Raw genomic sequence first — 56385 nt, 5'->3', positions numbered from 1 at the left:
GACGGACCGTCAAAAGCGGTGCTGTCGGGCGGGGCCGTCCCCCCACCCCTGACCCCACGAAGGCAGGCCCCCCATGCGACATGGCATCTTCACCGCCACAGCGACCGCCGCCCTCGCCCTCGGCGCCCTCGCGACGGCCCCCGCGGCAGCCGCCGCGCCGCAGGCAGCCGTTGTGGATCCGCGGACCGCCACCGTCTCGTTCGACTGCGGTTCGTACGGGTCGGGAACGGCCACGCTCACCGCCGCCCAGGACGGCACCGCCGCGACCATCGAGGTGTCCACCTCGGCGATCTCGGCCCCCATCGACCTCGGCGCGGGCTCCGTCAGCTCGACCCTGACCCTCACCAGGAACGGCACCGGCACCACGGAGTTCAGCGGCAACTCCAACCCGCCGATCCCCGCGGGCGGCGCCGTCTCCACGGGACCGCTCACCGGAACCGTCGCCGCGGGCGACAGCCTCGAAGGGAAGTCCCTGCGGATCGTCGTCCTCGGCGTCACCGTGACCTGCGCCGCCACCTCGGCGCAGTCGCCGGGGCCGTTCGTCTTCTGACACGACACGACACGACACGGGCAGGACGTGGGGGCGGGGCCGCCCGCGCGGCGCGGAAAAACCCGGTCGCGGCGGCCCTCGCCGGACACTACGGTGCGGGTCATGCTGCCCGAGGTGAATACGGACGAGGAATGGGACCGTATCGTCCCGGACGAGACGGTCATGCGGCCCGGCGCCGAGGACCTGTGCGCACGGCTCGGTCTCGCGGGAGCCCCGCTGACCCGCTATCCCGAAGGGTCCCAGCCCGTCTACGCGGTCGGCGACCGGCACGTGCTGAAGCTCTTCCCCGCGGCGGCCGCCCAGGACGGCATCACCGAAGCCCGCGTCCTGAGCCACGTCCAGGGCCGGCTCCCCGTCCCCACCCCGCGGGTGCACGACTTCGGAACGTACGAGAACGGCTGGCGCTACGTCCTGATGTCCCGTCTGCCCGGCGCGGGCCTCGCCACCGCCTGGCCGGACATCCCGGGCACCGCCCGGGAGCGGATCATCACCGACGCGGCACAGGCCCTCGCCGCGCTGCACGCCCTGGACCCCGAGCCGCTCGCCGATGTCCTCGGGCCCGCCGACTGGGACGCCTTCCTCGCCGGGCAGCGCGCCGGGGCCGTGGACCGCCAGCGGAGGTGCGGACTGCCCGAGAGCTGGCTGGAGCAGATCCCCGCGTTCCTGGACTCCGTAACCCTGCCCGCCGCCGCAGCCACCACCGAAGCCACCACAGGATCCGCCGCCGGGCCCCGACGGGCCCTCCTGCACACCGAGTTCATGCGCCAGCACCTGATCGTCGACCCCGCGGACGACTGGCGCCTGACCGGCCTCTTCGACTTCGAGCCCGCCATGATCGGCGACCCGGCGTACGACTTCGTGGGCGTAGGACTCTTCGTCACCCGGGCCGAACCGGGCCTCCTGCCCCGCTTCATGAAGGCGTACGGAACGACGTACGATCCGCGCCAACTCCTCGCGTACACCTTGCTCCACGTGTACAGCAACCTTCCCTGGTACCTGCGGGAACTGCCCGCCCCGCCCGAGCCGACGCTCGACGCGCTCGCCGAGGCGTGGTTCCGTCAGGAGCTGTGACCGCCGAGTGCGACGACGGCCGCGATCGCCGGGCCGAAGGCGCCGCCGAGCTGGTAGCAGAGGTTGAACAGGCCGATGGCGGTGGGGCGTTGGGCGTCCGGCACGTCCTTGGTCGCGTACACCATGAGCGTCGCCTGGCCCGCGCTGGTGGCGAGGACGGCCAGCGTCGCGACCAGCAGGAGCAGGGGCGCCCAGGGGGTCAGGGCGGCGGTGAGCGGGGCGAGGGTGCCGACGGTGAGCAGGATGGCCAGGACCCGGCGGCGGGTCATCCGGGCCGAGGCCGCGGCCAGTGCCATGGAGAGCGCCGAGCCGGCGAGGAGGGCGGCCAGCTGACCGGTGCCGATCGTGGCGGCCGACCAGCCCGTGCGCTCGCCCAGCAGTTGCGGGACCGTGAACAGCAGGGTGAAGTACGACGTCGCCAAGGTGCAGGCGAGCGCGGCGCAGAGGACGAACGCGCGGGCCCGCAGCAGTGACGCCGGTACGAAGCCGGTGGGGTGGGCGCGGATGTGCAGGGCCAGCGGGACGGCCATCGCCAGTGCGGCGGCCACCGCCGGGAGCGGGTAGCGCGGGATGAGCACCAGAGCCGTCGCCATCAGGACCAGCAGGGCGGCGCCCCGGCCGTCGAAGGGCGTGCCGCGCGAAGGTGCGGACAGCTCGGCGCGGCGTACGACCGCGGGCAGGGCGAGGAGGGCGAGCGCGCCGACGGCCAGGGACATCCGCCAGGAGGCGGTGCCCGCGATCGCCGAGCCGAGCAGCGGGCCGACCGCCCCGAACGTCCCGAAGCCCGCCGTGATCACGCCCATCCGGCGGACCGAGCCCGCCAGGCTCATCGCCGCCGTGACCAGACCGGCACCGCCCGCGGCCTGCGCCGCCCGGCCCGCCATGGCCAGGGGTAGCCAGGGCGCCGCGGCGAGAACCGCGGTGCCGGTCACGATCAGGGCGGCACTCAGCTTGAGCGTGCTCCCCAGGCCGCGGCGGCGCAGCAGCGCCGCCATCAGTGGCGTGCCGACGGCCATGGCCCAGGCGAAGACGGTGACGAGCCAGGTCGCGGTCGCGGTGCGGACGCCGAGCGAGCCTGCCATGTCGGGGAGGATCAGTACGGGACTGTTGGCGCTCGCGGCGACCGGGGTGGCCAGCAACGCCAGCCAGAGCGCCGGGATTTGACGCGCCGACCGTGTGGCGGCGGCCTGCGGGGCGGCGCGGGGGAGAGGGGCGGGGCGAGGGCTGGGACGGGTTTGCGCGGGTGCGGACATGGTGGGCGGCTCCGTCGGCGCGAGGGATACGGGTGAGAGGTCCGGGCGAGGGGTCCGGGTGGGAGGCCCGGACGAGGGTGGCGCCTGGTCAGACCGTGGTGACGACCTGGTCGTAGGCGAGTCGCGGTGAACGGGGGTACCAGGCGTCCGGACCCGGACGGCCGATGTTCACGACCATCAGCGGCGTGTGGTCGTCGTCGAGGAACTCCTTCTGCACACCCGGGAAGTCGAATCCCGTCATGGGCCCCGCGGCCAGCCCCGCCGCGCGCACGCCGAGTATGAAGTAGGCCGCCTGGAGCACTCCGTTGACCAGCGCGGACTCCTCCCGGACCGCGCGGTCGGCGAAGAAGAGGTCCTTGGCCTGCGGGAAGTGCGGGAGCAGCGAGGGGAGTTCCTCGTGGAATTCGTTGTCGGCGGCGAGGATCGCGACCAGCGGGGCCGACAGCGTCTTGGGCCGGTTGCCCTCGGCCATGAGGTCCACCAGCCGCTCGCGGGCGTCGGCGGACCGGACGAGGACCACGCGCAGCGGCGACTGGTTGTACGCGGTGGGGGCGTACTTGACCAGGTCGTAGACCGCCTGGAGCTGCGCGTCGGTCACCGGCTCGTCGGTGAAGGTGTTGGCGGTGCGGGCCTCGCGGAAGAGGAGGTCCTGGGCGGCGGGGTGGAGGGACAGCTCGGACATGGTGTGCTCCTGTCGTTCGGGATCGACAATCTCGATAGTGAGATAAAAGCATCCGGCTATCCCAGAGTCAAGTATCTCGAAACTAAGAGACATGAAGTTGGGAGAGTCAGAGCTGGGAGAGCCAGCACTGGTAGAGTCCCTACTAAGAGAGTCCGTATCGAGGGGAGTGGCAGCGATGAGCGACGCCGTGGACGCGATCATCGGTCAGTGGGCCGAGGAGCGACCCGACCTGGAGGAGGGCCTGTGGCCCGTGCAGCTCTTCGGCCGCATCCAGCGACTGGCCCTCGTGGTCGACAAGTCGGTCAAGTCCATCGCGGGCCGGCACGGCCTGGACGTCGGTGAGTTCGACGTCCTCACCACACTCCAGCGCTCCGGGCCGCCCTACGCCCTGACCGCCGGTACGTTCCTCAAGGCGTCCATGGTGTCGTCCGGCACGATCACCAACCGCATCGACAAGATGGAAGCCAAGGGCCTGGTCGAGCGCGTACGCGACACGGAGGACCGGCGCAGCGTCAAGATCCGCCTCACCGAACGCGGGCATGAGGTCACCAGGGCCGTCTTCGCCGACCACCTGGCCAACTACGAGCTGCTGCTCGCCGATGTGGACCGCGAGCTGGTCGGCGCGGCCGGGGACAGTCTCCGGCGGGTCCTTGAGGCCCTCGGGGACACCACCATCAAGTAAGGCTCGGAGCCGAGGGGGACCGAGCCGGGACCCGGCCCCGGCTGCGGCCCCAGGGACCTCAACCGACCGGAATCAAGGTCAGATACGCGAGTCCGAGCACCGTGCGGTATCCGCGCAGCCACGAGTCGCGCTGGGCGTCGACCTTCGCGCGCGTCTCGGCCGCCGCGGGATGGTCCGGGTGCGTGGCGAGCCACTCCTCGACGTCACTGCGGTAGCCCGACTCGAACTCCTCCCACTCCTCCTCGCTCGCCGTCTCCACCCACAGCGGCCGGAACCCCGCCTCGATCGCCGCGTCCACCAGGCCGCCGAGCGACAGAAACTCGTCGGCACGGGCATCCGGCCACATCCCGGCCAGCTCGTCCTCGGTGGGCGTGCGCTGCCAGAAGCCCTCGCCGAGCACCACCCGGCCGCCGGAATTCACCAGCCCGCGCAGCGCCCGCAGCGCCTCGACCGTCGCGAGGGGCGGCTCGGCGGCGCTGAGCGCCTGGCTCGAACCGAGGCAGAGCACGACATCGGCGGGGTCGCGCGTGATGCCCCTCGCCGACTCCTCCGCGAAGACGACCCGTTCGCCGAGGCCGAGTTCCTCGGCGGCGGCACGCCCGCGCGCCAGATCCTCGGCGTTGATGTCCACGCCGACGCCGGCGGCCCCGGGGGCGGCTCGGAGTATGCGGAGCAACAACTCGCCCCAGCCGCAGCCGATGTCGAGAACCGTACGGGGCCCGGTCGCCGCGAGCCGCTCGACGAGGCGCCGCGCGCGGGCCTCGGAGAGGGGGCTGTGGAAGGCGAGGTGGGTGAGGCGCGGCGGAAGGTCGTTGTCAGCGATCACGGCGGAGTCAGTGGTGATGGCGGAGTCAGTGGTCGTGGCAGGGTCAATGGTCATGCCAGGGTCATTGGTCATGGCGGGCGACCTTAGCCCGCCCATCACCCTCCTGGACAGCGTTTTCCCCCCCCGAAAAGTGCTCAGAGCGCTTGGGGCGCGTGACCCCCGTGCCCGACCGCTCGCTGTCACTCCTCCTCGGACGAGGCGTCCTCGCCGCGCTGCCGCACGTTCTTGTTCCTGGCCCCCAGCGTCGCCAGCACACCTACCGCCGTCCCGGCGAGCGCGGCCGGCACCATCCAGGCCCGGTTGAGGGAGTGGCCGAGGGCGTGGTCGGCGGAGTAGCGGCCGGGGCCCGTGACGGCGAGCGCCGCGCTGACCATGCCGAGGAACGCCGGATACTCGTAACCGCCGCCCTGGCTGAAGAAGCCGTTCGGCGTGTGCACGGCCGAGGCCCCCGCCATCGCGCCCGCCGCCGCCGAACCGGCCGCCGGGGTCGCGAGACCGAGGGCGAGCAGCGTGCCGCCGCCCGCCTCGGCGAGCCCCGCGACCAGGGCGTTCATCCTGCCGGGCGTGTATCCGATGGACTCCATCCAGGCGCCCGTACCTTGGAGCCCGCCACCACCGAACCAGCCGAACAGCTTCTGCGTGCCGTGCGCGGCCAGCACACCCCCGGTCCCCACGCGCAGAAGCAGCAGCCCGAGGTCACGTCGGTCCGGGCACGAACAGGTCATGAGGACTCCCAGGTCGATGGTTCGGCTCTCGCCGAGGGGGTGACCCTCCCACCGTCCGCCGGACCGGCCCCCGGCACCCGGCCCGCGCCGCCGTACGGGTGAGGGCCCCGCCCCGCCCGGTGGCGCCCCGGACGGCCCGATGTGAGCGTGAGCCCATGAGCATTCAGGTAAACCGGCTCGGCGACCCGGCCGTACGCGCGTTCGTCACCGCGGTGAACTCCCACGACCGGGCCGCCTTCGAGGCGCTCCTCGCCCCCGGCGCGACCATGTCCGACGACGGCACCGACCGGGACATCACCGACTGGACCGAGCGCGAGGTCTTCTCCTCCAACGGCCACATGGACATCGAGTCGGAGTCGGACGGCGGCCGCACGCTGCTCGTCAGCTACCGCAACGACACCTGGGGCGAGATGCGCACGAAATGGCGCTTCACCGTCGATGACGCGGGCCGGATCACCCGCTTCGAAACGGGCCAGGCCTGACGGTCAGTGGCAGTTCTTGGTTCCGTCGTCGCTCCGGGTCCAGGAGCAGGAGTCCTGGAGCGAGCCGCTCGGCTTGATCAGGCGGGCCTTGTCGTCGGTGTTGTTCCAGACGTAGTTGCCCTGGCCCCAGTAGCGCACGCCGGAGGCGTCCGTGCCCTGGCCCGTGCGGACCTTGGCGGTCTTGCCGGCGCCGATGTTGTAGCTGCCGAAGGTGTACGTGTAGCCGGTGTTGTCCTTGAGCTTGTAGCCCTTGAGCTGGATCGCGGAGCGCGTGCTGTTGTGGATGTTCACCCACTCCGCGTTCAGCGAGGAGTTCGAGCGGGAGTCCCGCCCCGGGCTGTCGTACTGGATGAAGCCGAGGTGCAGCCCGCCCTGGTGGCGCGCGGTCGCCGCGGAGGCGGGCGCGGCGGCGAGCAGGGACACCGAGAGGGCGGTGGCGGCGAGCGCCGCGGGGGCCATGGTGCGTACGCGCAAGGAGTGCTCCAAGTGTGAAGGTCTCGTGGAGAGGAGCCGAGCATACGGGGTGCGCGCGCCCGCATTGAGGCGGTACCTCCGATTCCGCTTGGGGAGATCCCGCATCCGCTTCACCCGTGCTTCGCGCCTCGCCCGCCCCTCAACCCCGCCCGATATAGGGCATGTTGGTCGCCATCACTGTCGCGAACTGGACGTTCGCCTCCAGTGGCAGCTCCGCCATGTGCCGCACCGTGCGCGCCACGTCCGCCACGGCCATCACCGGCTCGTTCGCCAACTGCCCGTTGGCCTGGAGGATCCCGGACTGCATGCGCTCGGTCATATCGGTCGCGGCGTTGCCGATGTCGATCTGCCCGACGGCGATGCGGTACGGGCGTCCATCCAGGGAGAGTGACTTGGTCAGGCCGGTCAGGGCGTGCTTCGTCGCCGTGTACGCCGCCGAGTTCGGGCGCGGCGTATGTGCCGAGATCGACCCGTTGTTGATGATCCGGCCGCCCTGCGGGTCCTGCTCCTTCATCTGCCGGAACGCGGCCTGGGCGCACAGGAACGCGCCGTTCAGGTTGGTGTCGACCACGCTGCGCCAGGCCTCGTAGGAAAGCTCCTCGACGGGGACGTCGCCGGGGCCGAACGTGCCGGCGTTGTTGAAGAGCAGGTCCACCCGCCCGAAGCGGGCGCGCGCGGCGTCGAAGAGGGCGGTCACGTCTTCGGGGTGCGTCACGTCGGTACGTACGCACAAGGCGGCGCCGTCCTTCGAGAGGGCGAGGGAGGCCGTCTCCTCCAAGGCCTCCACGCGGCGGCCCGCGAGCGCCACCGCCCAGCCGGCGGCGAGCAGTTCGAGGGCCACGGCCCGGCCGATCCCCGACCCGGCCCCGGTCACCACGGCGACCTTGGGGTCGACCTGCGCGGCGGCCTCCACGACGTTCTCCACGGCGGTCTCCACGACACTCTCCGCGGCAGCGACCACGGCGGCCCTCGCGTCACCCCCGACAACGGCCTCCCCGGCACTGCCGGGGACGGTCTCCACGCCGCTGCCCGCGTTGGCGCCCGCGGCGGCTTTCCTGCCGCTGTCCGTGGCGGGGCCCGCGGGGGTCTCCCCGACGCTGTCCGCGGCGGCGCCTGCGGAGGCCCTCGCGTCACCGCCGACGGCGGTCTCCATGCCGCTGCCCGCGCTGGCAGCCGCGGCGGTTTCCCTGCCGCTGCCCCTCGCGGCACCCACGCCGGCGCCCGCGTCGGCGCCTGCGGCAGCCCTCGCGTCACCGCCGAGGGCGGTACCCACGCCGCTGCCCCCGGCGGCACCCGCGCCGGCCTCCAGCACGCCGCCCCCGGCGACAGGGCCCCCCGCGGTCTCCGACTCATCCCATGAGGCAGTTCGCTCAGCGTTCATGGCCCCGCAGCGTACGGGAGGGCCGGCCACGTGGACATCATCCGACCGCCATACGGCTGTTGTGTACGTGACAGGCGCAGGTCGTCCCCCGCCACTTACATGCCCCTGACAGCAATCGTCAGGGGAGGGCCACATGACACCCGCAGGCCAGCAGTACGCACCCGAACTCCGGGCCGCCGCACAGCACTTGGCGCGCCGTCGCTTCCTCACCACCACCGGCGCCGCCGCCGCGCTCGCCTTCGCCACCAACCTGCCCACCGCGGGCGTCGCGGGCGCCGCCGAGCTGGACGCCCGGCGTATCAAGGACGACCCCTTCACGCTCGGCGTCGCCTCCGGTGACCCGCTGCCCTCCTCGGTGCTGCTGTGGACCCGGCTCGCCCCCGCCCCCTACGAGCCGGGCGGCGGCCTGCCCAAGGAGCGCGTCTCCGTCCGCTGGGAACTCGCCCACGACGCCCGCTTCCGGCGCATAGCCAGACGAGGCGTCACCACCGCGCACCCCGAGTTCAACCACACCGTGCACGTCGAGGTGGACCACCTGGAGGCGGGCCGCCGCTACTACTTCCGCTTCCGCGCGGGCCAGTGGACCAGCGGCACCGGCCGCACCCGCACCGCGCCCGCGCCGGGCAGCCGCCCCGAGTCCCTGACGCTCGCCGCGGTGTCCTGCCAGGCCTACCACGACGGCTACTTCACCGCGTACAAGCACCTCGCGCAGGACGACGTGGACGTCGTCTTCCACCTCGGCGACTACCTCTACGAGTACGCGGTCGACTCGGCCGGCGGCGCCCGTAAATACACCGACCGGACGCTGCCCGCGCACTACAACAAGGAGACCCAGACCCTGGAGGACTACCGCCTGCGCTACGCCCTCTACAAGTCCGACCCCGACCTGCGCGCCGCACACGCCGCGCACCCCTTCGTCGTCACCTGGGACGACCACGAGACCGAGAACAACTACGCCGACGACATCGACGAGAACGGCAACCCGCCCGCGGAGTTCCTGCTGCGCCGCGCCGCCGCCTACCGCGCGTACTGGGAGAACCTGCCGCTGCGCCGCCCGCAGCTGCCGAAGGGCCCCGACGCACAGCTCTACCGGCGCCTCATCTGGGGCCGCCTCGCCCAGTTCGACATCCTCGACACCCGGCAGTACCGCTCCGACCAGGCATACGGCGACAAGGCGCACGCCCCCGGCCCCGAGACGGACGACCCGGCGCGCACCATCACCGGCGCCACCCAGGAGCGCTGGCTCCTCGACGGCTGGCGCCGCTCGCGCGCCCTGTGGAACGTGGTCCCGCAGCAGGTCACCTTCTCCCAGCGCAAGCTGGACCTCACCGCGCAGGCCAAGCTCTCCATGGACGCCTGGGACGGCTACCGCGCCTCCCGCAAGCGGGTCCTCGCCGGGGCGAGGGCGGCGGGCCTCGACAACCTCATGGTCCTCACCGGCGACGTCCACGTCGGCTACGCCTTCGACATCAAGGCCGACTTCGACGACCCCTCCTCCAAGACCGTGGGCACCGAGATCGTCGCGACGTCCATCGCGAGCGGCAAGGACGGCGCGGACAAGCCGGCCAACTGGGAGACGTACACCAAGGCCAACCCGCACCTGAAGTTCTACAACGGGCGGCGCGGCTACGTGACGGTCGGCCTCGGCCGCGACGAGGCGCGCGCCGACTTCAAGACGGTGTCGGCGGTCACCACGCCGGGCGCCCCCCTCAGGACCGCGGCATCCTTCGTGACGGAGTCGGGCGACCCGGGGCTCCGACCCGCGTAGATGCCGTCCGCGGCGGCGTCCGACGGCCGGAACGCCAGCGCCAGATCGTTCTCCGCGGTGAAGAAGGGGCGCACGGAGGCGGCGGCACCGGCCCGGCCGCCGGGCGCCTCGGCGGCCGGATACACATCGGTCCGCTTGCGGTCGACGACGTCGCCGATGACGCGCCCCACCCGGACCGGCTCACCCCCGGGAGACAGCCGCAGCGCCAGATCCCAGGTCTCCGGTTCCCCGTCACCGGCGTCCAGCACCCGGGCGTACGGCAGGCGGAAGCGGAAACGGTCCGCTCCACTGGTCGTCACGTCGGCCTCGAAGGCGGCGGACGGATCGCGGCGCGGCACGGCGAGCAGGCGGGGGCGCTGCCCCTCGGCGAACTCCGCGCCGTACAGCGTGCCTTCCACCGAGCAGGACGCCGGGCCGGTGGCCAGCGTGTGGGCTTCGGCGTGCGCGGGGCGGCGCCACGTCCGCAGGGACAGGTTGTTCTTGACGGTCGTATAGGGAATCCACCAGCGAAAGGGCGCCCCCGGCAGGGCTTTCAGGCCCAGCAGCTCGCGTTGCTCGACGGTCGACGACGCGACCCGGCGCCGTACGCCGTCGTCCGTCCGCACGACGTGGAAGTCCCAGCGGCCCTCGGCGAGCCGGTGCGCGCGGCGCTCCAGCACGGCCGTCCAGGGCGCCTCCTCGCCCTCGGGCCGGCGCAGGGGAACCGCGAGCAGATCCTCGCCCCGGCCCTCGGAGCCCCGCCGGGTCGCGGTCAGCGTGAACGCGCCGCCCGGCAGGCCGGCGCGGTCGAGGCGTACGACGAGATCACCCGCGGCGTCCACCGAGCAGGCGGCCTTCGGACGCAGCGGCCCCGGGCTCGCCGAGCGCCCGCGTCCTGCCGTACGCACGGTCCGGCCCAGCGCTCGGCGGGTCGCGGCCCCGGCGCGACGCGCACCGGCCGCCATCCGCAGGCCGAGCGGGACCGGGGCGGGCGGGGAGGAGGCGCGCAGGTCGGCGATCAGCTCCTCATAGCGCCGGGCGATGTGCTCCGGGGCGTACCGCTCGGCGTTGCGGCGGGCGGCGGCGCCCATGGAGCGGCGCAGGTCGGTGTCCTCGATGAGCCTGATGAGGCCCCGGGCGACGGCGGCGCTGTCGCCCGAGCGTACGAGCAGCCCGTCCTCGCCGTCCCGGATGATCTCGGCGGGCCCGTGGGGGCAGTCGGTGGCGACCACGGGGGTGCCGCACTGCATGGCCTCCACGATGGTCATGCCGAACGACTCCTCGCGGGAGGTGACGGCGGCGATCGCCCCCTTGGCCCACTCGGTGGCGAGGGACGGGGTGGGGCCCATCAGGAACACGTGGTCGCTCAGGCCGAGTTCGTCGATGCGGGCCCGCAGCGCGGCGTGCTTGGGGCCGCGTCCGTAGATCCGCAGCTTCCACCCCGGGTGCGCGGCGGCCACGGTGGCGAACGCGTCCACGAGGAGGCCGTACCGCTTCACCGGGATGAGCCGCCCACCGGCGATGACCAGCGGGGCCGCGCCGTCCGACGGGCCGACGCCGGGCAGCGGCGAGGCGTTGGGGATGGACACGATGGGGGTGCCCGTCGACGCGAGCTTCCGGCGGTGCGCCACGGCGTCCGCCTCCGTGACGGTGGTGTGCGCGTCCAGGGAGGCGATGGCCGCGTCCTGGGCGGCGCGGATGCCGGGCTCGTGGGTGCCGTAGACCCGGTGCTCCTGGCCGATCCGCAGATAGTGGCCGCGGCCGAACTCGGCCAGGTAGACCACCAGGCCCGGCCTGGTGGCCACCACCACGTCGGCGTCCGTGCGGCCGAGGAAGCGGGCCACCCGCTGATCGGTGAGCGCGTCGAAACCGGCCCCGGCCGCCTCGACGCGCGGCACCAGCGCGGTCGGCTCGCCCAGCAGCTCGTTGTCGAGGTCGCCTCGCGGCGCGTGCGGGCGCTTGTCGATCAGGGGGCGCAGCCGGACTTTTCTGCTGAGCGGCAGAGTGGGCCTGTCGTGTGTCCGCCAGACGCTGGCAATTTCAACGTCATGGCGCTCGGCGAGGGCACCGGCGGAATTGAAAGTGGCGCGGACGGTGCCACCGATTCCATATGCGTTCTGTAGCAGAAAGGTAATTTTCATTGTGCCTTGTCCGGATCGGCAATTCGTCAGGGAAGGCCACTTTTCCACGCCGTGCGGGATTTCCCGGTGAGCACACGCCTCGGGACGTGATGGATACCCCGTACGGTGAACGGGCGGTAGCCGCGTTGACCTATCAGGACTTCACGGCGCCGGACATCAAGAGAATTGCGTGAACCAGCGCTGACCCGGATCTTTTGCGGTGCAGGCGGCCATCCGCAGCCGGGGCCGCGGCCGCAGCGGATCGTCCTGGGTCAGGCAGCCGCCCGCGGTACGCAGCTGTCCTCGCCCCGTGACCACCCACCGGGCCGGTGCGGCGGAGCAGGGCGCGAGGGCGACGGCCCGGCCCTCGGCCCGGACGCAGCGCCGGCCCTCACCCGCGCGCTCGGCCCGCAGCACGCCGTCCGCGAGGCGCCACCGCTGCCCGAGCCCTCCGGTGCAAGGGGCGGTGCGCGGCTCGCCGCCGTCCCGGGCCAGACACAGGTCGGGGTCGGTGAATCCGGAATCCGTGGAGCCCAGCCAGGAGACGACGGTGCCGGGGCGGGGGTCGGGCGTCCGGCGCGGATAGCTTCGCTCCAGCCATCGCACGTAATGCTCCGCCGGTTCCCGAACGGGTTCGCAGTAATGCCCGGGGCAGTGCTCCACCTGCCTCTCGTCATGAATGTAGTAATGCTCGAAAATGGCCGTCTTGTGGGCGGTCGAGGCGGAATTCACATTGGGTGGGCGCATGATGTTTCCGTACCCCTCGTATCCCGCCAGTCGGATAGGATTTCCCGATTCCAGTCGTGCGCGGAGAGTCGCCAGGCGGAAATAGCGGGCGGTGATCGCGTGATCGCTGTGGTCGGCCCATTCCTTGCCGGATGACCTCAGAGCGGTGTTCGCGTAATCCTGCGTGCGTACGATATCGGGCCGAAAACGCTTGATGAGGGCGGTCAGGGTGGCGACCAGGCCCCGTTCCGTATAACGGGCCGAGCCGTCCACGGCGGTGAGGGAAGGAACCCCCGACCGGAAAAGGGCCAGCAAGCTGTCACGGCGCGACGATTCCTCGCGCCAGCCGCCGTCGGGCAGCCGTAGGAATACCAGCCGAATGTCCGGACCCAACGGCCCGCCGCCCCAGCGGACGCCGTGCAGGGTCCGCCCGCCGGCCCGCACGGGCGCGGACTCCCAGGGGCTGGGTTCCCCCGGCCGCATCGGCACCCCGGCGAGAGCGCTGTACGCCTGCTGCACGCCCATTTCGCGGCGGACCGCATACCCTCCCGACCATTCCAGATGGGCGTCGCCCGCGGTCACGTACACGACGCGGACGCAGTTCCCCTTTTCGAAGTCCTCGGAAATCGCCGGATTGATGAACAAGAGGTCGTCATCCTGGTGCGCCACTCCGACCAGCGTCGTGGCACGGCACTTTGCGCCGCCGGGCGAATCGTCCGGCGGCGGCACGGTGAATGCCAGGGTGGCGAGTCCGACGAGGACGGACAGCACCCATGTGTAGCTGCGAATGGCACGTAACTCCGCTTCTCGCGCGAAGCCGGGGCCCGTAAGATCTGCCCGGCGATGAGCCAAACGAGTGGGACTTCGGATCGTCACCCATTCGGAGCTGCGACCATGGACGGCGGAACGGACCACCGAGAGGGGCGGCATGCCTGAGCGCGGGCAGACAACAGAAGAGCACGAGATACCGAAGGCGGCGGGACCGGAAAGCCCCGCCGCCCTCCGCCGCACCGGGGCCCTCGTCACCCTGGTGCTCGGCGGCCTCACCGCCGTCGCCCCGCTCTCCATGGACATGTACCTCCCGGCCCTGCCGCAGGTCACCGACGCCCTGCACGCCCCTGCCGCGACCGTCCAGCTGACCCTCACCGCCTGTCTGACCGGCATGGCCCTCGGCCAGCTCGTCGTCGGCCCGATGAGCGACAAGTGGGGACGCCGCCGCCCGCTCCTCGTCGGCCTGCTCGTCTTCGTCCTCGCCACCGCGATCTGCGCCTTCGCCCCCACCGCGGAACTCCTCATCGGCTTCCGCCTGCTCCAGGGCCTCGCGGGCGCGGCCGGCATCGTCATCGCCCGCGCGGTCGTCCGCGACCTGTACGACGGCGTGGAGATGGCCCGCTTCTTCTCCACCCTGATGCTGATCTCGGGCGTCGCCCCGGTCGTCGCGCCCCTCATCGGCGGCCAGGTCCTGCGCTTCACGGACTGGCGCGGCGTCTTCGCCGTCCTCACGGGCGTCGGCATCGCGCTGACCCTCCTGGTGTGGCGGTTCCTGCCCGAGACCCTCGCCCCCGAGAAGCGGCACAGCGGGGGCACCGTCGCCGCGCTGCGCACCATGAGGTCGCTCCTCACCGACCGCGTCTTCACCGGCTATGTGATCGCGGGCGGTTTCGCTTTCGCGGCGCTGTTCGCGTACATCTCCGCCTCGTCCTTCGTGGTCCAGGAGATCTACGGCGCGTCCCCGCAGACCTTCAGCGTCCTCTTCGGCGTCAACTCCATCGGCCTGATCATCGTCGGCCAGATCAACGGCAAGGTCCTCGTCGGCCGCGTCAGCCTCAACAAGGCGCTCGCCAGTGGTCTGACGATCATCACCGTCGCCGCGCTGGCGCTCCTGCTCATGACCTCCGGCGTCTTCGGCGAGGTCGGCCTCGTCCCCGTCGCCGCCGGACTCTTCGTCCTGATGTCGGCGATGGGCCTGGCCATGCCCAACACCCAGTCCCTCGCCCTCACCCGCGCCCCGCACGCCGCCGGTTCCGCCTCCGCGCTGCTCGGCACCTCCTCCTTCCTCATCGGCGCGGTCGTCTCGCCGCTCGTCGGCATCGCGGGCGAGGACACCGCCGTCCCGATGGCCGTCGTCCAACTGGTCTGCGCGCTGGCGGCCCTCACGTGCTTCGTGGGACTGTGCCGCCCCTGGCGGCACGCGCCCACGGAGGAGGCGGACCACTGAGCGCACCACGGCTCCTGCGCACCGGCACCCCCGACCGCGCGGGCCTGGACCCGAACGAGATCGACCGTCTCGTCGCCGAGGTGCGCGAGCTGCCGCGCGGCCCGCGTCCCTGGTGCGCGGGCGCCGTGGTGCTCGTGGGCCGCGGTCCCGTGATCGCCGCCGAGGAGGCCGCGGGCTGGGCGGTGCGGTACGCCTCGTACGACGCCGACGGCGACACCGGGGTCGAGCTGCCCCGCGAGTGGCGCGTACCGATGCGCACCAACACGCCCTTCGACCTGGCCTCGCTCACCAAGCTCTTCACGACCGTCGCGGCGGTGCAGCAGCTGGAGCGGGGCACGCTCGGCATCGACGCGCTCGCCGGGGCGTACATCCCCGAGTTCCGGGCCGCCGCCGAGCACGGCGTCACGGTGCGGCAGCTCCTCACGCACACCTCGGGGCTGCGGCCCGAACTCCCGCTGTACGACTGTCCGGACCACGCCTCCCGGATCGCCGCCCTGCGCGCCGAGGTGCCGGTCACCGCACCCGGCGAGTACGTCTACTCCGACCTGAACATGCTGCTCCTCCAGCACATCCTGGAGCGCCTGACCGGACATCCCCTGGACGTCCTCGTCCGCGAGGGCATCACCCGGCCGCTCGGCATGGCCGACACCGGCTTCGGGCCGCGGGCGGACGCCGCCGCGACGGAGGACCAGCGCAGGCCCTGGGCGAAGGTGGACCGCGGGATGCTGCGGGGGGTCGTCCACGACGAGAACGCCTGGGCGCTCGGTGGCGTGGCCGGGCACGCGGGCCTCTTCTCCACCGCCCGCGACCTGGCGGTGTTCTGCCGCGCCCTGCTGTGCGGGGGCTCGTACGGGCGGGCCCGCATCCTCGGCCCCGACTTCGTCGAGCTGATGTTCACCGGCTCCGGCCTCGGCTTCGGCATCGACCAGCCGTGGTTCATGGGAGAGCTGGCGGGGCGCGGCGCGGCGGGCCACACCGGCTTCACGGGGACGTCGCTCGTCCTCGACCCGGCCACGGATACGTTCCTGATCCTGCTGGCCAACGTGGTGCACCCCCGGCGCAGGCCCGGGGACAGCACCCCAAGGGCCTCGGCGGCCACGAGGCTGGCCAGGGCGGCCCAGGACAGCTGACCTCGCGCGGGCGCCCCGTCAGGGGGCGTCGCTGTCCGCGGGTGCGTCGTGGTTGCTCGCGCAGTTCCCCGCGCCCCTTCGGGGCTCGGCCGGGGTCGGGCCCCGAAGGGGCGCGGGGAACTGCGCGACCAGCCGAAGGCGAGCCGCACCCGCCAGGACGGCAGCGGTAGGCAGACGAGGCCGCCCCCCCCCGCCCCCGTAGGATCAGTGGGTGAACGAGCTGACATCCCCGGGGGAAAAGCTGAGCGGCGCCCTCGCGAGGGCGCTGGACGGGCTGTCGCCCACGCAGGCCGCGCAAGCCGTCGAGCGGCTCATCGGCAGCTACCGGGGGCGGACCCCGACCGGCGCCCCGATCCTGCGGGACCGCGCCGACGTCGCCGCCTACGCGGCCTACCGCATGCCCGCCACCTTCGAGGCGGCGCACTCCGCGCTGGAGGCCCTCGCGGACGCGGCCCCGGACGGCTGGGCACCCGCCAGCCACGTGGACATCGGCGGCGGCACCGGCGCCGCCGTCTGGGCGGCCGCCGCGACCTGGCAGGGCGAGCGTCCCGTCACGGTCCTCGACTGGGCCGAGCCCGCCCTCGCCCTGGGGCGTGAACTGGCCGCGGCCGAACCGAGGTTGGCCGCCGCCCGCTGGCAGCGCGAACGCATCGGCGCCTCGCTCACCGTCGAAAGCGCCGAGCTGGTCACCATCTCGTACGTCCTCAAGGAGCTGACCGAGGCCGACCGGCGCTCGGTCGTCGACGCCGCGGCGCACGCGGCCACGCAGGCCGTCGTCGTCGTCGAACCGGGCACCCCGGACGGCTACGCGCGCGTCATCGAGGCACGCGACCAGCTCATCGCCGCCGGATACCGGGTCGCCGCCCCCTGCCCGCACAGCGCGCCCTGCCCCATCGAACCGGGCACGGACTGGTGCCACTTCTCGGCGCGCGTCAGCAGGTCGTCCCTGCACCGCCAGGTCAAGGGCGGCTCACTGGCGTACGAGGACGAGAAGTTCAGTTATGTCGCGGCGACCCGCTTCGACCCGGTCCCGCCGCCGAACCGGGTGGTGCGCCGCCCCCAGATCCGCAAGGGCCAGGTGCTCCTCGACCTGTGCGGGGCCGAGGAGCGGCTGCGCAGGGAGACCGTGACCAAGCGCCACGGCCCCCTCTACCGCGCGGCCCGCGACACGGACTGGGGCGACCGGTGGCCGCCCCCGTCCGAGCCGCAGGAGTGACTCAGGCGCCCCAGGTGCCCTGGTCCACGGCGCAGTTCCAGCCGTTGCCGCGCACGGAGAACTTCACCTTGTAGCTCCGCGTGTTCAGCAGGTGCGTACGCACCTTGACGCCGAGCTTGGCCTTGCCCGCGAGGCTCTTGTCGTAGACCGTGACGGTCTTCGACGTCTTGTGGGTGGCCTTGCCGCCCTTGGGCGTGGCCCTGCCGAAGCGGATGTTCTTGACGTTGGTCACCGTGAAGCTGACCTTCTTGAAGCTCTTGGTGCTCTTGTTCTTCAGCCCGAAGTACAGGCCACCGTTGGTCACCCAGCCGTTCCGGTCGATCTGGAAACGGGAGGTGTAGACGATGTCGATCGGGCAGCCGGAGCTGCGCGGAGCGGCGCTCGGAGCGGCCGACGCGGCCTTCGGCTCCGGCTTCGCCGACGCGGAAGCGGCCCCCGCCATACCGAGCTGACCTGCGGTGAGTGCCCCTGCGGTGGCCAGGACCGCGACGGACGTGCGCATGCGATTCACTGCGCTGATACCTCTTCTTCCCCCTGGGCCCGGGGTGGGCCCGACTGTTTGGTTGTCGTGGTGCGTCGCGCGGAAACCGTCTGTCTGTTCCCACGCGCCCGTATTGGTACCACGAGGACCCTCGGTAAGTGGAGTTGACGCGCTTCTTACAACCTTCTTAGACGATGTGACTATTCACATCCCCATGACAACCAAGATCGGTTCGCTCACTCTCTCCGCCGCCCTGGTCCTCGCCGCGGCCGGAGCGGGCGCCTACGCCTTCACCGCCGAGGCCGGGCCCGTACCCGGCAAGCAGGTCGAACTGGCCGTCGACGGCGGCACGGCCGTGGTCGACACCGCCTCCCTCGCCGTACGCGCCCACACCCGCGACGGCCGCGACCTCACCCTCTCCGACGCCTCCGCCACCGACCTCGGCCGGCCGGGCCCCGTGACGCGTACCGGCAAGGGGAGGGCCCGCTGGAGCTACCCCGAGCGCGGTATCGACGTCACCGCCCGCACCGACCACGGACGCCTCTCGCTGAGTCTGAGGGCACACCGCGACACCTCCGTCAGCTGGCCCGTCACCGGCACCGACGCCTCCGCCTCGGCCCTCCAGCTCCCGCGCGGCGAAGGCCTGGACATCCCCGTCACGGACGCCTTCTGGACCACCGGTGGGGGCGGCCTCGGGGGCAGTACCGTCGACGTCGGCGCGGAACTGACCCTGCCGCTGTGGGGCTACTCCCTCGGCAAGCGCGCGGGAGTCAGCTATCTCACCCCGACCGACATCGGCACGACCCTCGGCTTCACCGCCCCCGGCGGCCGGCTGCGCGCCACCGCCGAGCACGCCTTCGACGGCGGCGAAGGCACCCGCGACTACTCCGTCACCTTCGCCCTGACCGACGGGAACCCGGTCGCGCCGGCCGCCGACTACCGCTCCTACCTCGCCGAGCGCGGCCAACTCGGCAGCCTGAAGCGGAAGATCGCGAAGAACCCCGCCACCGGCCGGCTGCTCGGCGCCTTCCACGCCTACACCTGGGGCGACGCCCGCAAGGCCGCCGGCGTCGAGCGGCTGCGCGCGCTGGGAGTGGACCGGATGTGGCTCGGCTACGACGGCGAGCCCTACCCGGACAGGGCGGCGGTGAGCGCCGCGAAGAGGGCCGGGTACCTCATCGGCCCCTATGACTCCTTCGCCAACGGCCAGGACCCGGGGACCGCCGACGCCCCGAACTCCGCCTGGCCCGGCACCGTCTACCCGGACTTCTGCGTCCGCGACGCCAAGGGCAAGCCGGTGACGGGCTTCGGCGGCCGCGGCTGCTACCTCAGCTCGCGGGCCTTCGAGCGGGCCGAGCCCCGCCACCACTACCTGGCGGACCGCACCCGGGGGATGGTCGCCAACGGCGCCGACAGCTACTTCCTCGACGTCGACGCCACCGGCGAACTCTTCCGCGACCACGGCAAGGGCCACCGGATGACCAAGGCCGAGGACCGCGAGCACCGCCTCGCGCGGATGCGGCGCATCGCGGGCCGGGGCCTCGTTCTCGGCTCGGAGACCGCGCAGGCCTGGGCGAACAGGACGCTCGCCTTCAACCACGGCGGCGCGACGCCGGTCGCCGACGGCCTGTGGAAGCTCCAGAGGGACCGCGAGAAGTGGGGCGGCTACTACCCCGAGGGCGCCCCCGGCGTCTTCTTCAAGCCGGTGGACCTCCCCGCCGACCTGGCCAAGGCGATGTACGACCCCCGCTACCGCGTCCCGCTCTACGAGACCGCCCTGCACGGCTCGCTGGTCAACACCGAGCGCTGGGAACTCTCGTACGAGAAGCTGCCCGCCCAGAAGACCCCCCGCGCCCTGCTCGCGATGCTCTACAACACCCCCCTCAACTACGTCCTGGACGGCCCCTCGCTGAAGAAGAACGGCGCCGAACTGGCCGCGCTCCAGAAGTACTTCTCCCCCCTGCACAAGGCGGCGGGCACCGAACAGCTCACCGGCTTCCGCCAGTTGACCAAGGACCGCACCGTCCAGCGCACGGTCTTCGGCGAAGGGACGCTGACCGTGACGGCCAACTTCGGCACCAAGGCGTACAAGGGCCTGCCGGGCGGCTGCGTCGACGCCCGCCTCAAGGGCGACGACGCCCCGCGCCGGCTCTGCCCGGCCGACCTCCCGAAGGCCTAGGCCCGCAGCTCCTGCGTGCAGCACTTCACGCTGCCGCCGCCCTTGAGCAGTTCGCTCAGGTCCATTCCGATGGGTTCGTAGCCGCGCGCCCGCAGTGGTTCGAAGAGCCCGAGCGCGGCTTGGGGGAGCAGCACGTGGAGCCCGTCGGAGACGGCGTTGAGCCCGAGCGCCTCGGCGTCGGGCTCCTCGGCGATCACCGCGTCGGGGAACAGGCTCCGCAGGACCGCCCGGCTGCCGGGCGAGAAGGCGGGCGGGTAGTACATGACCTCGTCCGCCGCGTCGTCCAGGACGGCGAGCGCGGTGTCCAGGTGGTAGTAGCGGGGGTCGACGAGGTCGAGTCCGATCACCGGGCGGCCGAAGAACTCCTGCGCCTCGCCGTGGGAGAGCGGGCTGGCCCGGAAGCCGCGACCGGCCAGGACGTAGGAGGAGGTGACGGCGAAGTCGCCCTCGCCCTCGTTGATGTGGGCGGGCTCGTGGATCTCGGTGAACCCGTGCGCGCGGAACCACTCCAGGTGGGCCGCGGCCTCCTCCTCGCGCTCGCGGTAGGCGAAGCGCGCGCCGAGCACCCGCCCCTCCACGACGGTCGCGCCGTTCGCGGCGAAGACCATGTCCGGCAGGCCGGGCCGGGGGGTCAGCTCCTCGACGGTGTGGCCGAGCGAGCGGTAGCGGTCGCGCAGGTCTTCCCACTGGGCGACCGCGAGCGGGACGTCGACCGGCTTGCCGGGGTCCATCCAGGGGTTGATGGAGTAGGTGACCTTGAAGTGTGCCGGTGGGCACATCAGATAGCGCCGGGGTCTGGCGCGCCGAGGAGAGCGAGGAAAACGGGACAAAGAAGGCTCCTCACGTACCGCAGGGTCGTGTGCTGCCCCGAGTGGGCCAGCCGCTGCCTATGGTGCGGCAGTTGCCGCCCCCTGTGGGGCAGTTGCTGCCCATAGTGCGGTGTGAGGAGCCTTCGCGCAGTGCACCGAACGGGTGGTTGCGCGCTCTACGACCGGCCGTGCGCCTCGCGGCCCTCCCGCAGCCTGCGCAGCAGCTCGCGCTTCTGCTCCTGGGGGCTGAGCCCGCCGCCGACGCGTCCACCGCGATCGGCGCCGCGCAGCTTCTTGCGGGAGAGGTTGCTGCGGGTGCCGCCGACGCCCAGCATGTTTCCGGATCCGCCTCGGGTCATGTGGCCCACCTCCATCGAATAGGCGAGACGCCGCGTCTCGCTGTGAGGTTCACTTTGAACGAGACGCTGCGTCTTGTCAAGACGGTACGTCTCGGTTCGGCCGCTGCTACATTCGAAGACATGGCCCAGAAAACCGCCCCGGACTCCACGCGCCGCAGCGAACGCTCGCGCCGCGCGATCTACGACGCCGCCCTCGCCCTCGTCGGGGAGGTCGGCTACGCCAAGCTGACGATCGAGGCCATCGCGGCCCGCGCCGGCGTCGGCAAGCAGACGATCTACCGCTGGTGGTCGTCCAAGGGCGCCGTCCTGCTCGACGCCTTCCTCGACCTCGGCGAACAGGCGGCCAGGGCCGCGAGCGAGAACGCCGGCCAGAGCGGGATCCAGACCGAGATCACGAACTCCGGGGACCTGGAGGCCGATCTCAAGTTCGTGATGCGGGCCACCGTCGACGAGTTCAACGACGCCAAGTACGACGCTCCCTACCGCGCGCTCGCCGCCGAGGGCCTGCTCAACCCCGAGCTGGGCGAGGAGTTCGTGGAGAAACTCCTCGAACCGCAGCTCCAGCTCTTCGTGAAGCGCGTGCGCCAGGCCCAGGACGCGGGCCACGTCCTGCCCGACGTCGACCCCCGTATCGCCCTGGAGCTGTGGGCGAGCCCGCTCGCCCAGCGCTGGCTGATGCGCTCGGGCCCCCTGACCCACGCCTATGCGGACAAACTCGTCGAGTACGCCCTCTACGGCATCACCCCGCGCCCCCGACCGGCGTACGCGCCAGGAGTCCCGGAGTGTCAGTGATCACGCCGTTGCAGCCGAGCCGCAGCACCCGGTCGCGCTGCTTCGCCGTGGTCACCGTGTGCGCCCACACCCGCGGGACGCCCGAGTTCACCGCGCGCCGCAGATCGCTGTCGCGCGCCTTGTAGTCCACGTCCAGGACGTCCACGTACGACGTCCACTGCTCGGGCCGGTCGGTGCGCATCTGCTCCTTGGAGCGCCACAGCTGCGCGAGCAGGCCCAGCTCGTGGGCGCGGCGCGCGACCGAGGGCGTGTTGGTGTTGACGAAGACCGAACGGGTCAGGCCGCGGGCGCGGATCATCCCGGCGAGCTTGCCCACGCTCCGCGGATCCTTGGCCTCCAGCATCAGCATGATGCGTCCGCCGAACCGGTCGAGGACCTCCTCGACCGTCGGCGCCCGCTCCGGGCGCCACCGGCCGGGCAGCGAGGCATCCGGCCGCACCAGGACGCCGTGCCACTGGTACCGGTCGAGGAGGTGCACGGGACCCGTCGCGTAGGTGGTGCGGTCCAGCGTCTTGTCGTGCATCACCACCAGGGTGCCGTCGCGCAGTATCCGCGTGTCGAAGTCGATGACCTGGGCGGTGCCGCGCTCGTACGCCGTCAGCAGCCCGGCCATGCTGTTCTCCGGCACCTCCAGGGCGCCGCCGCGGTGCGCGGTGTAGACGACACGGGGCAGCGCGTCCAGGGTCAGGGGCACGCGGCCCCACTCGATCGGGGCGAGGTAGCCGCTCGGTGCTGTGAGGGTCAGCGCCGTGAGGCCTGTCAGCGCAGTCGTAATGACCATGGCGACACCGTAGGGGGGTAAAGGGCAATTCACCACTTAGTGGGCGATAGGGCGTGATAACCGCCAGTGGCTGGCATCACCCCGGCCACCCCGGATGTGGGCTCCGGCCCCCCGGAGCGCAGGATGGTGGGACCATGGGTCATGCTTTCGGCACAACGGCGAGGTGAGGGGCTAGATGGGCGCGGAGTTCGGCAGCCGGTCCGGCGGGCAGGGCAGGATTTCCCAGTGGCTTCGCCGGCGTCCCAAGGACACGACGGCCGATGACCGGGCCCGGGAGGACCTGCTGCTGGCCGCCGCGGGCGCCGGCCTGCCGCTCGCCCCGGCCGCGTATCCCTCGGGTTACCGATGTTCCTGCGACCGCATCGGCTGCCCCACCCCCGCACGGCACCCCGTCTCCTTCGCCTGGCAGACGCAGTCCACGACCGACCGCGGCCAGATCGAGCGCTGGGCCCGCCACCAGCCCCAGGCGAACTTCATCACCGCGACCGGCATGGTCCACGACGTCCTCGACGTGCCGATGGACGCCGGGCGCGAGGCCCTGCGGCGGCTCCTGGCGGCGGGCATCGACGTCGGCCCCGTCGCCGAGTCGGGCGACGACCGGATGCTCTTCTACACCGCCACCCGCGGCACCCCCGAGGACGAGGACGAGTGGTGGCCCTGCGAGCTGGACTGCCACCCCGAGACGATGGACGAGCACCCGGGCCTGCGCTGGCACTGCCGCGGTTCCTACGTACTGGTGCCGCCCGCCAAGCTCCCCGGTGACCAGGGCGTGCGCTGGGTGCGCGGCCCCGAACACCCGCTGCCGGACCCGCTGACACTCCTGGAGACGCTCACCGACGAATGCGCGCGGGTCGCGGGGGAGCCGCAGCAGGACGTCGCCGCCTGGCCGCTGCGGGGCTGAGCGACGTGGGCTGAGCGCCTGTGCCGAAGGGCGTGCTACTGCTCGCCCTTCGCGCCGGTGAGCCCCTGGATGCGGCCGAGGAACGCGACTTTCCCGCCGTCCGACCCGGCCGGGTCCAGGACCACCTGGTTCGAGACGCGCTCCAGCGTCACCGACTGGTTCGCCTCGCCCTTCAACAGGGCCTTCACGTCCGCGTCGAGATTGAGGTCGACCCCCTTGGCGGCCGTCTGGTTCTCGTAGTGGTGCGTGGCGAAGAAGACCATCGCCCCGCCGTCCTGCGTACGCAGCCCCACGGGGGCGAACGCGCCGGAGTGCATCGGGTAGTCCAGGTACCGCACGCCCACCCCGAGCCGCTTGGTGTTGCGGTCGCGGATCGCCTTCCACTTCGTCGTGTGGTCACCGGGCGCGAACGCGTCGCCGCCCGACTTCAGGAACGTCGTGTACGTCTTGCCCAAGTCCTTGGGAGCCACGGCCAGATTCGCCGCCCCGGCCTCGACGGGCACCGCCCAGCCGTCCTTGTCCTTCTTCAGCTCGGGCACCTTGCCGGCCGCCACGAGGTTCAGATAGGACGCCTGCCACAGCTGGTCCTTGCCGCCCTTGGTGAAGACCCACAGCCAGCGCACGTCCTTGCGGCCGCCGACCGTCCGGTTCGCCTTGGTGTCGGCCACGAACCAGCGCGGCCAACCGGCCTTTCTCGGGATCGAGTACGTGACGTCCGTGAGCTTCAGGGGCGTCGCCCCGGGGTTGCCGTTCGGGTGCTGGATCTGCCGCGACCTCAGGCCCGCCTGGTTGATGGCGCCCAGCGGGCCGGTGACGCGGGCGGCGTCCGCGGCCGGGTCGTACGTCTTCTCCGCCTTGTTGTAGGCGGCCAGGAAGTCCTTCAGCGCCCCGGCGGCCTCGGCCCTCGTCGCCGTGGGGACGACCTCCCGCTCGCCGTGCACCGTCACGCAACCGGTCCCCGTCACCGACAGGGCGGTCACCGTCGCCGCCGCCGCGACCGGACGGCGGACACCGCGAAGCCTGCGCACCTTACTCATGGGGTCCCTTCACCTACGCCCTTCCCGGGCCCGAACCCTACCGGGGCCGCACGGCCGCCTCGGCCCCGGTGGGGGGCTTGGCCGCCGACCGCGCGGGGGCGAAGAAGAAGAGCAGCGTAGGGACCAGATACAGCAGCCAGACCACGACCTGAAGAACCGTCGGATCCGGCTGGAAGTTGAAGACGCCCTTCAGGAGAGTGCCGTACCAACTGTCCGGCGGGATCGTCGCGCTGATGTCGAACGCCTTGTCCTGGAGCCCGCCGACGAACTCCGCCTCCTGGAGGTCGTGCACGCCGTACGCGAGGACGCCCGCCGCCACGACGACGAGCATCGCGCCGGTCCACGTGAAGAACTTCGCGAGGTTGATGCGGACCGCGCCCTTGTAGAACAGCCAGCCCAGCACGATCGCCGTGAGCAGCCCGAGGAGCACGCCGAGCAGCGGCCCGTGCGAACCGTCGCCGGAGGCCCGCACCGACGCCCACACGAACAGGGCCGTCTCCAGGCCCTCCCGGCCCACCGCGAGGAACGCGGTGGCCACCAGCGCGGCCGTGCCCATCCGAAGCGCCGAGTCCAGCTTGCCGTGCAGCTCGGCCCTCAAGTGCCGTGCCGTGCGCCGCATCCAGAAGACCATCCACGTCACCAGCGCCACAGCGACGATCGACAGCGTGCCGCCGAGCGCCTCCTGCGCCTGGAACGTCAGCTCCTGCGAGCCGAAGGTCAGCGCGCAGCCGAAGCCGAGCGCGAGCGCCACCGCGACGCCGATACCGCTCCAGATGGGTATGAGCGCGTCCCGCCGCTCCGTCTTCACCAGGTACGCGATGAGGATGCAGACGACCAGGCTGGCCTCCAGGCCCTCGCGCAGGCCGATCAGATAGTTGCCGAACATCGGCTACGCCTCCCCGGTGAACAGGCCCCTGCCCCACCAGTCGTCCTTGTCGCGGACGCCCGGCGGAACCGCGAAGACCGCGGAACCCACGTGCTGGATGTATTCGTTGAGCGCGTCGGAGCGCGCGAGATTGCGCTGGACCGGGATGAAACCGGTGCGCACGTCCCGCTGGTAGGCGAGGAAGAACAGCCCCGCGTCCAGGCGGCCGAGGCCGTCGGTGCCGTCCGTGAAGGAGTAGCCGCGGCGCAGGAGCGTCGCCCCGTCGTTGGCGTCGGGGTGCGCGAGCCGCACGTGCGCGTCGGGCTTCATCGCCTTCAGGAACGGCTCGTCGTGCTCCTTGGCCTTGCCGACCGGGGCGCCCTCGCCCTTGTCGCGGCCGAACACGTCCTCCTGCTCACCGAGCGAGGTGCGGTCCCACGTCTCGATGTTCATGCGGATGCGCCGCGCCACGAGGTAGGAGCCGCCCGCCATCCAGTCCGGCCCGTCCTTCTCGCCCACCCACACGTGCTTGGCGAGCGCCGAGGTGTCCTGCCCGGAGACGTTGCGCGTGCCGTCCTTGAAACCGAAGAGGTTGCGCGGGGTCTGCGCGTCCGGCGTCGTGGAGGAGGTCTTGCCGAAGCCGAGCTGCGACCAGCGCACGGCGACCTTCCCGAAGCCGATGCGGGCGAGGTTGCGGATGGCGTGCACGGCGACCTGCGGGTCGTCCGCGCAGGCCTGCACGCACAGGTCGCCGCCGCTGCGGGCCTTGTCGAGGTTGTCGCCGGGGAACTTGGGCAGGTCGACCAGAGCCTTGGGGCGCCGCTCGGAGAGGCCGAACTTCTCGAACAGCGAGGGGCCGAAGCCGATCGTCAGCGTCAGCCGGGACGGCTTGAGTCCGAGCGCCTCACCGGTGTCGTCCGGCGGCGCCTCGGCGAGCCCGCCATGGGCGCCCTCGCCGACCGTGTGCCCCGCGGTCATCCGCGCGGCGGCCCTCGTCCAGTCCTTGAGGAGCTGGACGAACTCCTCGCGGTCGTCGGTCCGCACGTCGAACGCCGCGAAGTGCAGCCGGTCCTGGACGGCGGTCGCGATGCCGGCCTGGTGCGCGCCGTGGAAGGGGACGGCCGCCCCCGTGTCACCGGCGGGCACCGCCTCGTCACCGGAGCGGGCCATCGCCGCCGCGCCGCCCGCCGCGGCCGCGCCGAGCGCGAGCCCGGCGCCGCCCCAGCCGAGCAGCGAACGCCGGGACGGCGGGCGGGTGTTGTCCTCAGCCATCGTTCCCCCTTGCCGCTACTTGGACTTCACTACGGCCGCGGCCAGCTTCGACAGGGGCTCCGCGAGCGCGTTCACCCCGTCTTGCAGGTCCTTGCGGTCCGCCTTGCCGACCTTGTCGTACGAGACGAAGTCGTAGGAGTCCTTGCCGCCCTCGCGGTACTTCTCCAGGAGCTTGTCCAGGGCCGCGAACTGCTTGTCGAGTTCCTTGGCGAGCTTCGGGTCGTTCTCGGCGGCCACCGGCTTGAGCAGCTCGTACGACTTCTCCGCGCCCTCGACGTTGGCCTTGAAGTCGACGAGGTCGGTGTGGGAGTAGCGCTCCTCCTCGCCGGTCACCTTGCCGGTGGCGACCTCGTCGAGGAGTTCCTTGGCGCCGTTGGCCATGGAGGTCGGGGTGATCACGGCCTTGCCGACGCGCTTCTGCCAGTCCAGCAGGTCCTTGTCGAGAAGGGTGGCCAGCTCCTTCTCCCGCTTGCCGATCTTCTTGTCCTGCCACAGGGCCCGCTCCAGACGGTGCCAGCCCGTCCAGTCCTTCGCCAGGTCCTGGCCCTCCTCCAGGCCGTCCTCGCGGACGTCGACCTTCGGGTCGATGTCACCGAAGGACTCGGCGACCGGCTCGGTGCGCTCCCAGCCGATGCGGGAGTCGGCGTACGCCTTCTTCGCGGCCGCCAGATCGCCCTTGCGCACGGCGTCGGTGAAGACCTTCGCCTTCGGCAGGGTGGCGTCGGCCTGCTGCTGCGCGTACTCGCGGTAGGCGGCGACGGCCTTGTCCAGGCGGGGGTCGCGCTTCGCGGTCTTGCCGCCGCCGGTCACGGTGATCTTCTGACGGATGCCGTCGCCCTTCATACCGGGCTTGCAGGCGATCTCGTACGACCCGGCCTTCACCTCGGCGGTGAGCCGCTGCTTCGTACCCGGGCCGATGTTCTCGCGCTCGCTGACGATGCGGTCGTCGGGGAAGAGGATGTAGACCTCGGTGACCTTGGAGCCCTTGTTCTCGATCGCCAGCTCGACGTGCCCGGCGGACAGCTCCTTCTTGGAGACCTCGCACGCGTCGTCGGTGGCGGTCACGCTGACGCTGTTCGCGCCGCCCTTCGCGTCGCTCTTCTCCGTGCAGCCCGTGACGGCGGTCAGGGCCGCCGCGGTGGCGACGGCGGTGACGACGGACAGGCGGGCAGGTCGCACGGATCGCATAGAGGGCTCCAAGACGGGTCACGGACAGACATCGAGCCCCACCGCATACCAGTGAGGCCGACCTAACTTAACCGACCCTTACCTTGGAGATACCCACCCGTTCCGTGATTCCGCTCTCATGCGGGGCCGCACGGTGCGAGGCGGGGCGCCGCGGCGGCGTGATGCTTCAATGCCCGGGTGACTGAACCACTCGGCGCGGCAGGCGCATTCGACGTATCCGGCCCGTACGACCACGACGGATCCGGGCCCTTCGACGTCGTACGTGTCTTCTGCGGGCCCGACGGCCGGCACGGCAACGAACTCGGCGTCGTGCGCGACGGGGCCCGGATGCGCGCGCGGCAGGACCGGCAGGCCCTCGCGGCGAAGCTCGGCTTCAGCGAGACGGTGTTCGTCGACGACCCCGAGCGGGGTGCCATCGACATCTACACCCCGACCCTGCGCCTCCCCTTCGCCGGGCACCCCTGCGTCGGCACGGCCTGGCTGCTCGACGTGCCGGAACTCCTCACCCCCGCCGGGGTGGTCCAGGCCCGCCACGACGGCGAGTTCAGCTGGATCACGGCGTACGCGCGGTGGGCGCAGCCGAGGACGCTGCGGCGGTACGGGACGGCGGCGGAGGTGGACGCCCTCGACGTGCCGCCGCCGGGGGAGTGGATCTACGCCTGGGCGTGGGAGGACGAGGCCGCGGGGCGGATCCGGGCGAGGGCGTTCCCCGGCCGGGACGACGGCATCACCGAGGACGAGGCGACGGGCGCGGCGGCCCTGCTGCTCAGCCACGAACTGGGCCGCGCCCTGAACATCACGCAGGGCCGCGGCTCACAGATCCTGACGGCGCCGGGTCCGGACGGCGCGATCGAGGTGGGCGGGAGGGTGCGGCTCGCTCACGCGCTCAGCGGGAACTCCTGCCCGAGCTGCTGAAAAACCGCCGTATTCAAAGCGAAAGCGCGCTTGCACTCGTCCACGATCCGCTTGCGCTCCAGCTCGTCCGTGACGACCGCGTCGATGCCGTCGAGCAGTTCGCGGTACGCCCGCTTGAAGGCGGCCGGGTTCGGGATCTCCTCGAACACGTAGAACCGCACGCCATCGCCCTTGCGCGCGAAGCCCCAGGTCAGCTCGGCCTTGCCGCGGATGATCTGGCCGCCGGAGAGGTCGCCGAGGTAGCGGGTGTAGTGGTGGGCGACGTAGCCGCCGGGCCAGGTGCGCGCGCACTCCTCGACCCGTGCCGCGTACGCCGCCGTGGCGGGCAGCGGGGTGAGGCCCGCGCGCCAGTCGGCGCCCCGCAGATGGGCGAGGTCGCGCTCCAGCTCGCGTACGCGCAGCAGTTCGGGCTGGATGAACGGCCCCGCGACCGGATCGGCGGCCAGCGCCTCGGCCCCGTCCTCCAGGGCGCGGTACACGAACCACAGCTGTTCCGTGTAGCGCGCGTAGGCGTCGACGCCGAGCTTGCCGCCGAGCAGGTCGCTCATGAAGGTCGAGGTCTCGGCCTCGGTGTGCTGCTCGTGCGACGCGGTGCGGATGACCGTCGAGAACGGCGTGCGCGGCGTGTCCATGCGGGGCCTCCAGGGGGAGCCGGGGGGACGGGACGGCGGGAACCGGTGCGACCGTGTGGAGATCATGCAACTTAGGCTTACCTAAGTCAACCGGTTCCCGACGTCCTGTCGGTAAAAACGCTACCCGTTCCCGGATCAAGCAACCATCGCTGGAACCCTCACCGAACCATCACTGGAACCCGCGCTGGAACCCTCGCCGGACCTCAGGGCAGCGTGAGGATCTCCGCCCCGGTCTCCGTCACCACCAGGGTGTGCTCGAACTGCGCGGTCCGCTTCCGGTCCTTGGTGACGACGGTCCAGCCGTCCTCCCACATGTCGTACTCGTGCGTGCCGAGCGTCAGCATCGGCTCGATCGTGAACGTCATGCCGGGCTGGATGGTGGTCGTCGCGTGCGGGCTGTCGTAGTGGGGGACGATCAGGCCCGAGTGGAAGGACGTGTTGATGCCGTGACCGGTGAAGTCACGGACGACGCCGTAGCCGAAGCGCTTGGCGTACGACTCGATGACGCGGCCGATGATGTTGATCTGGCGGCCGGGCTTGACGGCCTTGATGGCGCGGTTGAGGGATTCACGGGTCCGCTCGACGAGCAGCTTGGACTCCTCGTCGACGTCACCGACGAGGTAGGTGGCGTTGTTGTCGCCGTGCACGCCGCCGATGTACGCCGTGACGTCGAGGTTGATGATGTCGCCGTCGTTCAGGACGGTGGAGTCCGGGATCCCGTGGCAGATGACCTCGTTGATCGAGCTGCACAGCGACTTCGGGAAGCCGCGGTAGCCCAGCGTGGAGGGGTAGGCCCCGTGGTCGCACATGTACTCGTGCGCGACGCGGTCCAGCTCATCGGTGGTCACACCGGGCGCGATGTGCTTCGCGGCCTCTTCCATGGCGCGGGCGGCGATGCGGCCCGCGGTGCGCATCAGCTCGATGGTCTCGGGGGTCTGCACCTCCGGCCCCGTATACGGGGTGGGGGCGGGTTTCCCCACGTACTCCGGGCGCCGGATGTTGCCGGGTACGGAACGGACGGGGGAAAGCTCCCCTGGGACGAGCAGTGACTGGCCAGACATGCCAGCGAGTCTAGCCAGCCGTCTCGGGGCACCATGGCGTCAGGAATGAGAGGAGCGGGAGATGGCACTGTTCAAGAAGCGGACGGTCGGCAAGCCGGGGGAGTGGTACTACTGCCTGGAGCACCGGAAGGTGGAGGAGGGCCCCGACTGTCCCGGCAAGGACCGGATGGGCCCCTACGCCTCGCGGGTGGAGGCGGAGCAGGCGATGAGGACGGCCGCGGAGCGCAATCTCCAGTGGGAGAACGACCCCCGGTGGCATGACTCGGCCACCCGGAGCGACGAGGAGTAGGCCGCCGGGGTCTTCCGGGATCGCAGGGCAGGCCGCGGCGCGGGCGGCGTCGCGGCCCGCGTCAGCCCGGCATCAGTGGGAGCGGGCAGCATCTGGCGCCGCCACGCCCGCGTCCGCGGTGGGTCGGGCCACCCAGCCCGGGGCCCCGCCGCGCGGGCTCGATCCCCCAGGGATGGAGAGCTACATGCTGAGGTTCCGTTTATCCCGCCCGCTGTCCCGCCCGCTGTCCCCTCCACTATCCCGTCCGCACCCGGCCGCCCCGACCCACGCTCCGGCCCTTGCCCCGATGTTCGTCCTGGCCCTCGTCCTGGCGCTGGCCTCGGCCCTGCTGCCGTTCGGCGGCCGGTCGGCCGAGGCCGCGGCCTCCGCTTCGAGCCAGCGGATCAACATCGCCGCGACCCACACCGGCATGTGCCTGGAGGTCGCCACCCAGGAGAGCGGCGAGCGCGTCAAGCAGCGGCGCTGCGCCGGGCGTGAGGGGGCGCTGTGGTACTTGAAGGAGTCCTCCGCCCACAGCGGGGCGGTGCAGATCGTCAGCGGCCTCAGCGGCAAGTGCCTGGCGGTGGAGAACTCCAGCGCCGACAGCGGGGCCGCGATCGTGCAGGCGGACTGCGGTGACCGGCCCGGCATGAGCTTCCTGTTCGAGAACCACGGTGACGCCGCGCTGATCCAGCCGATGACGGCGAGCCCGCGCAAGTGCCTGGAGGTCACCGGCTCCGCCACCGCGGACGGCACGGCGCTGCGCCAGTGGACCTGCGACAAGCAGCCGGGCGCGAACTTCACCCAGGGCACCTTCCGAGGCCTCCAGGAGGGCTGGGTCAAGCTCCGTCCGGCCAGCGCGCCCGACAAGTGCCTGACCGAGGGGCGCGCGGGCATCCTGAGCGTCCCGGTCGCCGTACAGCGCTCGTGCGGGCAGGCCACGACGCCGCGCACCTATCTGCTCCCGCAGGGCAACGGCCTCTTCAAGATCCAGTGGCACAGCACGCAGGCGGGGATCCGCTGCCTCATGGTGTTCCCCTTCAGCACGGTGCCCGACTTGCTGGAGACCACGACCGACTGCGCGGGGGCCAATGTCTTCTACATCGAGGCGGTCGAGACGCCGGTGCCCAACACCTACCGGATCCACACGCTCTACACACCCGAGCGGAAGTTCTGCGTGGGCATCACCAACAGCGCCACGACCGAGGGCGCCGCGGCCAAACAGGAGCCCTGCACCGAACGCGCCGACCAGGTCTTCTACATCGACGCCGAGTGACGCGGGCGCGACTTCGCGGCCACGCCCTAGGGCGTGGCCGACCCGGCGGGCTGCTCGCGGCGGAGTTTCGCGTCGGCGTCCGTCCGGGCGTCGTACGAGATGAGCCGGGGCAGCACCGCCGCGAGGACGGCGACCGACGCGACACAGGCGAGGCCGCCGGACCAGATGGCGGACCGCGTCCCGGTCCAGCCCGCCGCCGCGCCCGCGCGGACCTGACCCAGCTGCGGCCCGACGCTGTAGGACAGGACCTCGATCCCCGCGAGCCGCCCCCGCAGCTCGTCGGGGATCGTCTGGTTCCAGATGGTGGAGCGGCCGAGCCCGCTCAGCATGTCCCCCGCGCCCGCGAGCGCCAGGCACCCCAGCACCACCCACACGTTCGAGAACCAGCCCGCCGCCGTGATCGCGAGCCCCCACCCGGCCGCCCCGAACACCACGAGCAGCCCGTGCCGCCGCACCCGCGACGTCCACCCGCTGGTGAGGCTCAGCAGCAGCGAGCCGACCGCCCCCGCCGCGTACATCAGACCGAGCGCCCACCGCGCGTCCAGCTCGTCCGCGAGGAACGGGAAGACCGTGTTCGGGAAGGCGAAGAACATCGCCGCCATGTCGATGGCGTACGTCCCCAGCAGGACCGGCCGCGACCACGCGTACCGCGCGCCCTCCGCGAGGCCCTTCAGCGACGGCTTCGGCGCGTCGTGCGCGGCGGGCGCGGGCGAGAGCCGGGTGCACAGCAGGACCGAGACGGCGAAGCCGACGACCGTCACCGCGTACGCGGACGCGTGCCCGGCATAGGCGACGACCAGGCCCGCGAGGGAGGGGCCAGCGATCGCGCCCACGTTCCAGCGGAACGAGTTCAGCGCGGCGGCGGCCGTCAGCTGGTCGTGCGGCACGATCCGCGCGAGCAGTGAGTCGAGCGCGGGCCGCTGGAGCCCGGCCAGCGCCGCGACGCCCGCCGCCACGACGTACAGCGGCCACAGCAGCGGCGTCGGCAGCAACGCGTTGACCAGGAGGATCACGGCCAGCAGGCCCAGCGCCGCCTCGGTCAGGAGGATCACCTTGCGGCGGTCCACGGCGTCGGCGAGCGCCCCGCCGTACAGCCCGAAGACGATCAGCGGCATCAGCTCGACCGCCCCCATCGCCCCGACGGCGACCGGCGAGTCCGTCAGCTCCTTGATCTGCAACGGCAGGGCGACCAGCGCCATGAAGGTGCCGAAGTTCGTGACGAGTCCCTGCACCCACAGCAGCCGGAAGTCCCGGGTGGAGCGCCAGGGTGAGAGGTCGGGCAGAATCGCGGAGAGAGGCACGAGAAGTCATGCTCAGCGGCGACCGGCGCCCCGGGCAACCGATTTACCGGGCGCCGGAACCGTACGCGGCAATCGGAACCGCCCGCGGCAATGGGAACCGTACGCGGCAATCCGAACCGCCCGCGAAAGCGGAACCGCCCGCCCTCACCACCGCGTCGGCGGCGGCGACGTCAACTGGTCGGCGAGGCGCGAGAGGCGGTCGCGCAAGCGCCGGCGGCCCCGCGCCACCGGCAGCGCGTTCTCCCCGGCCGCCGCGCTCACCAGGTGCTGCACGGTGTCCAGGTCGAGATCGGCGCCCGTGGCACCTTCCGGCCCGCCCGCCGCCCCGGGGACGGCCAGCGCCTCGTGCGCCAGGGCGCTCAGGTCCCGGTCCCCGGAGCCGAGCGCGAGCACGGTCGCCCCCGCCCGCCGCGCGTCGCTCACGCGCGTGAGCAACTCCGTGTCCGGCGCGTCCGGCGCCACCACCAGCAGCGTCTCGCCGCGCCGCGCGGCCTCGATCCGGCCGAGCCCGGCCGACAGATGCGCGGGATCCGAGCCGAGCACCCGGTGGCGTACGAGCGTCGGCGTCAGCTCGGGCGTGCCCGACCAGGCCGCCTCGTCCACCAGGTGCGCGGCCAGGTGCCAGGGTTCGTACGCCCGCGTGCCCACCAGGAGCAGTCCGCCGCCGTGCGGCACCACGGACGAGCGCAGGGCCCCCGCGAAGCGGCGCGTGGCGCCGAGCCACTCCGTCCCCGCGAGCACCTCGCGCAGCAGCGCGACCCGTACGGCGTCCATGGCGTCGCATCCTGCCCGAACGGGCCAGTCGTGACCCGGAGTTCACCGGGAATTCCCCCGGGGTGGGGAAAAGCGGTGGATGACTTATGAGACGTCTGTTCCCTTCCGTGCGGGCCGCGAGGGATACGCGAGCTTCCGCATACCGGCGGTCGTCACCACCGCCTCCGGCACCGTCCTCGCGTTCTGCGAGGGCCGCGTCGGCTCCTCGGAGGACTTCGGCAACATCGACATCGTCCTCAAGCGCTCCGCCGACGGCGGCCGCACCTGGGGCCCCCTCCAGGTCGTCGGCAAGAACGGCGCCGACCTCGCGGGCAACCCCGCCCCCGTCGTCCTGACCACCGGCCGCATCCTGCTCGTGCACGTCAGGAACGCCGCCGCGGCCACCGAGGACGCCATCCGCCGCGGCAAGGTCTCCGCGGCCGCGGGACGGCGCGTCTGGGTGCAGCACAGCGACGACGACGGCCTCACCTGGTCCGCCCCGCGCGAGATCACCGCCCAGGTGAAGCGGGCGAACTGGCGCTGGTACGCGACCACGCCCGGACACGCCATCCAGCTGACCGGCGGCCGCGTCGTCGTCCCCGCCAACCACTCCCTGCCCCCGACGGGCACGGACAACGGCACCGAGGGCAAGTACAACGGCGGCCACTGCCTGCTCAGCGACGACTCCGGCGCCACCTGGCGCCTCGGCTACATCGACGACAACACCAACGGCTACATCAACGTCAACGAGACCACCGCCGCCGAACTCCCCGACGGCCGCCTGTACGTCAACACCCGCAACGACTCCCCGGCCCCCGGCAACCGCGCCGACGCCCACTCCCGCGACGGCGGCCGCAGCCTCGTCAAACCCTTCCGCCCACAGGCGTCCCTCACCGGCCCCGTCGTCGAGGGCAGCGTCCTCCAGCTGCGCGACCCCGACGTGCTCCTCTTCTCCGGTCCCGCCGACCCCGGCTTCCGCGCCCTGATGACCGTGCGCCGCTCCACCGACGGCGGCACCACCTGGGAGGCCGCCCACACCGTCGACGGTCTCCCGGCGGCCTACTCCGATCTCGTACGCCTCGACGAGCAAAGCGTCGGGCTGCTCTACGAGACGGGGGACTTCAGCGCGTACGAGACGATCACGTTCCGGCGGATCCCGGTGTCCGAACTGGTGAACTCACCTGACCGCCTGTGACCGGTGAGTAGGGTCAGCCCATGACCTCTACAGACAGTGCGCAGAACGCCCCCGCCAAGGCCCCGGCCAAGGACCCCTGGGAGCTGCCCGACGTGTCCGGGCTCGTCGTCGGCGTCCTCGGTGGCACCGGCGACCAGGGGCGCGGCCTCGCCTACCGCCTCGCCCGCGCGGGCCAGAAGGTGATCATCGGCTCCCGCGCGGCCGAGCGGGCGCGGGCCGCCGCCGACGATCTTGGCCTCGGCGTCGAGGGCGCCGAGAACGCGGAGTGCGCGCGGCGCAGCGACATCGTGATCGTCGCCGTGCCGTGGGACGGCCACGGCAAGACCCTCGAAGCCCTGCGCGAGGAACTGAGCGGCAAGCTCGTCATCGACTGCGTCAACCCGCTCGGCTTCGACAAGAAGGGCGCCTACGCCCTCAAGCCCGAGGAGGGCAGCGCCGCCGAGCAGGCCGCCGCCCTTCTGCCGGACTCCCGCGTCACCGCCGCCTTCCACCACCTGTCGGCCGTGCTCCTCCAGGACCCCGCCATCGAGGAGATCGACACCGACGTGATGGTCCTCGGCGAGAGCCGCGCCGACACGGACGTGGTGCAGGCGCTCGCCGCCCGAGTCCCCGGCATGCGCGGCGTCTTCGCCGGACGCCTGCGCAATGCCCACCAGGTCGAGTCCCTGGTCGCCAACCTGATCTCCGTCAACCGCCGCTACAAGGCGCACGCGGGGCTGCGGGTCACCGACGTGTAGGGCGCGGGCGGGCATGGGGGACACTGGAGGGGCACGTCACCGACGCAACACCCGCTTCATCCCGACAGGAGCCGACCCCCATGCCCCGCCTCGCTCTGTACGCCCTCGTGGTCTGCGCGCTCGCCGTCGTCGCCGCCGTGCTCTCCTTCACGCAGGGCAGCTGGCTCGGCGTCGTATGGGTGCTGCTCGCGGGCCTCTCGTCGAACATGGCGTGGTTCTACCTGCGGCGCGCGAAGCTCCGGCGCGACGCGGCCGCCACCGCCGGAGCTACGAACTGACCGGCCGCGGGACGTCCTGCGTGCCCTCCCAGAAGCGGTACAGCTCCCGGCCCCAGTAGGTGTCCGAGTCGTCGACGCCGAGACCGCGCAGGACCGCGTCGATCGCGTCGAAGAACGTGTGGTTGACCTCCGGGATCCACAGCACGGCGAAGACCGCGAGCAGCCCGAACGGCGCGAACGGCTCCACCTGGCGGCGGATCCCGTGCGACAGCCAGGGCTCGATCACCCCGTAGCCGTCCAGGCCCGGGATCGGCAGGAAGTTCAGGATCGCCGCCGTCACCTGGAGCAGGGCGAGGAACGCGAGCGCGTAGCGGAACGCGTCCGGCACGCCGTCGAGGGCGTCCAGCCAGAACGGCGCCGTGCAGACCACCGCGAACAGGGCGTTCGTCAGCGGGCCCGCCGCCGAGATCAGGCTGTGCCGCCAGCGGCCCCGGATCCGGCCCCGCTCGATGAAGACCGCGCCGCCCGGCAGACCGATCCCGCCCATGATCACGAACAGGACGGGCAGTACGACGCTCAGCAGCGCGTGCGTGTACTTGAGCGGGTTCAGCGTCAAGTAGCCCTTCGCGCCGATCGAGATGTCGCCGCCGTGCAGGGCCGTGCGCGCGTGCGCGTACTCGTGCAGGCAGAGCGAGACGATCCAGGCGGCCGTCACGAACAGGAACACGGCGAGCCCGGGGAACCTCGCGAAGCCGGTCCAGGTGGCCCAGCCGGATACCGCCGTGACGGCGGCGATCCCGATGAAGACGGGGCTGATCCGCCGGTCGCTGCTGCGGAGTTGCGCGGTGGTCATGGGGCGGGGCTCCTGGGGTCTCGTACGGAGAACGTGCCCAGACCGAAGCGGTCGTATGCCGGAAACGTCCGGCACGGGCCCGCCGGTTCCGGGGAGGGTCGGGGAGCGGCGCCGTGGACGCGGCGCGGCGGCGGCGGCGCGGCGGCGGCGCGGAGCACGGACAAAGGGACAATGGGCCGGTGCGTTACCGCGTCCTTGGGCCGACCCGAGCCGCCCGCCCCGACGGAACCCCCGTCCCGGTGGGTGGCGCGCGCCTGCGCGCCCTGCTGGCGGCACTCGCCCTCCGCGCGGGACGAGCGGTCCCCGTACCCGCCCTGGTCGACGACGTATGGGGCGCCGAACCGCCCGCCGACGCCCCCGGCGCCCTCCAGGCCCTGGTCGGCCGGCTCCGCAGAGCCCTCGGCGCCGACGCCGTCGTCTCGGCGGACGGCGGCTACCGGCTGGACGCGAGCCCCGACGACGTGGACCTGTTCCGCTTCGACCGGCTGGCCGGCGAGGGCAGTAGCGCCCTCGCCGACGGCGACCCGGCCACGGCGGCCGCCCTGCTCGACGACGCGCTCGCGCTGTGGCGCGGCGAAGCCCTCACCGACCTGCCGGGCCGCACCGCGGACGCCGCCCGCTGGCAGGCCCGCCGCCACGACGCCCGCCGCGCCAGGCTCACCGCGGCCCTCGCCCTCGGCCAGGCGGAACAGGCCCTGCCCGAACTCACCGCGCTGTGCGGCACCCACCCCCTCGACGAACCGCTCCAGGCCCTGCGTCTGCGCGCGCTGCGGGACGCCGGCCGCCCGGCGGAGGCACTCGCCGCCTACGAAGGCGTACGACGCGGGATCGCGGACCGGCTCGGGGTCGACCCAGGGGCCGAACTCCGCGCCCTGCACCAGGAGTTGCTGCGCGTACCGGCACCGGCCGAGCCCGCACCACCACCGGCCGGCCCCGCGGCGCCGCCCGCCCGACCCGCGCCGCGCGTGCCCGGCAACCTCCGCGCCCGCCTCACCTCCTTCGTCGGGCGCGAGGCCGATATCGACGCCCTGCGCGGCGACCTCGCGCGGGCCCGGCTCGTCACGCTGTTCGGACCCGGCGGCGCCGGCAAGACACGCCTCTCGCAGGAGGCCGCCGAGAGCGTCGGTGCGGGCTTCGCGGACGGAGTGTGGCTGGCCGAACTCGCCCCCGTGGAGGACCCGGACGACGTGCCCGAGGCCGTACTCACGGCGCTCGGAGCCCGCGAGACCGTGCTGCGCGGCGCCGGCGCCGAAGAGATGCGCGTCATGTCGGAGCGGCACGGCGAGGACCCCGTCGTCCGGCTCGTCGAGCACTGCGCCGGGCGCCGCATGCTGGTCATCCTCGACAACTGCGAGCACGTCGTGGCGGCCGCGGCCCGCCTCGTCGACGAACTCCTCGCCCGCTGCCCCGGCCTCGCCGTCCTCGCCACCAGCCGCGAACCCCTCGGCATACCGGGCGAGTTGACGCGCCCCGTCGAGCCGCTGCCGGAACCGGTCGCGGTGCGCCTGCTCGCCGAACGCGGGGCCGCCGCGAGACCCGGCTTCACCGTCGACGACGACCCCGCCGCCGCGGCCGAGATCTGCCGGCGCCTCGACGGCCTGCCGCTCGCCATCGAACTGGCCGCGGCCCGCCTGCGGATGCTCACCCCGCGCCAGATAGCCGACCGCCTGGACGACCGCTTCCGCCTGCTCACCAACGGCGCCCGCACGGTACTGCCCCGCCAGCAGACCCTGCGGGCCGTCGTCGACTGGTCCTGGGACCTGCTCGACGAACCCGAACGCGCCGTCCTGCGGCGGCTCTCCGTCTTCGCGGGCGGCTGCGACCTCGCGGCGGCGGAAGCGGTCTGCGCGGGCGAGGGCGGTCCGTACGACGTCGCCGACGTGCTCGGCTCACTCGTCGACAAGTCCCTCGTCGTCGCCGCCCCCTCACCCGTGGCCGGGGCGGGCATGCGCTACCGGCTGCTCGAAACCGTCGCCGAGTACGCGGGCGAACGCCTCGACGAGGCGGGCGACCGGACCGGCGCCGAGCGCGCGCACCTCGTGCACTACCGCGAGGTCGCGAGGACCACCGACCCCGAACTGCGCGGGCGCGGCCAGCTCGCCGCCGTCGAGCGCCTCGAAGTCGAGTACGAGAACCTGCGCACCGCCCTGCGGCACGCCGTGGCCGCGCGCGACGAGCAGGAAGCGCTCTGTCTGGTCCTGTCCCTGTGCTGGTTCTGGGAGATCCGCGGCCTGCGCCTGGAGACCCGCAACTGGGCCCGCGACGTCATGACCCTCGGCCCCGACCCCTTCGCCCCGCCCGTCACCCCCGCACCCCCGCTGTACGAGCCGTGCACGGCCGAGCCCCCGCCCATGCGGCCCGAAGTCCTCGCGGAGGCACGCCGCGGGGTGCGCCTGCTCGACCTCGCCTGCATGGACATGGACATGGACGCGTGGCGCACCGAGGAGGCCGAGGAGCGGCTGCGGGGCATCCGGGCCGCCTACCGCCCCGGCCTGCCGCAGACCTGCCGCACACCGGGCAGCCTCTGGTTCTTCGCCGTGATGCTCGGCGGTGACGCGGAGCTGCTGCGCGCCACCCTCGACGGGACCGTCGACACCTGCCGCGGACTCGGCTACGCCTGGGAACTGGCCGCCGCCCTGCAACTGCGCGCCAACATCCTCATCAACCACACCGACTGGGCGGGCGAGGCACGCGAGGACGCCGACGAGGCGCTGCGGGGCTTCGAACGGATCGGGGACGCCTGGGGCATCGCGGAGGCGCTCGCCGCGCGCGGCGAGTCACGCGAGCGGTGCGGGGAGTTCTCCCTCGCGGCCGAGGACTTCGAGGCCGCCATCACCTACGCCGAACAGCTCGGCGCCCAGAGCCAGGCGGCCGTGCTCAAGGCGCGCCTCGGCTCGGTCCTCACGGAGTCGCCGGACACCTTCGAGCGGGGCGAGAGAATCCTGCGCGACGTCCTGGCGAACAGCGGCCGCGCGCACATGGGGGAGGCCGTGCCCGCCGCCCGGCTCTTCCTCGTCGGCGTGCTCGGCCGCACCGGCCGCGTCGACGAGGGGCACGAGCACATCCGGCGGCTGCGCGAGGAGTTCACCGTGGTGGGCTACACGGTCTTCGACAGCTTCGTACTGGGCCTCCAGGCCTGGCTCGACACGCTGGGCGGCCGGTACGCGCAGGGCGTCACCGCGGCCGGCGCGGCCATCGAGGAGGCCCGCACACCGCTGTCGCGGGTGATCGCGCCCCAAGGCGTCGCCGTCCAGCTGCGGATCGCGGCCCGCGCGCTGGCGGAACTCGACGGCGGCGGCCGCGCGGGGGACGCCGCCCGGCTGCTCGCCGTGGCCGACCGGGAGCAGCCGGCGGACCACTTCCTGAACGCGACGGAACGGGACATCTACGAGGGCGCCACCCGGGTCGCCCGTGCCGTGCTCGGCGCCGAGGCGTACGAGGCCGCCTACGCCGAGGGCGGCGGCCTCACTCTCGACGAGGCCGCCGCCCTGTGCACCGTATGAATCCGCCGGTCAGCTCTTGGTGCGGAACTTGTGGATCGCGATCGGTGCCATCACCAGGGTGATCAGCGCCGACCAGCCGACCGTCACCCACACGTCGTGGGCGACGGGGCCGCCGACCATCAGGCCGCGCGCGGAGTCCGCGAGCGAGGAGAGCGGGTTGTAGTCGGTGAAGCCCTGGAGCCAGCCCGGCATGGTCTTCGTCGGCGCGAAGATCGACGAGCCGAACTGGAGCGGCATCAGGACCAGGAAGCCCATCGCCTGCACGGACTGGGCGCTCTTCATCGTGACGCCGAGGACCAGGAAGATCCACATGATGGAGGTGCCGAAGAGCGCGGAGAGGCCGACGGCGGCGAACAGACCGAGCCAGTTCGTGATGTCGAAGCCCACCAGGACACCGACGATCATCATGATCGTCGTCGCGATGAGCAGCCGCATCAGCTCCACCACGACCTTGGCGAAGAGCACCGAGCCCTGGCCGATCGGCAGGGTCCGGAAGCGGTCCATGATGCCGTTCTGGAAGTCCTGGTTGAAGCCGGTGCCGACGGCCATGGCGATGTTCATGCTCATCATCGCCATCATGCCGGGCACCACGTACTGCACGTACTTGTCCTGACCGCCGCCGAGCGCCTGCCCGATCGAGCCGCCGAAGACGTACACGAACAGGAGCGTGAACACGATCGGCATCAGGACCGCGTCGAACATCGACTCCGGGTCCTGGCGGATCCACAGCAGATTGCGGCGGACCAGCGCACTGGTGTGCCGCACATGGCCGCGCAGGCTGATGCGGGCGTCGTCCGTCCGCCCCTTGGCGAGGGGCGGCGTGAGAGTGGTGGTGCTCATACGGCAACCTCCTCGAGTTCGGGGCGGGCGTCCTGCGGGGCGCTGGCCTTCTGGCCGGTGATGGAGAGGAACACCTCGTCCAGGCTGGGCAGTTCGGTGGCTATCGAGCCGATCGTTATGCCCCGCGCGGTGACCGCGCCGACCACGGCCGTCAGCTGTTCGTCGCTGAGGATCGGCACCATGACCGTGCTCGTCTCGACGTCCACCGTCGAGGTGGCGAGGCCGGTAAGGCCCAGGTCGTCCAGGGCGTTCGCCAGCGGGCGCAGCTCCAGCGGGTCGGCCGGGCGGACCCGCAGCGTGCGGCCGCCGACCTTCGCCTTCAGCTCGTCGATGCCGCCGCTCGCGATGACCTTGCCGCGGTCGATGACGGTCAGCTCGGAGGCCAGCTGCTCGGCCTCCTCCATGTACTGGGTGGTGAGCAGCACGGTGACGCCGTCGCCGACCATCCGCTTGACCTCGGCCCACACCTCGTTACGGGTGCGGGGGTCGAGGCCGGTCGTCGGCTCGTCCAGATAGAGGACGGCCGGGCTGCCGATCATCGACGCCGCCAGGTCGAGGCGGCGGCGCATGCCACCGGAGTACGTCTTCGCCGGGCGGGAGGCCGCCTCGGTGAGGGAGAACCGCTCCAGCAGGCCGTCGGCCCGGGACCTGGCCTCCTTGCGGGTCAGGTCGAGCAGGCGGCCGATCATGTACAGGTTCTCGCGGCCCGAGAGCTTCTCGTCCACCGCGGCGTACTGGCCGGTGAGGCCGATCACGCGGCGGAGCTGGCGGGGCTGGCGGACCACGTCGTACCCGGCGACGAGGGCCGAGCCCGCGTCCGGGGTGACGAGGGTGGACAGGCAGCGTACGAGGGTGGTCTTGCCGGCGCCGTTGGGGCCGAGCACGCCGAGGACGGTGCCCTCGCGTACGTCCAGGTCCACGCCGTCCAGTGCCTTGGTCTCGCCGTAGTGCTTGACCAGTCCCCTTACGGTGACCGCGCTCCCTGCGCCGTCGGGGTTCTTGTTGATTCGCGTCATGGGTACAAGGTGTCAGGTGGCACCGACAAAGCGCCGACATCCTGCCGACAGGGCCGACATCCCGCCGACAGGACGGGCGGCCTGCCCGAGGGGGGAGAGAGAAGCAGCCCGCCGACGGGGGACGGTCGACGGGCTGCCATGGTGCCGCGATGGTTCATACGCCGGGTGGGGCCTACCGGACGGAGTGCTCCTCCGCGGGGAACGCCCCGCCCACCACGTCCTGCGCGAACGCCTTGGCCGCGCCGGCCATCACGCCCCGCAGGTCCGCGTACTGCTTGACGAAGCGGGGCATCTTGCCGCCCGTGAGGCCCAGCATGTCCGTCCAGACGAGGACCTGCGCGTCGCACTCGGCGCCCGCGCCGATCCCGACGGTCGGGATGTGCAGGGAGCGGGTGACCTCGGCGGCCAGCTCCGCGGGGACCAGTTCCAGGACCACCGCGAACGCGCCCGCGTCCTGCGCCGCCTTGGCGTCGTTCAGCAGCCGGTGGGCCGCTTCCTCGCCGCGGCCCTGTACGCGGTAGCCCATGGTGTTCACGGACTGCGGGGTCAGGCCGAGGTGGGACATGACGGGGATGCCGGACTGGACGAGCAGTTCGGTCTGGGCGAGCGAGCGTTCGCCGCCCTCCAGCTTGACCGCGCCGACGCCGGCCTCCTTCACCAGGCGGGTCGCCGAGCGCAGTGCCTGTACGGGGCCTTCCTGGTAGGAGCCGAACGGCAGGTCGCCGACGATCAGGGCGCGGCTGGTGCCCCGTACGACCGCGGCGGACAGCATGGCCATCTCGTCGAGGGTGACGGGCACGGTGGTCTCGTACCCGAGGTGGCAATTGCCCGCCGAGTCGCCGACGAGCATGACGGGGATGCCCGCCTCGTCGAAGACGGACGCGGTCATCGCGTCGTAGGCGGTGAGCATCGGCCACTTCTCGCCGCGCTCCTTGGCGGCGGTGATGTCGCGCACAGTGATGCGTCGCGTGCCCTTGCCGCCGTACAGCGCCTTGCTGCTGTCGGGGCTTCGCGGGGCGTCGGCGCTCTTCTGGGCAGCCGAAAGCTGCGTCATCGCAACGGCTCCTTCTGTCATCTCGAGGCGCCCTGACGGCGTCCCCGGATCACCTCCATGGTGGCACCACGTGCCGCCTCGGGGCTAGTGCGTCCACGGGTAATCCGCGCGGAGGGGGCCGGCTTCGGTAAAGTCTTTTCTATACGAGACGGTCCCGTATTGAAAAGGCTCTACGCTGGTCCGCATGTCAACCGCCATACCCACCCCACCCCGCATACCGGAAGCCGTGCACCGGCGCCGCTGGGCGATCCTCGGCGTCCTGATGCTGAGCCTGCTGATCGTCGTACTCGACAACTCGATCCTGAACGTCGCCATCAAGACGATCTCCACCCCCGAGCCGACCGGACTCGGCGCGACCCAGGGCGAGTTGGAGTGGGCGATCAACTCCTACACCCTCGTCTTCGCGGGTCTGCTCTTCACCGCGGGCCTGCTCGGCGACCGGCTCGGCCGCAAGAAGGTCCTGATCGCCGGGCTCGTCGTCTTCGGCATCGGATCGGCGCTCGCCGCGGAGTCCGGCTCGCCCGTCCAGCTCATCGTGTTCCGCGCGGTGATGGGCCTCGGCGCGGCCTTCGTGATGCCCGCCACGCTCGCCGTCCTGATGAACGTCTTCGAACGCGAGGAGCAGCCCAAGGCCATCGGCATCTGGGCGGGCGGCGTCGGCCTCGCCATCGCCATCGGCCCGATCACCGGCGGCGTGCTGCTCGACCACTTCTGGTGGGGCTCGGTCTTCCTCATCAACGTACCGATCGTGATCATCGCGGTCGCCCTGATGATCTGGCTCGTGCCCGACTCGCGCGACCCCAGGCCCGGACGCATCGACCTCGTCGGCGTCGCGCTGTCCGTCGTCGGCCTCGTCCTGCTCGTCTACGGCATCATCAAGGGCGGCCAGCTCGCCGACTTCACCGATCCCGCCGTCCTCGGCACCGTCCTCGCGGGCCTCGCCGTCCTCGTCGCGTTCGTGCTGTACGAGAAGCGCTGCGACCACCCGTCCGTCGACATCTCGTACTTCAAGAACCGCGTCTTCTCGGCGGCGATCAGCGCCATCGCGCTCGTCTTCTTCGCGCTGATGGGCGTGACCTTCTTCTCGGTGTTCTACACCCAGAGCGTGCGGGGCTACTCGCCCTTGCAGACCGGCCTGCTGATGCTGCCGCTGGCCGCCGCGCAGCTCATCTTCGCGCCGCGCGCCCGGCTGGTCGTCGACCGCTTCGGCGTACGGGCCGTGTGCACCGGTGGCCTGCTCCTGGTGATGGCGACGCTGGCGTCCTTCACGACCCTCGACGCCGACACGCCGATCTGGATCCTGGAGGTCATCTTCTTCCTGATGGGCACCGGCATGGCGCACATCATGACGCCCACCAGCGTCGTGATCATGCAGGCCCTGCCGCGCGAGAAGGCCGGCTCCGCCTCCGCGCTCAGCAACACCTTCCGGCAGGTCGGCGGCGCGCTCGGCATCGCGGTCCTCGGCTCGGTGCTGTCGACGGCGTACCGCACGGGCGTCGAGGACAAGCTGACGCTGCTCCCCGAGGGGGCCCGGCACACCGCGGGGGAGTCCATCGAGGCGACCCTGGGCGCCGCGGCGAGGCTCGGACCCCGCGGCGAGCCCCTGGTGACCGCGGCCAACGACTCGTTCCTGCACGCCATGCACGTCACGGCCCTGTGGGGCGCGGGCGTCGCCGTGATCGGCTCGCTGGTCGTCTTCCTGTTCCTGCCGGGGCGTACGCCGCCGGAGAGCGGCCCCCAGGAGAAGGAGGCCGAACCGGTGGACGCGGCCCGGCACTGAGGGCCCGGTAAGGGCAGCGCGGGGAGGGGGGCGGCCACTGGGGGACAATCGGCCCGGCAGCAGACGTGGAGAGAGCGGAGAAGACGTGGTCCACACCGCCAAGGGTGGCCGGGGGCGACCTCGGAGCGAGGCCGTGGAGCAGGCCATCATCGAGGGCGTGGTGCGGCTCCTGGAGGACGGCGTGCCGCTCGCCGACCTGTCCATCGAGCGGATCGCCAGGACCGCGGGCGTCGGCAAGGCCACCATCTACCGGCGCTGGGACGGCAAGGAAGCCCTCTTCGTCGACGTCCTGCGCGTCTTCGAGGAGGCCGACCCCGAACTGCCGGGCACCTCGATGCGCGACGACCTCGTCTGCCTCCTGGAAGGGCTGCGCAGACGCGGTCTGAACATGCGTTCCTCGGCCCTGCTGCACAACGTCTTCGCGCAGATGAAGGCGCTGCCCAAGCTGTGGGAGGCGTACCACGTCACGGTCATCGAGCCCCGCCGCCGCCTCACCTGCGAGGTGCTGCGGCGGGGCGTCGCGGGCGGCGAGCTGCGCGCGGACGTCGATATCGAGATGGCCAACGACCTGCTCGTCGGCCCGATGCTGGTCCGCACGATCATGCGGCCCCACGCGCAGCTCGACGACGACCTCGCCGAACGGATCGTCGACACCGTGCTGGAGGGGCTGCGGCCGCCCTCCTGAACCTGCCGGAAGGGCTGCGGCCGGTGCCCTGACGCGGCCGACGCCCCGCGCGAGTATGCGCGTTTCGTCACAGCCGCGGCTCCCGAGCCCTGTTCAGGAACCTGCCGCGCCGCCCCGATCGTCCTGGTGCCTGTACGGCCGTCGTGGACGGCAGGGACGACACCGATCATCGCCTAGGGTTTCCAGGGCGGACCGACGGTGTGTACGGCAGCAGTGAGGCGACGAAGGCATGGCGCAGGCGTATATGACGGAAACGGGCAGCGGCGGCTCGGGGCCCGAGCGTCCGGGGTCCCGGTTCCGGCGCCTGCTGGACGGCTGGCGCGGCGATCCGGCCATCTGGCGGCGCGGGCTGGTCACGGCGGGGGCCGCGGTCCTCATCGCCCTGGTGATGCTCTTCCACGCGCAGATCCCGAACAACATCGGCAACCTCGGCAGCCTGACCGAGACGTTCCTGCCGTGGCTCGGCCTCTTCGTCCCGGTGCTGCTCGTCGTCGCCGTGGTCCGCAAGTCCGCCACCGCGCTGATCGCCCTGATCCTCCCCGCGATCATCTGGCTCAACTCGTTCGGCGGCCTGATCAGCGACAAGTCGGGCACGGGCGGCGACCTCACCGTCGCCACGCACAACGTCAACGCCGACAACACCGACCCGACCGGCACCGCCCGGGACGTCGCCTCGTCCGGCGCCGACGTCATCGCCCTGGAAGAACTCACCGCGGACGCCGTGCCCACGTACGAGAAGGCCCTGTCCGGCCTGTACAAGTACCACTCGGTGGAGGGTACCGTCGGCCTGTGGAGCAAGTACCCGCTCTCCGGCACCAGGCCGGTCGACATCAAGCTGGGCTGGACCCGCGCGATGCGCACCACGGTCAACACCCCCCAGGGCGACGTCGCCGTCTACGTCGCGCACCTGCCGTCGGTACGCGTCAAGCTCGACGCGGGCTTCACCGCCAACCAGCGCGACAACAGCGCCGACGCGCTCGGCGAGGCCATCGCCGATGAGCGGCTCGACAAGGTCGTCCTGCTCGGCGACCTCAACGGCACGATGAACGACCGCGCCCTGAACGCGGTCACCTCCCAGATGCGCTCCACGCAGGGCGCGGCGGGCAACGGCTTCGGCTTCACCTGGCCCGCGTCGTTCCCGATGGCCCGCATCGACCAGATCATGGTCAAGGGCGTCGAGCCGGTCTCGTCCTGGACGCTTCCGGAGACGAGCAGTGACCATCTGCCGATCGCGGCGAGGGTCGACCTCTCCTCTTGAGGCGGTCGTTCTTCACGTGGTCGTCATCCGGTCTTGACCTCGCGGAATACTGGGTGCGGGAGAGTTTGTTCCGTAAGTAAACTTATGGATTCCCCTCGCTCGCTCCCCCCTGCTTCCGTGGAAGGTACTTCTTCATGCCCCTGGCCCTGCTCGCCCTCGCCGTGGGCGCCTTCGGCATCGGCACGACCGAGTTCGTGATGATGGGCCTGCTGCCCAACGTCGCCGACGACCTGCACATATCCATCCCGACCGCCGGACACCTCGTCTCCGCGTACGCACTCGGCGTCGTCATCGGCGCCCCGCTCCTCGCCGCCGTCACCGCGAAGCTGCCGCGCCGCCGCGTCCTGATCGGCCTGATGGTGCTGTTCGTCGTCGGCAACGCCTTGTCCGCCGCGGCACCCGACAACACCTCGCTCCTCGCCGCCCGCTTCCTGAGCGGGCTGCCGCACGGAGCGTTCTTCGGCGTCGGCGCGGTCGTCGCCACCGGGCTCGTCGCCCCCGAGCGCAAGGCCCGCTCGGTCTCCCTGATGTTCCTCGGCCTGACCGTCGCCAACATCGTCGGCGTACCGGTGGCCACGGCCATGGGACAGCAACTGGGCTGGCGTGCCACGTTCCTCGCGGTGAGCGCGATCGGGCTCGCCGCCATCGCCGCGCTCGCCCTCCTGGTCCCCGCCGACCACGGCCACGGCGACGCGGTCGGCCTGCGCGGGGAGCTGCGGGCGCTCGGCAGCGTCCCGGTGTGGCTGGCACTCGGTACGACCGTCGCGGGCTTCGGCGCGCTCTTCGCGGCGTACAGCTACATCACGCCGATGCTGACGGACGCGGCGGGCTACGCCGAGTCCAGCGTGACGCTGCTCCTGGCCCTGTTCGGTGTGGGCGCCACCGCGGGCAACCTCCTCGGCGGGCGGCTCGCGGACCACTCCCTGCGGGGGACGCTCTTCGGCGGGCTCACCGCGCTGGCCGTCGTCCTCGCGCTCTTCCCGCTCCTCATGGGCGCCGGGTGGAGTGCGGCGCTCGCGGTCACGCTGCTCGGCATGGCGGCGTTCACCACGGGGTCGCCGTTGCAGCTGATGGTCATGGAGAAGGCGTCGGCGGCTCCGTCGCTGGCCTCCTCCGCGAACCAGGCGGCGTTCAACCTCGCCAACGCGGGCGGCGCCTGGATCGGGGGCCTCGCCCTGGCGGCGGGCTTCGGGGTGACGTCTCCCGCGGTGACCGGGGCGGTGCTCGCGGTGCTCGGGCTCGCGGTGGCGGGGGCGGCGTATCTGGTCGATCACCGGACCACACCGACGCCGGCCCGCCTGGTGGCCGCGGGACCCGTGCGGGGCCGGGAGCCGTCTCGCCGGTGAGGCGGGCCGGGTGCGTCTGCGCCGGCCGCGCCGTGGTCGCGCTCGCCCCGGTGGGGGCGGGCTTTCTCCGCCGCTTCGCGGCGAACCTTTCCCACCCACCCATCCGTTCGCCCCGAGCTGATCAAGTGCCGTCACGGCACCGCCCGATGCCGGGCAAACGGGTGGGTTTGGTGGGAGGCATCGCCGCGAAGCGGCGCGTAGGGCCCGGCCCCCTGAGCCGTCCCCCGAGCCCCCGCCCCCGGCGAGAAACCGTCAACCTCAGCCGGAGGCGGTTTCGCGCCAGCGGTTGGTGATCGGCAGCCGTCGGTCCTTCCCGAACCCCTTCGCGGAGATCTTCGTACCCGGCGGGTACTGCCGCCGCTTGTACTCCGCCGTGTCCACCATCCGCAGCGTCTTCGTGACCAACTCCCGGTCGAAGCCCGCGGCGACGATCGCGTCGGCCCCCTGGTCCCGGTCCACGTAGAGTTCGAGGATCCCGTCCAGGACGGGATAGTCGGGGAGCGAGTCCGTGTCGACCTGGTCGGGACGCAGCTCCGCGCTCGGCGGCTTGCTGATGGAGTTCTCCGGGATCGGCGGCGTCTGCCCCCGCTCCTGCGCCGCCCGGTTGCGCCACCGCGCGAGCCGGAAGATCGCCGTCTTGTACACGTCCTTGATGGGACCGTACGCGCCCACGGAGTCGCCGTAGAGCGTGGAGTAACCCACCGCCAGCTCGGACTTGTTGCCCGGCGCGAGCACGATGTGCCCCTCCTGGTTGGAGATCGCCATCAGCATCGTGCCGCGCAGCCGCGACTGGAGGTTCTCCTCCGCCAGCCCGGTGAGACCGAGCGAACCCATGTACGCGTCGAACATCGGGGCGATCGATACGGTACGGAAGTTGAGCCCGGTGCGCCGCGCCAGCTCCTCCGCGTCACTGATGGAGTGCTCGGAGGAGTAGCGGGACGGCATGGCGACCCCGTACACGTTCTGCGCGCCCAGCGCGTCGCAGGCGATGGCGGCCGTGAGCGCCGAGTCGATGCCCCCGGAGAGCCCGATCAGAACGCTGCTGAAGCCGTTCTTGGCGGCGTACGCCCGCAGGCCCACGACCAGCGCCGAGTACACCTCCTCGTCGTCGTCGAGCCGCTCGGCGTACCCACCGGAAAGCTCCGCCTCGTACGCGGGCACCGGCTCGTCGGAGACCGTGAGGTGCTCGATGCGCAGCCCGTCGTCCACGACGCCGGACGGCGGCACGGGCGCGGCAGCGGGCAGTTCGAGGTCCAGGACCACACAGCCCTCCGCGAACTGCGGGGCGCGCGCGATGACTTCGCCGTCCTTGTCGACGACGATCGAGTCGCCGTCGAAGACCAGCTCGTCCTGTCCGCCGATCATCGCGAGGTAGGCGGTGGTGCAGCCCGCTTCCTGGGCGCGCTTGCGGACCAGTTCGAGCCGCTGGTCGTCCTTGTTCTGCTCGTACGGCGACGCGTTGATGGAGAGCAGCATGCCCGCCCCCGCACTGCGGGTCGCCGGGACGCGTCCGCCGTCCTGCCAGAGGTCCTCGCAGATGGCGAGGGCGACATCGACGCCGTGCACCCGCACGATCGGCAGGGTCTCACCCGGCACGAAGTAGCGGAACTCGTCGAAGACGCCGTAGTTGGGGAGGTGGTGCTTGGAGAAGGTCAGCGCGACCTCGCCGCCGTGCAGCACGGCGGCGGCGTTGCGCGGCGCGCCCGCGGGCTGGCCGAAGCGCGGCTTGGCCTCCTCGGTGCGGTCGAGGTAGCCGACGACGACCGGCAGCTCGCCGAAGCCCTCGTCCTTCAGCCGGGCGGCGAGCGCGTGCAGCGCGTCCCGCGAGGCGTGGACGAAGGACGACCGCAGGGCGAGGTCCTCGACGGGATATCCGGTCAGCGCCATCTCGGGGAACGCGACGAGGTGCGCCCCCTGCTCGGCGGAGTGCCGGGTCCAGTGGACGATCGCCTCGGCGTTCCCGGCGAGATCGCCGACGGTCGAGTCGATCTGGTTCAGGGCGAGACGTAGTTGAGGCACGCGACCCAGTGTAATCGTCAGAGCGACGCGATGCCCGGCGGCCCGGCCCGGGGACACCCGACCCGGGCCGGGAGCCGCCGTCAGGCGCGGTAGCCGAGCACCGTCATCATTCCCGCCTCCGAGTGGTAGACGTTGTGGCAGTGGACCATCCACAGTCCGGGGTTGTCCGCGTCGAAGTCCACGGTCAGCGTGCCGTTCGGCAGGACGACCGCGGTGTCCTTGCGGGGGCCGTTCGCCACGTTCGCCAGGGCGAAGGTGTGCCCGTGCAGGTGCACGGGGTGCCACATCGAGGTGGAGTTGGCGAAGACCAGGCGGACCCGCTCGCCCGCGCGCAGCGGATGGCGCCGTCCGGGGGAGTAGGGCTTCTTGTCGAAGGCCCAGTCGTACGCGGCCATGCCGCCCGTCAGCCGCAGCCTGATCGTGCGGTCCGGCTCGCGGGCGGCCAGGGCGACGGGCTCGGCCGCCCGCAGTTTGTCCGCCGTCAGGAGGCGGCCCGTCAGCTCCTTGGGCCGGGCCGACGCGGACGGCGCGGCCCCGCCGCCCGTGCGCAGCACCGCGAGGGCCGCCGCCTTCTTGCCCTCGGCCACCGCGGTCAGCGGGAAGACGCCGTCCCCGGCGGTGACCAGGACGTCGTACCGCTCGCCCATGCCGAGCAGCAGCGCGTCCGTCCTCGCGTGCTCCACGGGGAAGCCGTCCGTGTGCGTCACCGTCATCTCGTGTCCGCCGAGCGCCACGCGGAAGGCCGTGTCGCCCCCGGCGTTGATGAGGCGCAGGCGGACGCGGTCGCCGGGGCGGGCGCGGAACTGGGCGGGTGCCTTCGGCGTACGGCCGTTGATCAGGTAGTACGGGTACGCGACGTCTCCCGCGTCGCCCCCGAGCAGGTCGCTCCTGGCGCCCATCATCACCCGGGAGGGGGCGGTCGGCCCCGGCGTGGGGGCGGTCCGAGCCGCCGCATGCGACATATTCGACATGTCGTGGCCGCCCGTTCCGTGGCCGCCAGTGTCGTGGCCGTGGCCACTCATGTCATGGCCGGCCATGCCCTTGCTCAGCTCCGCGAGCACGTCGTCCGGCGTGGAGCCGTCCACGCCGTCGACCCAGTCGTCCAGGACGATCACCCACTCCTTGTCGTACTTCAGCGGCTCCTTCGGGTCCTCGACGATCAAGGGGGCGTACAACCCGCGGTCCTGCTGGGTGCCGGAGTGCGGATGGAACCAGTACGTCCCCGGGTCCGGCACCGCGAACCGGTAGGTGAAGTCGGCCCCCGGCCTGACGTCCCGCTGGGTGAGGCCGGGGACGCCGTCCATGTCGTTGCGCAAGGCGATGCCGTGCCAGTGCAGGGAGGTGGCCCGGGGGAGGTGGTTGGCGAGGGTGAGGGCGAGGGTGTCGCCCGCGGTGACGCGGACTTCCTTGCCGGGCAGGTCGTCCCCGTACGCCCACGTCCGGACGGTGGGGCCGCCGAGGTCGAGCCGGGTCTCCCGCGCCGTCAGCTTCACTTCGCGGACCCGGCCGCCGCGGCCCCGCTTCTTCTCGGCGGCCGCGACCTCGAGGCCCGCCGGGTCGACATAGCCCTCGGGGCCGGAAGCGCCGCCGCCGCCTCCATGGCCCCCGCCGTGGCCGTCCTGGCCCGAGCCGGAACAGGCCGTCAGCAGGCCCGCCCCGGCGACGGCGACCGCGGCACCGAGCAGGGAGCGCCGCCGCGCGGTGGCGGGTGCGCGCGGCGGAGTGGGGAGGGGGAGCGGGGTCGCAGGGGTGGTGCGCGGGGTTTCGTTGCGCATGGTGGGTGACACCTCGTCGTGGTGGTGCGTGCGAATGGGCGCGTCCGCTGCTTGTGACACACCGCGCGGCGCCCCGCGGGTTCCCGTCGGAACGCCACGAGTCTCCGGGCAGTGCGAAGCAGCCGGGCGCGGGCCTAGATCCGCAGCACCGACAGACGGGAGAGCTGGACGCGGGGCGGTGGCGCCTCGGGCCGCGGGGCACCCGGAAGGAGCCCGGCCGCAGGGCCCGGGGCGAGCGTCCCGCCCGGCCGCAACAGGCCCGCGCGCACCAGCAGTACGAGCGTGAAGGCGGCCAGTACGGCGAGGCACACGGACAGCGGATCCATGCCCATGTCCATGCCCGTGCCCGTGCCCGTGTCCATGCCGACACCGCGATGCGGCTCTGACGCGGACTCCGTTACGTGCCCGGCATCGGCTTCGTACGCCGCGCGGGTCGCGCGCTCGGCGCTCGCCGCATGTCCGACATCCACGACACCCACGCCGCTCCCGGCGAGGACGTCATGCCCGCCGGAAGGCAGCCCGTGCCCCCCGGGCGCACCGCCCTCGACGCGGTGCACCTGACGCTCCCCACCGGGGCCGGCGGCACCGGCACCGGCTCCACCACCCCCATGACCGCCCAAGGGATGCCCCAACGTATGCATGGCGACGATCCCGAACAGCAGCGCGGCGAGCAGCAGCAACTGCCCGTAGCCCGTGCGGTTCCGCGTCCTCGCCATATCCCGAACCCTACCCCCGCCGGGTATCCGGCGACATGCGGGCCGCCGCCACTGCGACGATCATGAGCGCATGACGATTACGGATGAACCGGAGCAGAACGGTACCGGTACCCTCCCGGAGCCGGACCCCGCGATCCCCCGTCAGTTCATCTCCTGGGTCACGCTCGCCCTCATGACCACCGCGTCCGTGGCCAGCCTCCGGCCCTCGCCGTCGATGGCCATCTACGGGCTCGCGGCGGTCTTCCTCTACCTCCTGCCGGCCGTGGTCTTCCTGCTCCCGACCGCCCTCGTCGGCGCCGAACTCGCCTCCGGGTGGTCCGGCGGCATCTACCGCTGGGTGAGCGAGGCGCTCGGCAAGCCGCTCGGGTTCGTCGCCGTGTGGTGCCAGTTCGCCATGACCATCGCGTACTACCCGAGCCTGCTCGCCTACGTCGCCTCGACCTTCGCGTACGTCATCCATCCCAGCCTCGCCGAAAACGGCCTCTACGTAGCGATCGTCATCGTCGTCATCTACTGGACGGGCGTCTGGGTCACGTGCCGGGGCACCAAGACCGTGGCCAGCCTCTCCTCCCTCGGGCTGATCATCGGCACCCTCGTCCCCGGTGTCGTCCTCGTCGTCCTCGGCGTCGTCTTCCTGGGGCAGGGCAACGCGTCCGCCGCGCCGATGAGCACCGATCACTGGCTCCCCCCATGGACCGGCCTCGCCAGCCTGGTTCTCATCGTCAACAACTTCCTCTCCTACGCGGGCATGGAGATGAACGGCGTCCACGTGTCGTCACTGCGCCATCCCCGGGCCGAGTACCCGCGGTCGATCTTCCTCGCCACCGGCCTCGTCCTGCTGATCTTCATCCTTCCGGCCCTGGCCATCAGCTGGGTCATGCCGTCCGGACAACTCAGCCTCACCGCCGGTCTGATGCAGGCCTTCCAGGCGTTCTTCGACCACTTCCACATCGGCTGGATGACGAAGATCGTCGGCGTCATGCTCGTCATGGCCGCGCTCGGCGGCATGCTCACCTGGCTCGCGGGGCCCGCCAAGGGGCTCGTGGCGCTCTCCCGCCAGGAGGGCTATCTGCCGCCCTTCCTACAGAAGTTCAACAAGGCGGGCGTCCCGAGGAACATCATGGTGGCCCAGGGTGTCATCACCACCCTGATCGGCGTTCTCTACGCCTTCAGTGACGACGTGTCGAGCGCCTACTGGATGTTCTCCGTCATCACCGTGCAGATCTACCTCATCGCGTATCTGCTGATGTTCGTGGCCGTCGTGCGGCTGCGGAAGTCCCAGCCGCGGGTGGAGCGCGGCTTCGTGGTCCCCGCGGTGACCCTCGTCGCGGGCGTCGGGTTCGTCGCGTCGGTCCTCGCCCTCGCCATCGGCTTCGTACCGCCCGACCAGTTCGGCAAGGGCCCGCTGTGGCGCTATCTGCTGACCGTCGGCGGGGGGCTCCTCGCCCTCGGCGTGCTGGCACCCGCGGCCTTCCTGAAGTTCCGCAAACCGGGATGGATCCATCCTGATCACCGGCCGTCACGATCGGCTGCCTAGCGTGTGCCCCCCGAGCCCACCCTCGACGACGACGGCGGCCGCCGCCATGCCCCCACAGCCGACACGCCCCCGGGGCGGCGGCCCCCGAAGGCCCGGCGCCGGACGCGCCGCCTCCCTCTCGGTCCTGCTGTCGCTCGGCGCACTCCTGTACACGACGTGGGTCCTCGAGACCTTCCTGCCCACCGGCCTCTCACCCCTCCAGGTGTACGTCAGTGAACTCGCCGCCAAGGACCAGCCGTACGGGACGTTCTTCCGCACCGCGGACCTCCTGGCCGGGCTCCTCGTCCTCGCGGGCGCGGTGGGCGCGCTGGTGTGGCTGCCGCGCCGGGGATGGGCCGTGGCGGGGTGGGCCGGGCTGGCGCTGTTCGGGGCGGCCACGGCGGCGGACTCGCGGTTGGCGCTGAGCTGCGCGCCCACCGCCGACGCCGGGTGCGCCGCGCGGGAGGCGGCGGGCGACCTCCCCTGGACGCACTCCGCGCACACCTTCACCAGCGGCCTCGCGGTCGGCGGGGCGCTGCTCGGCATGGTGCTGCTCACGGTCGCCGCGCGGCGCGGTACCGCCGCGTGGCCCGCTCTCGCGCGCACCGGCCCGGTCCTCGTCGTCCTCGAACTGGCCGCCACGGTGTGGACGCTGGCGTCCGTCGCCGCGTTCGAGGCGGGGCGCGGGACGTGGGCGCTCGGGGTCGGGCAGCGGCTCCAGGTGCTGTTCATCGCGGTCTGGGTGGTGATGCTCGCGTGGTCGGTGGCGGCTGCCGCCTCGCCGTCCGCCTCGTCGTCGTCCGCGCGGCGCGGATGACCTTCGTACGCGTCGGGGGGGTGCCGCACCACGTCGAGGTGACGGGGAGCGGGCCGGTGTGCGTGCTGAGCGCCGGGCTGGGGCTCGGCTGGTTCGACTGGGATCCGGTGGTGGCGCTGCTCGCGCCGCACCGGACCGTCGTCCGTTTCGACCGCCCCGGGCTCGGACTCAGCGGGCACGCGCGCGTGGCGCCCACATTGCGGGCTGAGGCGCAGCGGATCCTGCGGGTGCTGGAGGGCGTCGATCTCGGCGGGGAGCGGGTCACGGTGGTCGGGCACTCGCTCGCCGGGTTCCACGCGGAGGCGTTCGCGCGGCTGTATCCCGAGCACACGGAAGGGCTCGTCCTCGTCGACTCCAGTGTCGAGGAGAGGCCCCGGGCGCGGCTGCGGCTGCCACGCGGGGTGAGGGTGGCGGGCACGCGCGCGTGCGGGGCGATTCTGTGCGCGGCGGGCGTACCGCGGGCCGTCGGCCCCGCGCTGCGGAGACGGGCGGCGCCCACGCCGTGGGCGGGGTTGTACGGGGCGGGGCGGGTGTGGCGGGCGGCGCTCATGGAGTACGCGACGTACGGAGACGTGGCGGTAGAGCTGGCGGGGCTGCGGCGGGCCGTGCCGCTTGCCGGCGGGGCGCCTGTGATCGTGCTGGCGGCGGACGCGGGCGGCTCGGAAAAGTGGCTAGGACGCCAACGGGAACTGGCCGCGGGCCTCGACGGAACCTTTCGCGTGGCGCGGCCCTCGGGGCATCTGGTGATGCGGGATCTTCCGGAGGCGGTAGCGGGGGCGATCCTCGCGGGGGCTCGCCGGGGGCGGTAGGGCGGGACACTCCCCGCGCCGGGTGTTCCCCGCCCACCCGCGCCGAGAGGGCTGCTCCTGCGGTCCCTGTCGATGCGGGGTGAACGGGTGGGTGG

General features: G+C 72.1%; 51 protein-coding genes and 1 pseudogene. 25 read left to right on the top strand and 27 right to left on the bottom strand.

The features are described 5' to 3' along the window. The first annotated feature begins 73 nt into the window (after positions 1-73). Both IG54_RS0110790 and IG54_RS0110785 read left to right on the top strand, forming a co-directional pair. Positions 74-550, top strand: a complete 477-nt coding sequence (locus IG54_RS0110790; protein ID WP_030780611.1) for a hypothetical protein — start codon at positions 74-76, stop codon at positions 548-550. Between the two features lie 102 nt (positions 551-652). Next, the gene (locus IG54_RS0110785) at positions 653-1621 is read left to right on the top strand and encodes an aminoglycoside phosphotransferase family protein (RefSeq protein ID WP_030780607.1); all 969 of its coding nucleotides are present in this window, start codon (positions 653-655) and stop codon (positions 1619-1621) included. Here the strand turns inward: IG54_RS0110785 and IG54_RS0110780 are convergent. Next, positions 1609-2874 carry an MFS transporter gene (locus tag IG54_RS0110780; protein WP_030780604.1) on the bottom strand — a complete coding sequence of 422 codons (1266 nt, stop codon included), beginning with the start codon at positions 2872-2874 and terminating at the stop codon, positions 1609-1611. The genes IG54_RS0110785 and IG54_RS0110780 overlap by 13 nt on opposite strands. A gap of 88 nt (positions 2875-2962) precedes the next feature. After that, on the bottom strand, positions 2963-3556 hold the full coding sequence (locus IG54_RS0110775) for a malonic semialdehyde reductase (protein ID WP_030780601.1): 594 nt from the start codon (positions 3554-3556) through the stop codon (positions 2963-2965). A 175-nt stretch (positions 3557-3731) separates the two neighbouring features. On the opposite strand from IG54_RS0110775, the gene IG54_RS0110770 reads away from it, so the two are divergent. Further along, positions 3732-4238, top strand: a complete 507-nt coding sequence (locus IG54_RS0110770) for a MarR family winged helix-turn-helix transcriptional regulator (RefSeq protein WP_030780598.1) — start codon at positions 3732-3734, stop codon at positions 4236-4238. 58 nt (positions 4239-4296) lie between these two features. On the opposite strand, the gene IG54_RS0110765 is transcribed toward IG54_RS0110770, so the two are convergent. Both IG54_RS0110765 and IG54_RS0110760 read right to left on the bottom strand, forming a co-directional pair. Next, positions 4297-5136 (bottom strand): SAM-dependent methyltransferase, encoded by an 840-nt coding sequence (locus tag IG54_RS0110765; protein WP_234336096.1) that lies wholly within the window; start codon positions 5134-5136, stop codon positions 4297-4299. A gap of 107 nt (positions 5137-5243) precedes the next feature. Next, positions 5244-5789, bottom strand: a complete 546-nt coding sequence (locus IG54_RS0110760) for a DoxX family protein (RefSeq protein WP_030780592.1) — start codon at positions 5787-5789, stop codon at positions 5244-5246. 155 nt (positions 5790-5944) lie between these two features. Between IG54_RS0110760 and IG54_RS0110755 the strand changes: the two genes are divergently transcribed. Next, entirely contained in the window at positions 5945-6271 is a 327-nt protein-coding gene (locus IG54_RS0110755) for a hypothetical protein (protein WP_030780589.1), read from the top strand. Positions 6272-6274: 3 nt separating this feature from the next. Here IG54_RS0110755 and IG54_RS0110750 read toward each other — a convergent pair whose 3' ends face one another. Both IG54_RS0110750 and IG54_RS0110745 read right to left on the bottom strand, forming a co-directional pair. After that, positions 6275-6745: a lamin tail domain-containing protein gene (locus tag IG54_RS0110750; protein ID WP_030780586.1), complete on the bottom strand. Its 471-nt coding sequence runs from the start codon at positions 6743-6745 to the stop codon at positions 6275-6277. A 139-nt stretch (positions 6746-6884) separates the two neighbouring features. Next, a complete protein-coding gene (locus IG54_RS0110745; RefSeq protein WP_030780582.1) occupies positions 6885-7658 on the bottom strand; it encodes an SDR family oxidoreductase in 774 nt (257 codons plus the stop codon). Between the two features lie 601 nt (positions 7659-8259). Here IG54_RS0110745 and IG54_RS0110740 point away from each other — a divergent pair. After that, the gene (locus tag IG54_RS0110740; RefSeq protein WP_030780579.1) at positions 8260-9894 is read left to right on the top strand and encodes an alkaline phosphatase D family protein; all 1635 of its coding nucleotides are present in this window, start codon (positions 8260-8262) and stop codon (positions 9892-9894) included. Positions 9895-10913: 1019 nt separating this feature from the next. On the opposite strand, the pseudogene IG54_RS42890 reads toward IG54_RS0110740, so the two are convergent. Continuing rightward, positions 10914-12014 (bottom strand): annotated as a pseudogene (locus tag IG54_RS42890) (glycosyltransferase family 4 protein); the annotation flags it as partial. 156 nt (positions 12015-12170) lie between these two features. Continuing rightward, positions 12171-13490 carry a PIG-L family deacetylase gene (locus IG54_RS0110730; protein ID WP_030780573.1) on the bottom strand — a complete coding sequence of 440 codons (1320 nt, stop codon included), beginning with the start codon at positions 13488-13490 and terminating at the stop codon, positions 12171-12173. Positions 13491-13647: 157 nt separating this feature from the next. Between IG54_RS0110730 and IG54_RS0110725 the strand changes: the two genes are divergently transcribed. The 3 genes from IG54_RS0110725 to IG54_RS0110715 all read left to right on the top strand — a co-directional run bounded on the left by IG54_RS0110725 (position 13648) and on the right by IG54_RS0110715 (position 17283). Beyond that, positions 13648-14937, top strand: a complete 1290-nt coding sequence (locus IG54_RS0110725; RefSeq protein WP_030780570.1) for a Bcr/CflA family multidrug efflux MFS transporter — start codon at positions 13648-13650, stop codon at positions 14935-14937. Further along, a complete protein-coding gene (locus tag IG54_RS0110720; protein WP_234336095.1) occupies positions 14877-16067 on the top strand; it encodes a serine hydrolase domain-containing protein in 1191 nt (396 codons plus the stop codon). The genes IG54_RS0110725 and IG54_RS0110720 overlap by 61 nt, the downstream gene beginning before the upstream one ends. 211 nt (positions 16068-16278) lie before the next feature. Beyond that, on the top strand, positions 16279-17283 hold the full coding sequence (locus tag IG54_RS0110715) for a small ribosomal subunit Rsm22 family protein (RefSeq protein ID WP_030780564.1): 1005 nt from the start codon (positions 16279-16281) through the stop codon (positions 17281-17283). 1 nt (position 17284) lies between these two features. On the opposite strand, the gene IG54_RS0110710 is transcribed toward IG54_RS0110715, so the two are convergent. After that, positions 17285-17785, bottom strand: a complete 501-nt coding sequence (locus IG54_RS0110710; RefSeq protein WP_234336093.1) for a hypothetical protein — start codon at positions 17783-17785, stop codon at positions 17285-17287. 193 nt (positions 17786-17978) lie between these two features. Between IG54_RS0110710 and IG54_RS0110705 the strand changes: the two genes are divergently transcribed. Beyond that, positions 17979-19943: a glycoside hydrolase gene (locus IG54_RS0110705; protein ID WP_037896851.1), complete on the top strand. Its 1965-nt coding sequence runs from the start codon at positions 17979-17981 to the stop codon at positions 19941-19943. Here IG54_RS0110705 and ddaH read toward each other — a convergent pair. Next, positions 19940-20773, bottom strand: coding sequence for a dimethylargininase (gene ddaH, locus IG54_RS0110700; protein ID WP_420712239.1), 834 nt, complete (start codon positions 20771-20773; stop codon positions 19940-19942). The two genes, IG54_RS0110705 and ddaH, sit on opposite strands and share 4 nt — an antisense overlap. Before the next feature lie 155 nt (positions 20774-20928). Beyond that, the gene (locus IG54_RS0110695) at positions 20929-21111 is read right to left on the bottom strand and encodes a DUF6243 family protein (RefSeq protein ID WP_030780553.1); all 183 of its coding nucleotides are present in this window, start codon (positions 21109-21111) and stop codon (positions 20929-20931) included. 120 nt (positions 21112-21231) lie between these two features. Between IG54_RS0110695 and IG54_RS0110690 the strand changes: the two genes are divergently transcribed. After that, positions 21232-21903: a TetR/AcrR family transcriptional regulator gene (locus IG54_RS0110690; protein ID WP_030780552.1), complete on the top strand. Its 672-nt coding sequence runs from the start codon at positions 21232-21234 to the stop codon at positions 21901-21903. Here the strand turns inward: IG54_RS0110690 and IG54_RS0110685 are convergent. After that, positions 21851-22684: a glycerophosphodiester phosphodiesterase gene (locus tag IG54_RS0110685; protein WP_030780550.1), complete on the bottom strand. Its 834-nt coding sequence runs from the start codon at positions 22682-22684 to the stop codon at positions 21851-21853. The two genes, IG54_RS0110690 and IG54_RS0110685, sit on opposite strands and share 53 nt — an antisense overlap. Positions 22685-22859: 175 nt before the next feature. On the opposite strand from IG54_RS0110685, the gene IG54_RS0110680 reads away from it, so the two are divergent. Then, on the top strand, positions 22860-23585 hold the full coding sequence (locus tag IG54_RS0110680; RefSeq protein ID WP_030780548.1) for a bifunctional DNA primase/polymerase: 726 nt from the start codon (positions 22860-22862) through the stop codon (positions 23583-23585). A 35-nt stretch (positions 23586-23620) separates the two neighbouring features. On the opposite strand, the gene IG54_RS0110675 is transcribed toward IG54_RS0110680, so the two are convergent. From IG54_RS0110675 to efeO, 4 genes are read right to left on the bottom strand one after another with little or no spacing between them, the layout of a single operon-like run. Next, complete coding sequence (locus tag IG54_RS0110675; RefSeq protein ID WP_030780546.1) at positions 23621-24622, bottom strand: hypothetical protein; 1002 nt, start codon at positions 24620-24622, stop codon at positions 23621-23623. 37 nt (positions 24623-24659) lie between these two features. After that, positions 24660-25508, bottom strand: coding sequence for an iron uptake transporter permease EfeU (efeU, locus tag IG54_RS0110670; protein ID WP_030780543.1), 849 nt, complete (start codon positions 25506-25508; stop codon positions 24660-24662). A gap of 3 nt (positions 25509-25511) precedes the next feature. Then, entirely contained in the window at positions 25512-26759 is a 1248-nt protein-coding gene (efeB, locus tag IG54_RS0110665) for an iron uptake transporter deferrochelatase/peroxidase subunit (protein ID WP_030780541.1), read from the bottom strand. A 15-nt stretch (positions 26760-26774) separates the two neighbouring features. Then, the gene (efeO, locus tag IG54_RS0110660) at positions 26775-27938 is read right to left on the bottom strand and encodes an iron uptake system protein EfeO (protein WP_030780539.1); all 1164 of its coding nucleotides are present in this window, start codon (positions 27936-27938) and stop codon (positions 26775-26777) included. Between the two features lie 186 nt (positions 27939-28124). On the opposite strand from efeO, the gene IG54_RS0110655 reads away from it, so the two are divergent. Continuing rightward, on the top strand, positions 28125-28862 hold the full coding sequence (locus tag IG54_RS0110655) for a PhzF family phenazine biosynthesis protein (RefSeq protein WP_078593953.1): 738 nt from the start codon (positions 28125-28127) through the stop codon (positions 28860-28862). On the opposite strand, the gene IG54_RS0110650 is transcribed toward IG54_RS0110655, so the two are convergent. Together IG54_RS0110650 and map are read right to left on the bottom strand one after the other, a co-directional pair. After that, positions 28826-29494, bottom strand: coding sequence for a heme oxygenase (biliverdin-producing) (locus IG54_RS0110650; RefSeq protein ID WP_030780535.1), 669 nt, complete (start codon positions 29492-29494; stop codon positions 28826-28828). The genes IG54_RS0110655 and IG54_RS0110650 overlap by 37 nt on opposite strands. Positions 29495-29697: 203 nt before the next feature. Continuing rightward, a complete protein-coding gene (gene map / locus IG54_RS0110645; RefSeq protein ID WP_030780533.1) occupies positions 29698-30555 on the bottom strand; it encodes a type I methionyl aminopeptidase in 858 nt (285 codons plus the stop codon). 61 nt (positions 30556-30616) lie between these two features. Between map and IG54_RS0110640 the strand changes: the two genes are divergently transcribed. Both IG54_RS0110640 and IG54_RS39200 read left to right on the top strand, forming a co-directional pair. Further along, a complete protein-coding gene (locus IG54_RS0110640) occupies positions 30617-30844 on the top strand; it encodes a hypothetical protein (RefSeq protein WP_030780531.1) in 228 nt (75 codons plus the stop codon). 286 nt (positions 30845-31130) lie between these two features. Next, positions 31131-32099 carry an RICIN domain-containing protein gene (locus tag IG54_RS39200; RefSeq protein WP_051819420.1) on the top strand — a complete coding sequence of 323 codons (969 nt, stop codon included), beginning with the start codon at positions 31131-31133 and terminating at the stop codon, positions 32097-32099. Between the two features lie 26 nt (positions 32100-32125). Here IG54_RS39200 and IG54_RS0110630 read toward each other — a convergent pair whose 3' ends face one another. After that, positions 32126-33400, bottom strand: coding sequence for an MFS transporter (locus IG54_RS0110630; protein ID WP_030780527.1), 1275 nt, complete (start codon positions 33398-33400; stop codon positions 32126-32128). Between the two features lie 144 nt (positions 33401-33544). Beyond that, positions 33545-34174: a hypothetical protein gene (locus IG54_RS0110625; RefSeq protein ID WP_030780524.1), complete on the bottom strand. Its 630-nt coding sequence runs from the start codon at positions 34172-34174 to the stop codon at positions 33545-33547. Positions 34175-34253: 79 nt separating this feature from the next. Between IG54_RS0110625 and IG54_RS0110620 the strand changes: the two genes are divergently transcribed. From IG54_RS0110620 to IG54_RS0110610, 3 genes are all read left to right on the top strand, one after another. After that, positions 34254-35348, top strand: a complete 1095-nt coding sequence (locus IG54_RS0110620; protein WP_030780522.1) for a sialidase family protein — start codon at positions 34254-34256, stop codon at positions 35346-35348. Positions 35349-35368: 20 nt separating this feature from the next. Beyond that, positions 35369-36085, top strand: a complete 717-nt coding sequence (gene npdG / locus IG54_RS0110615; protein WP_030780520.1) for an NADPH-dependent F420 reductase — start codon at positions 35369-35371, stop codon at positions 36083-36085. Positions 36086-36165: 80 nt separating this feature from the next. After that, entirely contained in the window at positions 36166-36363 is a 198-nt protein-coding gene (locus tag IG54_RS0110610) for a hypothetical protein (protein WP_030780518.1), read from the top strand. Here IG54_RS0110610 and IG54_RS0110605 read toward each other — a convergent pair. Further along, positions 36353-37156 (bottom strand): site-2 protease family protein, encoded by an 804-nt coding sequence (locus IG54_RS0110605; RefSeq protein WP_030780516.1) that lies wholly within the window; start codon positions 37154-37156, stop codon positions 36353-36355. The two genes, IG54_RS0110610 and IG54_RS0110605, sit on opposite strands and share 11 nt — an antisense overlap. 179 nt (positions 37157-37335) lie before the next feature. On the opposite strand from IG54_RS0110605, the gene IG54_RS0110600 reads away from it, so the two are divergent. Further along, complete coding sequence (locus IG54_RS0110600; RefSeq protein WP_030780513.1) at positions 37336-40659, top strand: ATP-binding protein; 3324 nt, start codon at positions 37336-37338, stop codon at positions 40657-40659. Between the two features lie 9 nt (positions 40660-40668). Here the strand turns inward: IG54_RS0110600 and IG54_RS0110595 are convergent, their stop codons facing one another. The 3 genes from IG54_RS0110595 to panB form a co-directional block, all read right to left on the bottom strand. Beyond that, a complete protein-coding gene (locus IG54_RS0110595) occupies positions 40669-41499 on the bottom strand; it encodes an ABC transporter permease (RefSeq protein ID WP_030780511.1) in 831 nt (276 codons plus the stop codon). Next, positions 41496-42515, bottom strand: coding sequence for an ATP-binding cassette domain-containing protein (locus IG54_RS0110590; RefSeq protein WP_030780508.1), 1020 nt, complete (start codon positions 42513-42515; stop codon positions 41496-41498). Before IG54_RS0110590 ends, IG54_RS0110595 begins: the two co-directional genes overlap by 4 nt. A 172-nt stretch (positions 42516-42687) precedes the next feature. Further along, the gene (gene panB, locus IG54_RS0110585) at positions 42688-43569 is read right to left on the bottom strand and encodes a 3-methyl-2-oxobutanoate hydroxymethyltransferase (protein WP_030780504.1); all 882 of its coding nucleotides are present in this window, start codon (positions 43567-43569) and stop codon (positions 42688-42690) included. Positions 43570-43753: 184 nt separating this feature from the next. Here panB and IG54_RS0110580 point away from each other — a divergent pair, with 184 nt between their 5' ends. The 4 genes from IG54_RS0110580 (at position 43754) to IG54_RS0110565 (ending at position 48638) form a co-directional block, all read left to right on the top strand. Beyond that, positions 43754-45349 (top strand): MFS transporter, encoded by a 1596-nt coding sequence (locus tag IG54_RS0110580; protein ID WP_030780501.1) that lies wholly within the window; start codon positions 43754-43756, stop codon positions 45347-45349. A gap of 133 nt (positions 45350-45482) precedes the next feature. Further along, positions 45483-46034 (top strand): TetR/AcrR family transcriptional regulator, encoded by a 552-nt coding sequence (locus IG54_RS0110575; protein ID WP_078593951.1) that lies wholly within the window; start codon positions 45483-45485, stop codon positions 46032-46034. 229 nt (positions 46035-46263) lie between these two features. Then, complete coding sequence (locus IG54_RS0110570; protein WP_030780495.1) at positions 46264-47292, top strand: endonuclease/exonuclease/phosphatase family protein; 1029 nt, start codon at positions 46264-46266, stop codon at positions 47290-47292. A gap of 134 nt (positions 47293-47426) precedes the next feature. After that, complete coding sequence (locus IG54_RS0110565; RefSeq protein WP_030780492.1) at positions 47427-48638, top strand: MFS transporter; 1212 nt, start codon at positions 47427-47429, stop codon at positions 48636-48638. Positions 48639-48896: 258 nt separating this feature from the next. Here the strand turns inward: IG54_RS0110565 and IG54_RS0110560 are convergent, their stop codons facing one another. From IG54_RS0110560 to IG54_RS0110550, 3 genes are all read right to left on the bottom strand, one after another. After that, complete coding sequence (locus IG54_RS0110560) at positions 48897-50657, bottom strand: NAD+ synthase (RefSeq protein ID WP_030780489.1); 1761 nt, start codon at positions 50655-50657, stop codon at positions 48897-48899. 80 nt (positions 50658-50737) lie between these two features. After that, complete coding sequence (locus IG54_RS0110555; RefSeq protein WP_078593949.1) at positions 50738-52432, bottom strand: multicopper oxidase family protein; 1695 nt, start codon at positions 52430-52432, stop codon at positions 50738-50740. A 134-nt stretch (positions 52433-52566) separates the two neighbouring features. Beyond that, on the bottom strand, positions 52567-53148 hold the full coding sequence (locus IG54_RS0110550) for a hypothetical protein (RefSeq protein WP_030780486.1): 582 nt from the start codon (positions 53146-53148) through the stop codon (positions 52567-52569). A 70-nt stretch (positions 53149-53218) separates the two neighbouring features. Between IG54_RS0110550 and IG54_RS0110545 the strand changes: the two genes are divergently transcribed. Genes IG54_RS0110545 through IG54_RS0110535 form a run of 3 tightly spaced genes read left to right on the top strand, consistent with a single transcriptional unit; the run spans position 53219 to position 56290 of the window. Continuing rightward, positions 53219-54685 carry an APC family permease gene (locus tag IG54_RS0110545; protein WP_037896845.1) on the top strand — a complete coding sequence of 489 codons (1467 nt, stop codon included), beginning with the start codon at positions 53219-53221 and terminating at the stop codon, positions 54683-54685. A 46-nt stretch (positions 54686-54731) separates the two neighbouring features. Continuing rightward, positions 54732-55481 (top strand): DUF998 domain-containing protein, encoded by a 750-nt coding sequence (locus IG54_RS0110540; protein WP_078593947.1) that lies wholly within the window; start codon positions 54732-54734, stop codon positions 55479-55481. After that, positions 55478-56290 carry an alpha/beta fold hydrolase gene (locus IG54_RS0110535; RefSeq protein WP_030780478.1) on the top strand — a complete coding sequence of 271 codons (813 nt, stop codon included), beginning with the start codon at positions 55478-55480 and terminating at the stop codon, positions 56288-56290. Before IG54_RS0110540 ends, IG54_RS0110535 begins: the two co-directional genes overlap by 4 nt. Positions 56291-56385: the final 95 nt, after the last annotated feature.

It is taken from the genome of Streptomyces sp. NRRL S-920 (assembly GCF_000717945.1).
In the GTDB taxonomy this organism is placed as follows: Bacteria; Actinomycetota; Actinomycetes; order Streptomycetales; family Streptomycetaceae; genus Streptomyces; species Streptomyces alboniger.
This window is presented reverse-complemented; position numbering and strand designations above follow the sequence as displayed.

Coding starts and splice junctions, on each gene's coding strand:
- IG54_RS0110610 (WP_030780518.1), top strand. CDS start 36,166: ATGCCCCGCCTCGCTCTGTACGCCCTCGTGGTCTGCGCGCTCGCCGTC.
- IG54_RS0110710 (WP_234336093.1), bottom strand. CDS start 17,785: ATGCGCACGTCCGTCGCGGTCCTGGCCACCGCAGGGGCACTCACCGCA.
- IG54_RS0110595 (WP_030780511.1), bottom strand. CDS start 41,499: ATGAGCACCACCACTCTCACGCCGCCCCTCGCCAAGGGGCGGACGGAC.
- IG54_RS0110605 (WP_030780516.1), bottom strand. CDS start 37,156: ATGACCACCGCGCAACTCCGCAGCAGCGACCGGCGGATCAGCCCCGTC.
- IG54_RS0110555 (WP_078593949.1), bottom strand. CDS start 52,432: ATGCGCAACGAAACCCCGCGCACCACCCCTGCGACCCCGCTCCCCCTC.
- IG54_RS0110760 (WP_030780592.1), bottom strand. CDS start 5,789: ATGACCTGTTCGTGCCCGGACCGACGTGACCTCGGGCTGCTGCTTCTG.
- IG54_RS0110705 (WP_037896851.1), top strand. CDS start 17,979: ATGACAACCAAGATCGGTTCGCTCACTCTCTCCGCCGCCCTGGTCCTC.
- IG54_RS0110570 (WP_030780495.1), top strand. CDS start 46,264: ATGGCGCAGGCGTATATGACGGAAACGGGCAGCGGCGGCTCGGGGCCC.
- IG54_RS0110675 (WP_030780546.1), bottom strand. CDS start 24,622: ATGAGTAAGGTGCGCAGGCTTCGCGGTGTCCGCCGTCCGGTCGCGGCG.
- IG54_RS0110535 (WP_030780478.1), top strand. CDS start 55,478: ATGACCTTCGTACGCGTCGGGGGGGTGCCGCACCACGTCGAGGTGACG.
- IG54_RS39200 (WP_051819420.1), top strand. CDS start 31,131: ATGTTCGTCCTGGCCCTCGTCCTGGCGCTGGCCTCGGCCCTGCTGCCG.
- IG54_RS0110650 (WP_030780535.1), bottom strand. CDS start 29,494: ATGGACACGCCGCGCACGCCGTTCTCGACGGTCATCCGCACCGCGTCG.
- IG54_RS0110775 (WP_030780601.1), bottom strand. CDS start 3,556: ATGTCCGAGCTGTCCCTCCACCCCGCCGCCCAGGACCTCCTCTTCCGC.
- IG54_RS0110590 (WP_030780508.1), bottom strand. CDS start 42,515: ATGACGCGAATCAACAAGAACCCCGACGGCGCAGGGAGCGCGGTCACC.
- npdG (WP_030780520.1), top strand. CDS start 35,369: ATGACCTCTACAGACAGTGCGCAGAACGCCCCCGCCAAGGCCCCGGCC.
- IG54_RS0110540 (WP_078593947.1), top strand. CDS start 54,732: ATGCCCCCACAGCCGACACGCCCCCGGGGCGGCGGCCCCCGAAGGCCC.
- efeU (WP_030780543.1), bottom strand. CDS start 25,508: ATGTTCGGCAACTATCTGATCGGCCTGCGCGAGGGCCTGGAGGCCAGC.
- IG54_RS0110680 (WP_030780548.1), top strand. CDS start 22,860: ATGGGCGCGGAGTTCGGCAGCCGGTCCGGCGGGCAGGGCAGGATTTCC.
- map (WP_030780533.1), bottom strand. CDS start 30,555: ATGTCTGGCCAGTCACTGCTCGTCCCAGGGGAGCTTTCCCCCGTCCGT.
- IG54_RS0110545 (WP_037896845.1), top strand. CDS start 53,219: ATGACGATTACGGATGAACCGGAGCAGAACGGTACCGGTACCCTCCCG.
- IG54_RS0110780 (WP_030780604.1), bottom strand. CDS start 2,874: ATGTCCGCACCCGCGCAAACCCGTCCCAGCCCTCGCCCCGCCCCTCTC.
- IG54_RS0110620 (WP_030780522.1), top strand. CDS start 34,254: ATGACTTATGAGACGTCTGTTCCCTTCCGTGCGGGCCGCGAGGGATAC.
- IG54_RS0110565 (WP_030780492.1), top strand. CDS start 47,427: ATGCCCCTGGCCCTGCTCGCCCTCGCCGTGGGCGCCTTCGGCATCGGC.
- IG54_RS0110695 (WP_030780553.1), bottom strand. CDS start 21,111: ATGACCCGAGGCGGATCCGGAAACATGCTGGGCGTCGGCGGCACCCGC.
- IG54_RS0110740 (WP_030780579.1), top strand. CDS start 8,260: ATGACACCCGCAGGCCAGCAGTACGCACCCGAACTCCGGGCCGCCGCA.
- IG54_RS0110755 (WP_030780589.1), top strand. CDS start 5,945: ATGAGCATTCAGGTAAACCGGCTCGGCGACCCGGCCGTACGCGCGTTC.
- IG54_RS0110765 (WP_234336096.1), bottom strand. CDS start 5,136: ATGACCAATGACCCTGGCATGACCATTGACCCTGCCACGACCACTGAC.
- IG54_RS0110690 (WP_030780552.1), top strand. CDS start 21,232: ATGGCCCAGAAAACCGCCCCGGACTCCACGCGCCGCAGCGAACGCTCG.
- IG54_RS0110640 (WP_030780531.1), top strand. CDS start 30,617: ATGGCACTGTTCAAGAAGCGGACGGTCGGCAAGCCGGGGGAGTGGTAC.
- efeB (WP_030780541.1), bottom strand. CDS start 26,759: ATGGCTGAGGACAACACCCGCCCGCCGTCCCGGCGTTCGCTGCTCGGC.
- IG54_RS0110725 (WP_030780570.1), top strand. CDS start 13,648: ATGCCTGAGCGCGGGCAGACAACAGAAGAGCACGAGATACCGAAGGCG.
- IG54_RS0110685 (WP_030780550.1), bottom strand. CDS start 22,684: ATGGTCATTACGACTGCGCTGACAGGCCTCACGGCGCTGACCCTCACA.
- IG54_RS0110625 (WP_030780524.1), bottom strand. CDS start 34,174: ATGGACGCCGTACGGGTCGCGCTGCTGCGCGAGGTGCTCGCGGGGACG.
- panB (WP_030780504.1), bottom strand. CDS start 43,569: ATGACGCAGCTTTCGGCTGCCCAGAAGAGCGCCGACGCCCCGCGAAGC.
- IG54_RS0110790 (WP_030780611.1), top strand. CDS start 74: ATGCGACATGGCATCTTCACCGCCACAGCGACCGCCGCCCTCGCCCTC.
- IG54_RS0110550 (WP_030780486.1), bottom strand. CDS start 53,148: ATGGCGAGGACGCGGAACCGCACGGGCTACGGGCAGTTGCTGCTGCTC.
- IG54_RS0110580 (WP_030780501.1), top strand. CDS start 43,754: ATGTCAACCGCCATACCCACCCCACCCCGCATACCGGAAGCCGTGCAC.
- IG54_RS0110770 (WP_030780598.1), top strand. CDS start 3,732: ATGAGCGACGCCGTGGACGCGATCATCGGTCAGTGGGCCGAGGAGCGA.
- IG54_RS0110785 (WP_030780607.1), top strand. CDS start 653: ATGCTGCCCGAGGTGAATACGGACGAGGAATGGGACCGTATCGTCCCG.